Annotated in this window: 36 protein-coding genes and 1 tRNA gene (1 of these 37 running past the window's edge); 19 read left to right on the top strand and 18 right to left on the bottom strand. The window is 55.1% G+C overall.

What is annotated here, in order from left to right:
* From RIB44_18865 to RIB44_18875, 3 genes are all read right to left on the bottom strand, one after another.
* Positions 1 to 1438, bottom strand: the 5' portion of a protein-coding gene (locus tag RIB44_18865) for a SpoIID/LytB domain-containing protein (protein ID MEQ8618641.1). The gene continues 224 nt to the left of window position 1, outside the view; the window shows 1438 of its 1662 coding nt (coding positions 1–1438); it begins with the start codon at positions 1436 to 1438; the stop codon falls past the left edge of the window.
* Positions 1439 to 1570: 132 nt separating this feature from the next.
* Entirely contained in the window at positions 1571 to 2824 is a 1254-nt protein-coding gene (locus tag RIB44_18870; GenBank protein ID MEQ8618642.1) for a hypothetical protein, read from the bottom strand.
* Between the two features lie 209 nt (positions 2825 to 3033).
* Positions 3034 to 4212, bottom strand: coding sequence for a substrate-binding domain-containing protein (locus RIB44_18875; GenBank protein ID MEQ8618643.1), 1179 nt, complete (start codon positions 4210 to 4212; stop codon positions 3034 to 3036).
* A 263-nt stretch (positions 4213 to 4475) separates the two neighbouring features.
* Between RIB44_18875 and RIB44_18880 the strand changes: the two genes are divergently transcribed.
* Positions 4476 to 5564, top strand: coding sequence for an anhydro-N-acetylmuramic acid kinase (locus RIB44_18880; protein ID MEQ8618644.1), 1089 nt, complete (start codon positions 4476 to 4478; stop codon positions 5562 to 5564).
* Positions 5565 to 5570: 6 nt separating this feature from the next.
* Here the strand turns inward: RIB44_18880 and RIB44_18885 are convergent, their stop codons facing one another.
* Both RIB44_18885 and murQ read right to left on the bottom strand, forming a co-directional pair.
* Complete coding sequence (locus RIB44_18885) at positions 5571 to 6551, bottom strand: BadF/BadG/BcrA/BcrD ATPase family protein (protein MEQ8618645.1); 981 nt, start codon at positions 6549 to 6551, stop codon at positions 5571 to 5573.
* A gap of 2 nt (positions 6552 to 6553) precedes the next feature.
* Complete coding sequence (gene murQ / locus RIB44_18890; GenBank protein MEQ8618646.1) at positions 6554 to 7453, bottom strand: N-acetylmuramic acid 6-phosphate etherase; 900 nt, start codon at positions 7451 to 7453, stop codon at positions 6554 to 6556.
* Positions 7454 to 7782: 329 nt separating this feature from the next.
* Between murQ and nagB the strand changes: the two genes are divergently transcribed.
* The 3 genes from nagB (at position 7783) to RIB44_18905 (ending at position 13643) form a co-directional block, all read left to right on the top strand.
* Positions 7783 to 9747 carry a glucosamine-6-phosphate deaminase gene (gene nagB / locus RIB44_18895; GenBank protein MEQ8618647.1) on the top strand — a complete coding sequence of 655 codons (1965 nt, stop codon included), beginning with the start codon at positions 7783 to 7785 and terminating at the stop codon, positions 9745 to 9747.
* Positions 9748 to 9846: 99 nt separating this feature from the next.
* On the top strand, positions 9847 to 11283 hold the full coding sequence (locus RIB44_18900) for a sodium:solute symporter (protein MEQ8618648.1): 1437 nt from the start codon (positions 9847 to 9849) through the stop codon (positions 11281 to 11283).
* 8 nt (positions 11284 to 11291) lie between these two features.
* The gene (locus RIB44_18905; protein MEQ8618649.1) at positions 11292 to 13643 is read left to right on the top strand and encodes a DUF1343 domain-containing protein; all 2352 of its coding nucleotides are present in this window, start codon (positions 11292 to 11294) and stop codon (positions 13641 to 13643) included.
* A 3-nt stretch (positions 13644 to 13646) separates the two neighbouring features.
* Here RIB44_18905 and RIB44_18910 read toward each other — a convergent pair whose 3' ends face one another.
* Positions 13647 to 15641: a family 10 glycosylhydrolase gene (locus tag RIB44_18910; protein ID MEQ8618650.1), complete on the bottom strand. Its 1995-nt coding sequence runs from the start codon at positions 15639 to 15641 to the stop codon at positions 13647 to 13649.
* A 240-nt stretch (positions 15642 to 15881) separates the two neighbouring features.
* Between RIB44_18910 and RIB44_18915 the strand changes: the two genes are divergently transcribed.
* The 6 genes from RIB44_18915 to RIB44_18940 all read left to right on the top strand — a co-directional run bounded on the left by RIB44_18915 (position 15882) and on the right by RIB44_18940 (position 23770).
* Complete coding sequence (locus tag RIB44_18915; protein MEQ8618651.1) at positions 15882 to 16916, top strand: DUF1559 domain-containing protein; 1035 nt, start codon at positions 15882 to 15884, stop codon at positions 16914 to 16916.
* 43 nt (positions 16917 to 16959) lie between these two features.
* Positions 16960 to 18519 carry a family 10 glycosylhydrolase gene (locus RIB44_18920; GenBank protein MEQ8618652.1) on the top strand — a complete coding sequence of 520 codons (1560 nt, stop codon included), beginning with the start codon at positions 16960 to 16962 and terminating at the stop codon, positions 18517 to 18519.
* A gap of 14 nt (positions 18520 to 18533) precedes the next feature.
* Positions 18534 to 19952 carry a hypothetical protein gene (locus RIB44_18925; protein ID MEQ8618653.1) on the top strand — a complete coding sequence of 473 codons (1419 nt, stop codon included), beginning with the start codon at positions 18534 to 18536 and terminating at the stop codon, positions 19950 to 19952.
* Positions 19952 to 20878, top strand: coding sequence for a GNAT family N-acetyltransferase (locus tag RIB44_18930; protein ID MEQ8618654.1), 927 nt, complete (start codon positions 19952 to 19954; stop codon positions 20876 to 20878). Before RIB44_18925 ends, RIB44_18930 begins: the two co-directional genes overlap by 1 nt.
* A gap of 22 nt (positions 20879 to 20900) precedes the next feature.
* Positions 20901 to 22442: a glycoside hydrolase family 3 protein gene (locus tag RIB44_18935; protein MEQ8618655.1), complete on the top strand. Its 1542-nt coding sequence runs from the start codon at positions 20901 to 20903 to the stop codon at positions 22440 to 22442.
* A gap of 62 nt (positions 22443 to 22504) precedes the next feature.
* Positions 22505 to 23770, top strand: a complete 1266-nt coding sequence (locus RIB44_18940) for a dipeptidase (GenBank protein ID MEQ8618656.1) — start codon at positions 22505 to 22507, stop codon at positions 23768 to 23770.
* 5 nt (positions 23771 to 23775) lie between these two features.
* Here RIB44_18940 and RIB44_18945 read toward each other — a convergent pair whose 3' ends face one another.
* Both RIB44_18945 and RIB44_18950 read right to left on the bottom strand, forming a co-directional pair.
* A complete protein-coding gene (locus tag RIB44_18945; protein MEQ8618657.1) occupies positions 23776 to 27699 on the bottom strand; it encodes a glycoside hydrolase family 2 TIM barrel-domain containing protein in 3924 nt (1307 codons plus the stop codon).
* Positions 27700 to 27898: 199 nt separating this feature from the next.
* Complete coding sequence (locus tag RIB44_18950) at positions 27899 to 28633, bottom strand: AraC family transcriptional regulator (GenBank protein MEQ8618658.1); 735 nt, start codon at positions 28631 to 28633, stop codon at positions 27899 to 27901.
* Between the two features lie 70 nt (positions 28634 to 28703).
* Between RIB44_18950 and RIB44_18955 the strand changes: the two genes are divergently transcribed.
* The 3 genes from RIB44_18955 to RIB44_18965 are packed head-to-tail and all read left to right on the top strand — an operon-like array spanning position 28704 to position 34172.
* Positions 28704 to 29492, top strand: coding sequence for an alpha/beta hydrolase (locus RIB44_18955; protein ID MEQ8618659.1), 789 nt, complete (start codon positions 28704 to 28706; stop codon positions 29490 to 29492).
* Positions 29493 to 29548: 56 nt separating this feature from the next.
* Positions 29549 to 32725, top strand: a complete 3177-nt coding sequence (locus RIB44_18960) for a DUF1553 domain-containing protein (protein ID MEQ8618660.1) — start codon at positions 29549 to 29551, stop codon at positions 32723 to 32725.
* Between the two features lie 4 nt (positions 32726 to 32729).
* Positions 32730 to 34172 carry a DUF1501 domain-containing protein gene (locus tag RIB44_18965; GenBank protein MEQ8618661.1) on the top strand — a complete coding sequence of 481 codons (1443 nt, stop codon included), beginning with the start codon at positions 32730 to 32732 and terminating at the stop codon, positions 34170 to 34172.
* A 419-nt stretch (positions 34173 to 34591) separates the two neighbouring features.
* Here RIB44_18965 and RIB44_18970 read toward each other — a convergent pair whose 3' ends face one another.
* Together RIB44_18970 and RIB44_18975 are read right to left on the bottom strand one after the other, a co-directional pair.
* Complete coding sequence (locus RIB44_18970; protein MEQ8618662.1) at positions 34592 to 35185, bottom strand: hypothetical protein; 594 nt, start codon at positions 35183 to 35185, stop codon at positions 34592 to 34594.
* Positions 35186 to 35274: 89 nt separating this feature from the next.
* Positions 35275 to 38424: an N-6 DNA methylase gene (locus RIB44_18975; protein ID MEQ8618663.1), complete on the bottom strand. Its 3150-nt coding sequence runs from the start codon at positions 38422 to 38424 to the stop codon at positions 35275 to 35277.
* A gap of 320 nt (positions 38425 to 38744) precedes the next feature.
* Here RIB44_18975 and RIB44_18980 point away from each other — a divergent pair, with 320 nt between their 5' ends.
* Positions 38745 to 39737 carry a D-cysteine desulfhydrase family protein gene (locus tag RIB44_18980; protein MEQ8618664.1) on the top strand — a complete coding sequence of 331 codons (993 nt, stop codon included), beginning with the start codon at positions 38745 to 38747 and terminating at the stop codon, positions 39735 to 39737.
* 602 nt (positions 39738 to 40339) lie between these two features.
* Positions 40340 to 41593 (top strand): DUF5009 domain-containing protein, encoded by a 1254-nt coding sequence (locus tag RIB44_18985; protein MEQ8618665.1) that lies wholly within the window; start codon positions 40340 to 40342, stop codon positions 41591 to 41593.
* Between the two features lie 12 nt (positions 41594 to 41605).
* Here RIB44_18985 and RIB44_18990 read toward each other — a convergent pair whose 3' ends face one another.
* Positions 41606 to 45724: a DNRLRE domain-containing protein gene (locus RIB44_18990; protein MEQ8618666.1), complete on the bottom strand. Its 4119-nt coding sequence runs from the start codon at positions 45722 to 45724 to the stop codon at positions 41606 to 41608.
* A gap of 252 nt (positions 45725 to 45976) precedes the next feature.
* The gene (locus RIB44_18995) at positions 45977 to 46726 is read right to left on the bottom strand and encodes a DNA alkylation repair protein (GenBank protein MEQ8618667.1); all 750 of its coding nucleotides are present in this window, start codon (positions 46724 to 46726) and stop codon (positions 45977 to 45979) included.
* Positions 46727 to 47177: 451 nt separating this feature from the next.
* Here RIB44_18995 and RIB44_19000 point away from each other — a divergent pair, with 451 nt between their 5' ends.
* On the top strand, positions 47178 to 47291 hold the full coding sequence (locus tag RIB44_19000; protein MEQ8618668.1) for a DUF1501 domain-containing protein: 114 nt from the start codon (positions 47178 to 47180) through the stop codon (positions 47289 to 47291).
* Positions 47292 to 47450: 159 nt separating this feature from the next.
* Here RIB44_19000 and RIB44_19005 read toward each other — a convergent pair.
* The 3 genes from RIB44_19005 to RIB44_19015 all read right to left on the bottom strand — a co-directional run bounded on the left by RIB44_19005 (position 47451) and on the right by RIB44_19015 (position 50245).
* A tRNA-Pro gene (locus RIB44_19005) sits at positions 47451 to 47524 on the bottom strand.
* Positions 47525 to 47621: 97 nt separating this feature from the next.
* The gene (locus RIB44_19010) at positions 47622 to 48515 is read right to left on the bottom strand and encodes a glycosyltransferase family 2 protein (GenBank protein MEQ8618669.1); all 894 of its coding nucleotides are present in this window, start codon (positions 48513 to 48515) and stop codon (positions 47622 to 47624) included.
* An 11-nt stretch (positions 48516 to 48526) separates the two neighbouring features.
* Positions 48527 to 50245 carry a hypothetical protein gene (locus RIB44_19015; protein ID MEQ8618670.1) on the bottom strand — a complete coding sequence of 573 codons (1719 nt, stop codon included), beginning with the start codon at positions 50243 to 50245 and terminating at the stop codon, positions 48527 to 48529.
* A gap of 438 nt (positions 50246 to 50683) precedes the next feature.
* On the opposite strand from RIB44_19015, the gene rimI reads away from it, so the two are divergent.
* Positions 50684 to 51154 (top strand): ribosomal protein S18-alanine N-acetyltransferase, encoded by a 471-nt coding sequence (rimI, locus tag RIB44_19020; GenBank protein MEQ8618671.1) that lies wholly within the window; start codon positions 50684 to 50686, stop codon positions 51152 to 51154.
* 15 nt (positions 51155 to 51169) lie between these two features.
* Here rimI and RIB44_19025 read toward each other — a convergent pair whose 3' ends face one another.
* From RIB44_19025 to RIB44_19035, 3 genes are all read right to left on the bottom strand, one after another.
* Entirely contained in the window at positions 51170 to 51346 is a 177-nt protein-coding gene (locus tag RIB44_19025; protein ID MEQ8618672.1) for a hypothetical protein, read from the bottom strand.
* Positions 51347 to 51563: 217 nt separating this feature from the next.
* A complete protein-coding gene (locus RIB44_19030; protein MEQ8618673.1) occupies positions 51564 to 52037 on the bottom strand; it encodes a hypothetical protein in 474 nt (157 codons plus the stop codon).
* Between the two features lie 254 nt (positions 52038 to 52291).
* Positions 52292 to 53605, bottom strand: a complete 1314-nt coding sequence (locus tag RIB44_19035) for an NAD(P)/FAD-dependent oxidoreductase (protein ID MEQ8618674.1) — start codon at positions 53603 to 53605, stop codon at positions 52292 to 52294.
* Between the two features lie 107 nt (positions 53606 to 53712).
* Here RIB44_19035 and RIB44_19040 point away from each other — a divergent pair, with 107 nt between their 5' ends.
* Together RIB44_19040 and RIB44_19045 are read left to right on the top strand one after the other, a co-directional pair.
* Positions 53713 to 54408: a cyclic nucleotide-binding domain-containing protein gene (locus RIB44_19040; protein MEQ8618675.1), complete on the top strand. Its 696-nt coding sequence runs from the start codon at positions 53713 to 53715 to the stop codon at positions 54406 to 54408.
* Between the two features lie 177 nt (positions 54409 to 54585).
* Entirely contained in the window at positions 54586 to 57648 is a 3063-nt protein-coding gene (locus RIB44_19045) for a hypothetical protein (protein MEQ8618676.1), read from the top strand.
* Positions 57649 to 57671: the final 23 nt, after the last annotated feature.

Raw genomic sequence — 57671 nt, forward strand, 5'->3', positions numbered from 1 at the left:
CATAGCCACTTTCCCAAAAAACAAGGTCTGAACCGTTGACCGTGCCGTCACCGTTGAAGTCGCCCGGTATTGGCGGAGTGAAAACTGCTTGCGGGTCCCAGAACACATCGTCGAGATAAACCTGAGCATCACTGGAGCCGATCAGTTGAATCGAATCGATGGTAATATGCGTCGCGTCAATCTCGCCATCCGAGCCACCGACCCAAGCGTTCCACTCGCTCTCTTCTTCAAGAAACCATTCGTACTTGTGCCACTGGTTGTCGGCAATGACTGAGCGGAACTCACCTCTCTCCGTCGAACTGATATCGTTTGCCGAATTAGGATCGTCTATCGCCAGCGATACCGTCAGACCCGGGTCGTCGGTTTTCAACCAGAAGCCGATCGAACCAATGGACTCGACCTGGACATTGGAGATTCGCTGAGCCGCTCGATTACTCACGCTGTTGTCGTCATCGTAGCGGGCTCCCGAAATGTGGCGGAGCAGGAAGTCAGTACCAGAGGATTCATCGTAAGTAATGTCTAACAGTTGTGAATGAGTCCCACTAAACGCTTCCGCGCTCGAACGTGCCGCAGTGGATCCTGCAACGTTGGCAGATGTTGAACCGGAGAAGGTTGGTGAGCGATGAAAAGTGCCCTCATGGCCTGAAATGTTGCCGTCGGTTAGACCGCTGTAATCGTCGAAGTCAATCAAAGTCTTCAATCCATACTGCACACCCGTGCCGGCGGTCGTGGCTGTGCGAAGCTGAATGTCCGCTCCGTAGTAGTATTTGAGGATATCGAGGTAAGAGACGCTGTTGTCAGAAAGATAGTCCGCACCGTTTTGGCTCTTGGCTCCTCGGTTGGGCCAGTTGGGGTTGGAGACCGTGCCTTGGAATCCCAAGGGCGTCCCCATGTTGAATCCTGCATGGTCGCCACTGTCGTAGGTGTAGGTAACCCATTGCTCAGTGCTGGTCGGGTCGGAATCGCCTGGATCGACGATCACGCCAGGATTATTCACGTTGAACGGGCCACTGGGAATCGCTCCCGCAACGTAGAACGCGGCGACGAGTACGTCTCTCGGGGTTCCGTTATTGTCGTTATCACGAACCCAGAGGATCTCCCCCTCGGTTGCTTGCGCCGCCTGATGGTGAATCGAGCCTGGGCTGCCTGCGCAGCTGTAGACTTGATCGATGGTTCCATCGTTGATGAAACCTTTATTATCGATCTGAAAGTAAGCGTAGGTTCGAGCCGCAACGGCTTGTGCCTTGAGTGCCTCGAAGCTGGCCAGACCGTTTTCGCATTGGATGACACTAGGGACGTAGTCGCTCTCCGTGGGGACGTTCCCTGAGCCGGTCACGTTGATTGTGGGCAGTGCATTGAACTCCCCTTGGCCATGGACCCTGCCAACATCGCCAAGCGCGAGCAGAAGTAAGGCAACTGGAATGAGGAAAACTCGCATGGGCGTATTCTCGGATAACGGATCTCTGCGAGCAGCGGGGCTCGCCTGAGTGGTTGCAGATATGAAAAGGCCGTATCACGCGCTGCCCCGGGCGTGATACGGCTGAAGAAAATGAACTCGTTGAAAGGAAACTTAAGAACGTCGTCTTAAAGCTAACCCGATCGTGGCGATCAACATCCCAAGAACTGCCGAGGTTGGTTCCGGCACGGCTCCGACGCTGGCAAGAGAGTTCGGGTTGGTGCCGTACTGGGTTTGGAAAATACCTACGTCGTCGCTATTGATCGCCCCATCGCTGTTGGCATCGCCATCGACAAAGAGCGGGTCTAACGTGCCAAAGTTTTGCTGTAGGGTGAGAAAGTCATCACCATCAACCAAGTTGCTACCATCAAAGTCAGCGTTGTCAGTCCCGCCGACAACGAGGTCAATCAGGTCGAGGCTAATGTTGTCGACGACAGACTCATTGTTGCCCGTCACTCCCGAGGGACCGCCTATCCGCAAGCTATTGAATGGGTCGTAATCGAATGCGTCGGCGGCATTGCCATCTTGCGGCGAAATGGTCCAAGTCACCGATGAGTCAACGCCCGGCGTACCCACACCTTCGGTAGCCTCGCTATTCTTTAGGCCATCCCGGTATAAGTCGAGTTCCAAGGTTACAGTCGTTTCGGTAATTGTTGCCGAATAACGATGCCAACCAACGCCGATGTCGACAGGTGTTACTAATCCGTCTGGATTGGGCTCTGCAGAAGAATCGACGGTATCTAAGACCGGGTCGAGTGGGAAAAACTGCCAATTAGGCGATTGGATTAGAGGAGCACCGATAGTCGTTCCATCAAATAGAATAACGCGATAAGCGAAACCGGTTACGTCAGTAATTTCCGTACCATCGGTGGGGTCTGTCGTCGCTGCATTCCAATGGCCCAATTCAATAATGTTACTTGTTGTCGGCGTAAACAAGTTTCGGTCGTAGATGCTACGCAAACCAATCGACGCTCGCTTATTGCCGGCGGTATCGTCAAACATATCCCCCGAGAGGCGTACTGCTTGGGTGCTGCTGGGAACTACTTCGAACGAAGGCGTTAGGAAGTCATCGTCAGGGTCGTACTCGTTGATGTTATCCAGAATATTTACCGCTTTGCCATCAATGCCTGGTGGATTGTCATTGGGAGGGTCAATGGCGAGACCCGGATCTGGAATCAACAAGCCCTGAGTAGCGATCGTATTTTTTCCCGATCCGTCCTTCGGACGCCACACTGCTTCAAACGCACTTTGATTGGCGTAGCCATTGAAGTTTTCCGTAAGGATATTCGTATCAGCCATAGCCATCGGAACTGATCCCATCACGACTAATGCGGATAGGCATAGCAGGGCAGCATTTCTTAATTTCATGATCCTTGTTCCCCTCTGATTACATTACGGATAGCGCTCGTAGAAAAGGAAAGCCGTACCATCAGGACTTTCTTTGTGCAGTACTGCACAATTGCACGCCATGCGGCATCTACTTCTATCTCTATCCTACACAGTCCCAAGAGAATCGCGCGAAAATTGTGCGCAGTTTTTTATCGGGAAAGCGCATCCAAGCGACGCTTGTTTCGTTCTCAGCCAGCAAAAGTCTGCTTGCGGTAAGCCAATGGCGTCTTCCCTTCACGCTTTCGGAAGGCAACCCCAAAACGCGTAGCGTTGGCAAAGCCGCAGGCGGTGGCGATCTCGCTAATTGACATAGTCGTTTGCGACAGCAATTCGCGGCCTTTTTCGAGACGAACGCGGCGAATTTCCTCGGCGGGAGATCGGCCTAGATAGTTGCGAAATTGAATCTCAAGGCAGCGGCGTGATACAGGGATTTCGCGCAGGATGTCTTTCACGACGATGTCCTGAAAGGCATGAGCCCGGATGAAACGCAGGGCACGGACAACCGTCTCGTCGTCGATGGCGAGGATGTCCGTCGATTGGCGGCTGGTGACGCCCTTGGGAGGAATCAGCCGAGGCTCCTCAGAAACTTGCTCTCCCTGGCTCAGCCGATCTAAGAGGGCCATCGCTTCGTACCCGATGCGCTGTCCGGCAATGGCAATGCTGGAAAGCGGCGGGGTGGAAACGTCGCACATCAATTCATCGTTGTGGCCGGCTAGGATGGCGATCTCGTCGGGGACGCGTATTTCGCGAAGGTGGCAGATCTCAGCTAACTGCCGTCCCCGGTGGGCATCAACGGTGAGAATTCCAATCGGAAACTCAAGCGAGTCTAACCAGCTACTGACGCGTCGTTGCTGCTCGTCCCAACCAATTTTGCGACCCACTCGATAGCCAGGCTTGTACTCGTCGCAGGGAAAGCCTGCTTCACGGACGGCAGACATGAACTCTCGGCCCCGCTTCGTCGAGTACTCATGGCTTGGGGGAGCGAAGAAAGCGAAACGCTCGAACCCGCGGTCTCGCAAATGTTCCAGTGCGAGTTGGGCACGAATGGCGTCGTCCGTAACGACGTCATGAATCCCTTCTTGACCTTCGTAAAGCGTGTCGATGTTGATCGTCGGAAGTCCACGACGGCGAATGTGTTCAAGCTGCAACCGATTGCTGATTCGTGCAATGATGCCGTCGCCACACCACTTGTCTGGTAAACTCGAACGTAGCTCGTGATCACGCGGATCGATGAGAAGGTGCCAATGGCCGTAGGTTTGTGCGTAGTCGGCTATCCCTCGAATGACGCTAGCTTCCCAACTCCCCTCGGTTTCAATTAGAACCGCGACTTGTCGGACTTGGCGTTTTGGAGAATCAGTTTCGGGCATAGCTGGCGAAGGGAGAGAGAAGCCGAAGTTCATCAAACTATGACCAGTATAAACAAGCCTTGCGCGAATTCGAGAGGAATAATCCGTATTCGTTAAACGAACTTATCTCTTATTTGCGCATGATAATAGCGTTTTTTCTTGTTATTTAGGGCATGGATGCACCGGTTGAGACTCTTCAAGGTCGTCGCTATCCTGAGTCGAGGTCATCAAGCAACGATTCACTTTTGGCCCCATTCTCCCGTTCTCCAGCATTGGCAGTTTCTATGAGCACACGATTGAAGCAGAAAGTTGCCGTCGGGCTCATGAGCGGGACCTCAGGAGATGGCGTCGATGCCGCGCTGCTTAGCACGGATGGTGATAGCAAGATTGCATTCTATGGTGGGCTAACACACTCGTTCGACGAAGATCTACGAAGCCGACTGCTCGAAGCCTCGCAGCACGATGTGCCGACTTCGGAATTGCTGCGATTGGAGAAAGACATCAGTCTGCATCACTGCGAAGCAGTGCGCATGCTCCTCGATCAGCACAAGAAGGAAGCAAAAAAAGTAGAAGTGATCGGCTTTCACGGGCACACGATTCGCCATATGCCTAGTGAAGGGATCACAATGCAGATCGGTAACCCTTGGCTCCTAGCCCGGGATTTTGGTCTGCCCGTCATCAACGATTTTCGCCGTTGCGACATGGCTGCCAACGGGCATGGCGCACCCTTGGTAGCGCTCTTCCATCGCGCATTGTTTCTCAACGAGCCACATCCATTGGTCGTGTTGAATCTTGGTGGGGTTGCAAACGTCACCTGGTTGGGAGCCAACGACGAAATCATCGCCGGAGATACTGGTCCCGGATGTGGGCTTCTCGATGAGTGGGCACAAGCGATGGCCGATCTGCCTCACGACCGCGATGGTCAGCTTTCTTCTACGGGAACGCCTCACCAAGAAACCGTTGAGAAGTCACTAGAAGCAGAGTTTTTTCAAAGACCACTGCCGAAAGCAGCTGATCGATATGACTTCGACCATGTTGACGTTTCGCGACTCAGCGTAAACGACGGAGCCGCTACCCTTTGTGCGGTTACGGCGGAGGCGGTGTATCGAGCAGTCAAGGAACTCCCGTGTATGCCGGAAAAGGTTTGGGCGACCGGAGGAGGAACTCATCATCCAATTTTGATGAAGATGTTGGCCGATCGGTTCGGCAGCATCAGCAATGTTGATGAGATGGGGCTCAACCCAGACACGCTTGAAGCGGAGTGCTTCGCGTGGTTGGCTGTCCGTCATCAGCAGGGTTTGCCTTTGACAATTCCCGAGGTCACCGGTTGCGACAAGCCTGTTGTTGGTGGCGTCGAAGCGAATTTCCGATAAGAACGCTTAATCGGAGCTTTCAAGGTTCTTACGGGCTAGCTCCAAACAACCAACGACCGGATCAGTCACGATCTTCAGCGGGTTCGGTTCAACCGCTGAATCGTCAAGCTTCCTCAGCATCGATTTACGGATCGGCTCACTCCCGCAAAGCACTCCGCCGGCTAGTGCGAGAGGAAAGCTACTGCCTAGGGATAGTTTCTCCGCTGTCGTCTCGGCGAGCTTCGCAAGGGACGTTGCGGCTTGATCAACAATCCCAAGGGCCACCTCATCGTTGCTTTCCGCTGCCACGCTGACTTCACGCGCAAGGCTGGCAATGGCATAGCGGGTTTGGTTTTCCGATGAGAGCGCTTCGAGCAGTTTTCTTGGATCGCTTGCGCCAACTTGTTTAAGAATTGCGTCGGTCAGAATCGTTTCACCCCCGCGACCATCATGGGCTTGAGCTACTGCGCGTAGGGCCTCTTGTCCTATCGAAAACGCGCTCCCTTCGTCCCCAAACCAGTACCCCCAGCCCCCGGTAATGATCGTGCTGTCCTCAGTACTTCTGCCAATCGCAACCGAACCGGTCCCGGAGATGAGAGCAACCCCAGAGCCTGCGGGCGTGCCGGCGGAGAGGACTGCTTGTGCATCGTGAATGATTTCAAGCTTTTGGGCGATTTCTTGCCGCTCTACCCAGAGCGAGATCTGCTGCTGAACGCTTTCTAGTCCTGCTCCAGAGAGGGCAAACACTGCGAAATCGACGCTTCGCGGAGAGAAGGGCGAATCTTTCCACGCCTGGAGAATCGCCGCTTGCAGATTCGCGGTTGCCTCGGAGAGGCCAACGGCCATGACATTAGAAGTGCCGGCTCGACCACGTCCTATGATGGACATGTCTTCTCCGGGCCTAATCAGCGCCAGCCAAGCGACGGTCTTGGTGCCTCCGCCATCAACGCCTAGGACGATCAGCGACTGAGTCTCGTCAAGCTCGCTGCGAGTCGGTTCCTGAGACACAGTCACTTGTGCCCGTTTTGCAAGGCATTACGGAGATGTCCCCGAGCAGCCGCCAGATGTTTCCTCGCGGTCTCGGGGTCTTGATCGAGGCGATGACTGACGATGGCCGTTTTCAGTTCACCATCGCAGCGATCCAACAGCTCCTTCGCTTCCTCGGAAGTTAGATCTGTCAAATCACAAACGATGCGTTTCATCCGCTCGGTTAGCTTCGTATTGGTTGCCTGCAGATCAACCATGAGATTGCCATAGGTCTTACCGAGGCAAACCATTGCTCCCGTTGAGAGCATGTTGAGAACCATCTTCGTGGCGGTTCCCGCTTTCATGCGTGTTGATCCGCTCAAAACTTCAGGACCGACGACTGGAGTGATGCTAAGGTCAGCACGCGCGGTGAGCGCTCCGTCTTGGTTGCAGCTAAAACCAATCGTATAAGCTCCTTGGCTTCGTGCGTAATCCAAGCCGCCGATCACGTACGGAGTTCGCCCGCTGGATGCGATTCCAACAACAACGTCCTGGCTGCAGAGATCAATTTTCCGCAAGTCTTCGGCTGCGAGGTCGGGAGAATCTTCAGCTCCTTCGACCGCTTTTAGCATGGCACCTGGGCCGCCCGCGATGATTCCAACCACCTGTGAAGGGTCTGCATTGAAGGTGGGAGGACATTCCGCCGCGTCGAGGATACCAAGTCTGCCAGAGGTTCCGGCCCCGATGTAAACCAATCGTCCCCCATGTTGCAATCGATTGGCGATCACCTCGATTCCTTTGGCAATCGCCGGCGCTTGTTCGCCTACGGCAGCCGCGATCTTGGCATCTTCGGAATTGATCAATTCAACGATCGCGGCAGGACTTAATCCGTCCAACCGTTCCGAAGCCGGGTTCCTTGACTCAGTGGTGAGGTTTTCCAACATGCCCCCATTCTAGTATGAGCCTTGGTATCGAGACAGATTTACTGCGCGAAAGAGAGAAACAACTGCGCTGAGCTTTCTCCAAGATTCCTCACCGCGCCACTAGCCTAGAGCGTAGAGCGGTTATCATTAGTCATCGGCGTTCAAGCTATCTTTCTCGACCAAACAGATGTGCCTAGGACAAGCTAGAGTCATCCACGAGGCGTGCGACAGCCCCTTCAATTCCCGTTCAGCAGCAATCGTTAAATCATTTTTGGGTTCTTCGATCTCTACAGTAGGTCCTGATGAGTACCCCATTAACGTCATTCATCGAAGCTAGGATTCAGTAAGCAATGAGCACAGCGGAATACTCCACAGATCGACTTCTCTTTAACGAAGGTGCCGAGCTGGAGAAGATTTCTTGCCACGTCTTTCAAAACGCTAAAAACGCCAGCACTTACGTAGCTGCTCAAATTGCCGACCTTATTAGGAGTAGGACGGAACAAGGGGAGATGTGCGTACTGGGTCTTGCAACTGGCAGTACCCCGGTTTCTGTCTATGACGAATTGGTTCGGCTTCATCAGGAGGAAGGCCTTAGCTTTCGGAACGTCATCACGTTCAATCTAGATGAGTATTTCCCAATGCAGCCTGAAGAGCTGCAGAGTTACGTTCGCTTTATGAACGAGCATCTCTTTGATCGGGTTGATATTCAGAAAGAGAACGCACACGTTCCTGATGGAACACTCGATGAATCGGAAGTGGCCGACTACTGTCGCGACTACGAACAAGCGATCATTGACGCAGGCGGCATCGACATTCAACTATTAGGCATCGGACGCACGGGGCATATCGGCTTCAACGAGCCGGGTTCGGGGCGTGAAAGCCGCACGCGTCTCATTACGCTCGATAAGGTGACTCGTCGTGACGCAGCCAGCGACTTCTTCGGGGAAGAGCATGTTCCGAAACGGGCCATCACGATGGGCGTGGGGACGATTCTCGAAGCACGGCAGATTTATCTGCTCGCTTTTGGTGAAGGGAAAGCGCCGGTTGTTGCCCAAGCGATCGAGGGTGAGGTTTCTAAGTCCATCGCGGCCAGCTTTCTGCAGGAACATGCCAATGCCAAAATCGTTCTCGACGACGCGGCCGCTGAGCAGCTCACCCGCTACCGTTGTCCATGGGTGCTGGGTCCTTGCGATTGGGACGAGGCCCTGATACGCAAGGCCGTCATTTGGCTCTCACAACATTTGCAAAAGCCGATCCTCAAGCTGACGGTCGAAGATTACAACGAAGAGGACCTGCAAGAACTGTTGGCAAAGTATGGCACGGCCTACGATATCAATCTAAAGGTGTTCCGTCATCTGCAGTCGACAATTACGGGTTGGCCGGGTGGCAAACCGGCTCATGCGCGTCTGCCCGGTGATCGTCCGCGCGAACATGACGATATCTTTCCGAAGCGAGTGCTGGTCTTCTCGCCGCATCCCGACGACGACGTGATCTCAATGGGAGGCACGCTTGGCCGGCTGGCTGACCAGGGGCACGAGGTGCATGTTGCCTATCAGACTTCAGGCAACATTGCCGTCTTCGACGACGATGTCCGTCGCCAAGCCGACCTGATTTCTGACTTCAAAGATGCTTTCGAAATCCCCGACGAAAAGGTCAGCGAAATACTCAACGGGATTCAAGAGGCGTTGGCAAACAAGTCGCCTGGGCAAGTCGACAGTGATGCTGTTCAAGAAGTGAAAGGCCTGATCCGTAGAGGTGAGGCGCGTGCAGGGGCACGAGTTTGCGGGGTCCCTGCCGAGCGACTTCACTTTCTTGACATGCCGTTTTACGAGACGGGTCGCGTTCGCAAGAAACCGCTTGGCGAGGAAGATATTCAAATCATTGTGAACTTGTTGCAAGAACTGAAGCCGCACCAAGTTTACGCAGCAGGCGACTTGTCCGATCCTCACGGCACGCACCGAACTTGCCTGAAGGCAATCTTACAGGCGTGCGATCGCGTGCAGCAGGAATCGTGGTACGAGGTGTGCGATGTCTGGCTTTACCGTGGCGCTTGGCAAGAGTGGAGTCCGCACCAGATCGAAATGTCGGTTCCACTAAGCCCGGACGAGATGCTCCGTAAACGCAACGCGATCTTCAAGCACGAATCGCAGAAAGACCGCGCCCTTTTCCCTGGCCCTGACCCGCGAGAGTTCTGGCAACGGGCTGAAGATCGAAACCACAAAACGGCACATGTTTACGACGCGTTGGGACTAGCCGAGTATGAAGCGATTGAAGGCTTCGTTCGTTGGAAGGGCGACTTGGACGCGTTGGTATAGTAGCAACCCTGGACTTAGCTCAGCCGTCCCGACTCTGACCTTATCCGGATACTTTTCGCCATTCAAACCGTCGACTCGGTCATCGTTGTTCTTTACCTCTTGGGCGCCCTCGGCCTGGGGCTCTGGGTAGGGCGCGGTCAGAAGAGTACGGTTGACTACTTCTTGGGCGGTAGGTCGCTCCCCTGGTGGGCGTTGTTGCTTTCGATCGTTGCTACCGAGACCAGCACAGTGACGTTTCTTAGCGTCCCAGGGTTCGTTTTCGCCGCGGGTGGCGATATGACCTTCCTGCAAATCACCTTCGGCTACGTTGTTGGCCGAATCCTGGTCGCCTATCTCCTCTTGCCGCTCTTTTTTCGTGGTGAACTGTTCACCTCTTACGAGGTGCTCGAAACCCGCTTTGGCACCGCGACCCGCCGTGCGACTTCGCTCCTCTTCTTGATCACGCGAAACGTCAGCGACGCGCTCCGGCTCTATCTCTCGGCACTTGCCATGCGAGAGGCGATCGGTCTGGATTTTACGACCTGCGTCGTGGGCCTTGGCATCATTACTATCGCCTACACTTTCTTTGGAGGGATGAAGTCCGTCGTCTGGAACGATTGTGTCCAGTTCGTTATCTATATGCTGGGTGCCTTCATTGCGCTGCTTGTGATCCGCAATCAACTTCCAGGCGGCTGGGAGCAGCTTTGGAAGTTTGGCCAGGATAGCAATCGCTTACGAGTGTTTGATTTCGATTTCGATCTCACGAAGAAAACGATGACGTTTTGGGCCGGACTGGTTGGTGGGCTCTTCTTAACGGCTGCCACGCACGGCACTGACCAAATGATGGTCCAGCGCTATTTGTCTGCCAAGTCAGAACGCTCCGCGGGTCTGGCGATCATCATGAGCGGCGTGCTTGTTATGGCACAGTTTGCATTGTTCCTATTCATCGGAGCAGCGCTCGCTTGTTTCTACCAAGAGTTTCCCGTTAGTGAGCAGTTCGGCGACAAAGGGAACGACCGTGTGTTTGCATACTTTATCGTTAATAACTTGCCGGTTGGGCTGGTTGGTTTGACCATTGCGGCCGTACTAGCTGCAACGATGTCGACACTCTCCAGTTCACTGAACTCTTCGGCCACGGCGTTCATTAACGATATTTATCTTCCTTTGAGAAAGAACGAGTTGAATGCTGTACAGCAGTTTAAGCTTGGACAACTCTCCACGGCGGTCTTTGGTGTATTACAAATCATTATCGCCCTGCTAAGTGAAGAGTACGGAGCAACACAGAATACGGTAGGTAAAGTACTTTCAGTAGCAGGGTTTGCGCTAGGTCCTATGTTAGGGATGTACTTTCTAGCTGTACTTACCCAGCGCGTGACACAGGTCCCCGCTCTGCTTGGCTTCGCTTGTGGAATCTATGTCTTGGTTTGCGTGACCTATATTGCTAGCGTCCACTGGGCGTGGTTCTCTGCGATCGGCGCAGTTTCAACATTGCTTTACGGGCTGATGTTTAGCTTTCTAATCGACAAGTCTCCCTCGGACTCGTTGCAAGGTAACTAGAGGATGCTATGAATTCTTACAAACTGCTATTAGCAATCTTTCTTCTTGCGTGCCTGCAGAGTGCCACTTCGGCAGAGCAGTTACTGCCTTCCTCTCGTCTCGAAAAAACCACGCCCGAGCGTCTTGGGTTCGATCCCGGGCACCTTTCGCGAATTGAGACGCAGGTTCGCAGCGAGATTCTCAAAGGGAAAATCCCCGGTGCGGTCGTCGTGGTTGGTCGCCAGAAGGGCATCGCCTATGCCAAGGCGTTCGGAAATCGTCAGGTGGAACCTTCTAAAGAGAAGATGATGCTCGACACCGTGTTCGATCTAGCGTCGCTGACAAAACCAATCGCCACAGCAACCAGCATCATGATTCTTGTCGAGCGTGGGCAAGTCAGTCTACGTGAACCGGTTTCCACGTACCTGCCTGAATTCGGCCAGAACGGCAAAAAGTTAATCACGGTCGAACAACTGCTGACTCATCAGGGAGGACTCATCCCTGATAACAAATTGGCGGACTATCAAGACGGAATTGACCAGGCCTGGACGAACATCTGGGAGCTTGAGCCGACCGACGCTTTAGGGAAGCGTTTCGTTTACACGGACGTGGGTTTTCTTGTCTTGGCCAAGATCGTCGAGAAAGTCAGCGGGCAAACGATTGCTGAGTTTGCTCTGGAGAATATCTATCAACCCCTCGGCATGACCGAGACCGGTTACGTGCCCGCGGATGAACTTCGACAGCGAGCTGCCACAACGGAGCAACGCGAGGGGCGCTGGATGAAAGGTGAGGTCCACGACCCGCGCGCTTATTTGCTTGAGGGAGTCGCCGGGCACGCGGGACTATTCTCGACAGCTCACGATTTGTCAATTTACGCTCGCGCGTTGCTGGCCGGAGGCACCCTTGATGGGCGGCGAATTCTCGGCCGGATAACGCTCAACGAAATGACCTCCCCACGCAACATCGCCGGGCAACGACGGGGGCTCGGCTGGGACATGCGGAGCAAGTACTCCAGCAATCGGGGCGAACTGCTCACTAAGCACGCTTTTGGTCATGGCGGCTTCACCGGCACGGCCATTTGGATTGATCCCGAGCTTGATCTGTTCTACATCGTTCTCTCCAATCGCGTTCATCCCGACGGTAAGGGGAGCGTTAATCCACTTGCGGGGCGGATAGGTACGATCGCAGCCGCATCGATCGTTGAAACGAAGAAACCTGCCGCGACACGCTCCAAAGCTTCCAGCGGACGAGTCGTTTTCAATGGAATTGATGTGCTCGAGCGTGAGAAGTTCAAGTCCCTAGCCGGTGCACGAGTCGGACTAATCACGAACCACACAGGACTCAACCGCGAGGGAAAACGGACGGTTGATTTGATTCACACTGCGGAGCGGACCGAGTTGGTCGCCATCTTCAGCCCGGAACATGGCCTGCAAGGAAAACTCGATCAGGCAAACATCGACCACACCACCGACGAGGCAACGGGCTTGCCGGTTTACAGTCTCTATGGCGAGTCGCGCAAACCGAGCGAGGGGCAACTCCAAGGTATCGACACGCTGGTCTTCGATATCCAAGACATAGGTGCGCGGTTCTATACGTACATCTCGACGATGGGGTTGGCGATGGAAGCAGCGGCGGAGCAAGGCATTCGCTTCGTCGTGCTGGATCGTCCGAATCCCTTGAATGGTCTCATCATCGAGGGGCCGCTGCTGGACGAAGGAAAAGAGTCTTTCATCGCCTACCACTCGATGCCGGTCCGTCATGGCATGACGATTGGCGAACTGGCGAAGATGTTCCGCAAGGAACGAAACCTGAACCTCGCTCTCCGCGTTGTTGAAATAACGGGTTGGAGTCGCGGTGACTATTGGGATCAAACCGGTCTCACTTGGGTAAACCCCTCACCGAATATGCGTAGCTTGAACCAAGCGGTGCTTTACCCGGGAGTCTGTTTGCTGGAGCCAACCAATGTATCGGTAGGCCGCGGTACCGATACCCCGTTCGAAGTCGTGGGGGCACCATGGATTAAGGAGCGTGAGTTGGCCAAACACCTCAACAGCATGGAGTTGGCGGGCGTCCGCTTTGTTCCAATCCGATTCACCCCCACAGCGAGCAAGCATAAGGGCGAAGAATGCGGAGGCGTGAATATCATCGTCACGAATCGACAAGGCTTTCGAGCCTTCCCGGTCGGCTTGCACCTAGCCGCGGCGCTCCAGCAGTTCTACCCAGACGATTGGGATACCACGCGAATGAATCACCTTTTGCGCAGCGATGATGTGTTGGCGACTATTCTCCAGTCCAAAAGCCTTGCGGAGTGCAAAGCGAAGTGCCAGCAGCAATCAAACCTGTTTAAGAAGAGGCGGCAGCCGTACTTGCTGTATCGGTAGCCGCTAACGCCGCTTGCGTGCAGAACCGGCAGTTCCCGTGATTGCCAAAATTAGAAGCACAGTGGTACTAGGCTCTGGAACTGCTGAGGAGGCCAACGCACCAGAGCCGCTGGGCGCAAAGTTCTGTTGCCAGGTCAGAAAGTCTGCACCGTCGGAGTTGCCATCGTCGTTCGCATCCGAGTCGCCGTTCGCTCCATAGTCGCCGAGCCACTGCGTAAGGTCCTGGCCATCAACGTCGCCATCCCCGTCGAAGTCCGCAGGGTCGGTCGCTACCAAGCCGGCCAAGTATCCATCCGGATTGTGCGAAATCGTATCGAGGTAGATCGTTGCATCACCTGCTCCAAAAAACTGAATCGAATCGATGGTCACCGTTGAGCCCGTGATACTTCCGTTTCCGGTTACCCAACCTTCCCATTGCCGATCGTCTTCGAGATTCCACTGGTAGAGGTGCCACTCGCCATCGGCCTGGACTGGTTGAAGAAATCCCCGGTCCGCGGTGCCCGGATCGTCGAGAGCAATTTGTACGGTAATCCCCGGATCGTCGGTCTTCAGCCAAAAGCCGATGAAACCCTCTGAGGTGAAGGCATCGTTGTTGCCGGGGCTACCGCCGCCAGCCAGATGTCGGAAGAACCATCCCCCAGGATCGCCGTCGATAAACAATTCTTGTGATCCACTGCCGCTCTGGGCTTCGGTGGTCACCATCGTCGCGGTCGAGTTCGCACCGATGCCAATATTCGATCCGGAAAATGTCGGAGACGAACTGAAGTTGCCCTCGTTCACCTCGAAATCTTCCAAGGAGTTGCCTTGCCCACTGGCATTGGGGTCGCTGAACGAATCGATAAGTGCCTTAATGGATGCCCGCTCGCTGGAGCTATAGCCGTTGAAGTAAGCCGGCTGGTCGTAGAAGTTGATTCCGTCGGCTCCCATTAAGAAGGCGCGTTCGATTTGGCTCCGCGTCAAGGCGGCCCCGCCTCCGCCGCCCGCGACATGAAGATAGGAGGCGAGTGTTGGCCTTACGTCCGTGTTCGTCGGAATGCTCATGGTATTAAGCAGGTTGTCATTGAACAAATCACCGTCATTGGACGCACTCAAGTAGATCATAGGCATCATGATGTCGAAGTAATCGTTCTCCAGCCATGTCCGGTAGTCCTGCATGTAGTCGTTCACGCCCACATCCGGATCACGCCATACCGAGGCCGAGTATTCCATCGTCCGACCGGTGCTCGTTTCCGCGGCATTCACCGTTTGGCTGATTGTTGCCACGAGGTCGGTAATCCGCCCCGCGATGTAGTTCTCATAAGCCGCCGCATTCGCTGGGTTCGAGCCGTCCAAGCCCGTTGCCGCGTTGAACAGCTGATGCGAGAGCGAATCGTGCGGCAAGCGATCAAAGTTCGAAGTGCCCGGGATATAGCGAATGTAGTCGAGATGGATGCCGTCGACGTTGTAGTTGGTCGCCACATCGTTGACCACGTTGTTGATGTGCGTGTGAACCTCCGGCAGGATTGGATTCACGCTGGAATAAGGCAACGTGCCCCAGCCGGCTTGCGGTTCAAGGTTGCCGTTCAAATCACGCAGGCGGAAGCTGGGATTCGTGTTGTTGTACATGTGGCCGCTTGGTGGATTGATTGAATTCGTGTTCCACATGTTGGTGGAATTGAACCAAGCATGGACTTTCAAGCCACGTGAGTGTGCCGCATCGAGGGCCGTCTGCAAGGGGTCGAACCCGTTGGTCATGAATGCAGCCCGCGGTTCGACGTTGCTGTTGTACAGAGCGTCGCCGCGTGCTCGTACTTGCCAGACAACATCGGTGAACCCTTCATCAGCAGCATCCTGCATGATGCTGTTGATCTCGTTGGTCATCGACGTGATGTTACCTGTGAATGGAAAGTCGAAACGGTCAACGAAGATCGTTCTCGTTTCTCCAAAGTCAGCTCGTGCCGTTGTTGTCACAGAAAGCAGAATGGTGGCGCATGCTGCGTGAAAAAGAAAAGCTCTCATCGTTTCCCTGTTCCGTATCAAATGAAGAGACGCATTACCTCCATGTTAGGCACTGGCGAAGAACTAAACAACGTTATGGTTCTGTCCGATTTCCGAAAGAATAAGCACGACTTGTGCTGTGTTCATTAGCCGCTTCGCAAAAGCGTGAGGGGTTTGCGCAAGTCGGAGGTGTCCACTTATGGGTTTGCCTTAGAATCGACTGCAAGGCAGCTTGGTCCACGCTTGCAACTCCAACGAGGAATGTTTGTTGTGTCTCAAAAGATAAAGTCTCCGCACAGGAGGAAGGCTTTCACCTTAGTCGAGTTACTCGTAGTGTTCGCTATTATCGGCGTGTTAGTTGGACTGTTGCTCAGCGCCGTTCAGGCTGCTCGCGAGTCTGCCCGCAGGATGAATTGCCAAAGCAATCTAAAGAATGTCTCGCTGGCGTGCCTGTCCTACGAGTCTTCTCAGGGAAGATTGCCGCCCGGCTCAGCGATCAATCGTGTCCGCACGCGCAACGGGCTCAGCCTGCACGTCGAGCTTCTCTCGTATGTCGAACAGAATGCTCTGGAGGAGTCAATCAAACGGCAGGTCGAAACCTTCCGCAAGAACGACCCCGCGCGACAGCCGCCGAATATCTATGACCTTGAGCAAGTCAATGAAATTGAGGTCGAGATCTATCGTTGCCCTAGCGATAGCGAAGTGATTGACAATCGCAACGGCGAGGACCTTTCGGCCTCCAGCTACGCGGGTGTCACCGGCTCGGCAGCCAGCCGTGGTGATGCGGAACATTTTGTGGGAGAGGACGACAACCTTTGCGGTGTCGTCAACTTCGACGGCGTTTTCTTCCCAGGTAGTCGCGTGAAGCTGCGGCAGATTCAAGACGGCACCACCAACACGTTGTTATTTGGGGAGCGTTGGTATCAGTTGCGTGCTTGGACGGCCGGCGCGTTCTGGCGACCTGAGGCAACGGGTAGTCTAGCGACTATGCCGGTGCCTGATTCTTGCCTCAGTGCGTTAAAGAACGTCGACATGAAGGCTCCCTTGAATGCTTCGCTCCCAACGGACGGCTACTACCGCGGTCACGAAGACGATGACCGTCCGGGCCCCGCACCGCCCGAACTGAAAATCACCGGATACAATAATTTGCCGTTTGGAAGTTTTCACCCGGGCGGTGCCAACTTCAGCACGGTCGATGGGAGCGTCCATTTCGTTAATAATGATATCGCTGGGGAGATTTTACTTGCCCTTGCTTCACGTGATGGAGCGGAGCTTACCCCGGAGCCCTGGAATTAGTTGATACAATCTATCGGCTGAGCCAAATCGTAAGGACCAATTCTTGCTTGTTTCTCGTCACAGATATGCTGTCTTTCTATTGCTTGCTTTCGGTTTGTTCTTGAGTGGCTCACCTGCAAGTTTCGCGGATGAAGCGAAGAACCTCACTCCATCGCCGCGACGTGAGTTTCGCGCCGCCTGGATCGCGACCGTTGCCAACATCGATTGGCCCTCGAAACCTGGGTTGAGTACCGAAGAGCAGAAGCGAGAGCTGATCGCGCTGCTGGATTGTGCCGTTGAGCTGAATCTCAACGCGATTGTTTTTCAAGTACGTCCGCATTGCGATGCGCTTTATGCCTCGGAGTTGGAACCTTGGTCGGAGTATCTCACCGGCACGATGGGCAAGCCGCCCGCGCCGTTCTATGACCCGCTGGAACTGGCGGTCGAGGAATGCCATCGTAGGGGATTGGAGCTGCACGCTTGGTTCAATCCCTATCGAGCGTCGCATCCCTCGGGCAAGAGCGAATTGTCAGAGGATCACATCAGCAAACTGAAGCCGGAGGCTGTACGTGAGTACGGTAAGTACCTCTGGCTCGATCCTGGTGAACCGTCAGCCGTGGATCATTCGTTGGCCGTGATTCTCGACGTGGTCCGTCGTTACGACATTGATGGCGTCCACTTTGATGACTACTTTTATCCGTATCCGATCAATGACGACGATGGGAAGCCACTCGACTTTCCTGACGAAGCGAGTTGGGAGAAGTCGCAAGCGACTAGCGCTTCACTTTCCAGAAACGACTGGCGACGGCAGAATGTTAATCAGTTCATTGCCCGCGTTGCCGAAGAAGTAAAGAAAGCGAAACCTTGGGTGAAGTTCGGCGTCAGCCCGTTTGGGATTTGGCGTCCAGGATACCCTAGCGGCGTGACCGGGTTTGACGCTTATGACAAGCTCTACGCTGATTCGCAAAAGTGGTTCCACGAGGGGACTGTCGATTACTTAACGCCTCAGCTTTATTGGAAACTCGGCAGCAAAGGCCAAAGCTACTCGGCATTGCTCCGCTGGTGGCAAGAGGAGAACAAGCAGAACCGCCATCTGTGGCCGGGGCAATATACTTCTCGCCTGCTGGGCGAAGGTGCCAAAGCGTGGCCGTCTGAAGAGATCGTTGCACAAATCTGGGCAACCCGAGCGCAAGAAGGTGCCACAGGGAACGTCCACTTCAGTATGAAAGCATTAGCTCGGAACTCGGATGGCATCGCTGATGATTTGAAGTCGGGAGCGTATCAAGAGCCTGCGTTAGTGCCAGCGACTCCTTGGCTCGACGCACGCGGCAAGGTGCCTGCAATACCTAAGGTTGAGGCCAAGCTTCTGCAAGATTTGGCGGTGGTGGAGTTTGCCACTGAGGATGGCAAGCAGCCCTGGCTGTGGACGGTGAGTGCGAAGTATGGTCCCCACTGGAAGATACGTGTGGTCCCTGGGCATAATAATCGTCTAGAAATGCCGGAAACGTCTCGCTTCGAGGGTGAGTTGCACGCGTTGGAAAGCGTCGGCGTTTCCGCGGTCGACCGCCTTGGCCGACAAAGCGAGTACTCTTCGACCGTTTATTCTTCCGGCCAGTCCCACTAACGAAACGCATTCTCTTGTCCGAAGTTTCCGTTCCGCCTGCTGAAGAAGCTACGAAGAGCGAGCGGAATCCGTGGCTGTGGATTCCCAGTCTGTACTTTGCTGAAGGGATTCCCAATGTCATCGTCGTGACCGTCTCGGTCGTCATGTTCAAGAATATGGGCGTTTCCAACACGCTCATTGGGCTGTACACAAGTTGGCTCTACTTGCCGTGGGTGATCAAGCCTATTTGGAGTCCGCTGGTCGATCTGATGAAAACGAAGCGTTGGTGGATTGTCGCCATGCAGCTTCTGATCGGTGCCGGCTTAGGTGGCGTTGCCTTGAGTTTGCCGGGTGATAATTTTGTCCGCTACTCAATGCTGTTTCTGTGGCTGTTGGCTTTCAGTTCCGCAACTCATGATATCGCGGCGGACGGATTCTACATGTTGGGCTTGTCGGAGCATCAACAGACGTGGTTCGTAGGAATCCGCAGCACGTTTTATCGACTCGCGATGATCACGGGCCAAGGGCTGCTGGTTATCTTGGCCGGCCGGTTGGAAAAGTTGTTTACTGAGCCGTCAACGGAATTGTTGACATTTCATATTTCAGCTCTTGGAGGCGGGCAAAGCCTCTCGTCTCTTTATTTTTGGTTCGCACAGCATCACGAGGGCGTTGCGGCCGCTTGGTCAATCACGCTTGGCGTGGCTGCGGCGTTATTCATTCTGATTGCGTTCTGGCATTGGCTGACCCTACCCAAGCCCAAGGGAGACGAGCTGCGAAGTTCCACCACGCTCAGCCAACTTTACGCGGGAACGCTGGATACCTTCGGTTCTTTTTTTCGTAAGAAAGAGATTGTTTCTATTCTTGCCTTTCTCTTGCTTTATCGCTTGGCAGAAGCCCAGTTGGCGAAGATGGCTTCTCCGTTTCTTTTGGACAAACGCTCATTGGGCGGGTTAGGGCTGGAGACCGATAAAGTGGGAATCGTCTACGGAACGGTCGGCGTCACGTTGCTCACACTTGGGGGTATCCTCGGCGGAGTGGTTGCTGCGAATCAGGGGCTTAAGCATTGGTTGTGGACGATGGCTCTCGCCATCAACTTACCGAATGTCGTTTACGTCGTCCTAGCCTACACCCAACCAGAGAACCTGCTACTCGTTAACTTAGCTGTTGCGATTGAGCAATTCGGCTATGGTTTCGGGTTCACGGCTTACATGCTGTTTACGCTCTACATTGCCAAGGGCGAACACGAGACCGCGCATTACGCGATCGGCACCGGATTCATGGCCCTCGGGATGATGCTCCCCGGCATGGTCAGCGGTTGGTTGCAAACGAAGCTGGGTTACCAGCATTTCTTTCTATGGGTGATGCTTTGCACAATCCCCAGCTTTGCTGTTTGCAAGCTTGTGAAGATCGATCCCAATTTTGGTCGTCGTGAAGCTGCGCCGGGAGGCGAGTGATGCAAATTGCTCGACTGCGAAAGGAGAATGCTTCCGCTCTCTTGGAATTATGGAATGGCGTCGCAACTCACGACAGCGTGACCGCGCAGATTTTCGCTGAAAAGATTTGGGGGGATGCCGACTTTGACGAAGAGTTAGCACTTGTTGCCTTTGAAGCCGACGAACCCGAAGCCGATGAACCCGTTGCATTCGCTCATGCTGTGGTGAGGCAACTTGCCACCGGCAGTCGCGGCTACTTTAAATTCGTTGCCGTTGCACCCCAGTATCAACGCCAAGGAATCGGTCGTCAGCTCGTTGAACAGCTGCACCAGAAGCTAATGGAACAAGGCGTAAAAGAAGTACGGATTGCCGAGTCAGCCCCAAATTACTTGACGCCCGGTGTTGACGTAAGGTACGAAACCGCGATCGGGTTTTTTGAAGCCCTGGGTTACGAACGAATCGGCGAAGCGAAGAACCTGTTGCTCAATCTGAGGGAGCGAGATTTCTCGACCACGGACCGCGTAAACGAGTTGGCGAGTACCGGCATCGAGATTTGTCGTGCCACGTGCAAAGTAATGCCGCAAGTCAATGAGTTTCTCGATGCGTTCTGGCCTAGTTGGAAAGCAGAGGTCGCCCTGGCCATGACTTGCAATCCGCCTGCGATGCATCTTGCTCTTTCGAAGGAGTCGGTTGTTGGCTTCTCGGCCTACGACGGCAACAATCAAGGGACCGGCTGGTTTGGCCCGATGGGCACTCACCCTGATTTCCGCGGACAGGGGATCGGGCAGGTTCTTTTGGCACGTTGCCTGCGTGATTTGCAATCACAAGGTCTCTCTCAGGCGATTATTCCCTGGGTAAGCGAGACGAGCCTCTACGAAAGTCAACTTGGTGCGGTACTTGATCGCACTTTCGTTCGCTGGGAGCGAAAACTGGCGTGGATTTGCTAGCCGTGCGCGAGGGAAAGATACGATGTTAGACAATCAGCCAACGACGATTCGCGAGAAGCTCGCTCAGTTGATGTTCGTGCGCATCGGTTCCAATCTACCGCCAGTCGTTACTGCCGACGAGGATGTTGCGAGAGTCGAAGAGCTTCTCAGTGAGCTTCCGCTTGGAGGGTTGATCCTCTTCAACGGTCGGCGGAAAGAAACTTCAGCCACGCTGGCTCAGCTCCAATCGAAGAGCGAGTTTCCCTTGTTGGTGGGAGCTGATATTGAGCGTGGCGTCGGACAGCAAGTCTTGGGGCATGCCGTTTTCCCTCACGCAATGGCCTTCGATGCGTCCGGTCCTGAGGCCGTTCCCTTGGCGCGTGAGTTTGCTCAGGTAACCGCTCAGATGGCACGTGCCAATGGGATCCATATCGCCTTTGCGCCTGTTGCCGATGTGAACTCCGAGCCCAAGAACCCAATCATTGCCACGCGAGCGTTCGGAAATACCCCTGATCGCGCCGCAGAACTTGTAGCCGCCTCTATCGAAAGTGCTCAAGCAGCCGGATTGTTAACAACCGCGAAGCACTTTCCTGGCCATGGTGACACCAAGGACGATTCCCATAGTGACTTGCCGTTGGTTGAAAAGTCCCGAGAAGAGTTGGAAGCCTGCGAGCTTGTTCCCTTTCGAGCAGCGATTGAGCAGCAAGTCGCTCTGATCATGACCGCCCACGTGCAATACTCGCAGCTTGACTCGTCAGGCAATCCGGCGACGCTCTCGTCGAATATCCTAACGGAGATTCTTCGCAACGAACTAAACTACAAGGGCGTTATCGTCAGCGATAGTCTTCTGATGGAAGGTGTGAAACAGCAGACCGACAACGAAGGCGATCTAGCGATTGCCGCAATCAACGCCGGCGTTGATCTACTGCTCGACGTTGCCGATCCTGTCGCGACGCTTGCTTCTCTGGAGAAGGCGGTTTCGGCAGGCCAGCTCCAAGCCGACCGTGTTGAGGAGGCTTTCGACCGTGTCTGGAATCTCAAGCGGATGGTCTTCGAAGGGAACACTCCTCGAAGTAGCAATCCCGAAGAGGGTGAAGAGGCCGCAATTCAACTGGCGGAAAGAGCCGCCCGTGGTGCCGTCACGGTGGTCAACAACACTGAAGGCATGTTACCCCTTTCCAAAGAGAAGAGCCTACTTGCAGTGTTGCTGAAGCCGTTCACGACGAGTCTTGATGATCAGGAGCAGCCGCTCGCCTCAGCACTCCGTAGCCGGTTCGACGCGGTCAATTACTTTGAGCTTGGCCCGGAGAGCGACGAAGCCCTCACGGCGAAGATCCTCAAGCAGGCAGAATCAGCCGAACAGGTTTTGGTCGCCATGATCGTCAAACCGGCGGCCTGGCATCGTTTTGGGTTGAGTGAGGAACACGCCACGCTCACCAAAGCGCTGCTGATGAATCCTAACTGCGTCCTCGTTTCTCTTGGCACCCGCGAAGCGTTCGACCCATTTCCCGAAGCGAAAGTACAGATATGCACGTTCAGCGACGTTCCCGTCTCGCAACGCGCCTTAGTGGAAGCACTCGTTTAGAATGCCACAGAAGCTGAACTTCCTGAAGTAATTTTCTCCAGCGAAACTGAGTCGTGATATCTATGACCGCACGCCGAATCTTATTGGCACTTACCGTTGCTTGGCTGCTTGTTCTAGCCGCTACTTCGCCATTGCTGGCTCAAGAAACAGACAGCAGCAAACGATTGAGAGCCCCAGTCGTACTCACCGACGAAGCGAAGCGGATTCATGAGTCTGCGATTCTCATCGACGGGCATAACGATCTTCCCTGGGAGCTGAGGAAGCAGGGTTCGGTCACGTTTGATCGCCTCGATTTGGCGAAGTTGCAAAAAGGCAAAGTTCACACGGACATCCCCCGTCTTCGAGAGGGCGGTATGGGGGCTCAGTTCTGGTCCGTCTACGTGCCGGCCAGCACCGCGGGCGAAGGAAAGGCCCTGTTGATGACGCTCGAGCAAATAAACATGGTCGAGGCCATGGTGGAGCGCTACCCGGAGACTTTTGAGTTTGCCTACACGGTAGAAGACATTCGCCGGATTCATCGTGAGGGGAAGATCGCTTCCTTGATTGGCGTTGAGGGAGGGCATTCGATTGAGAGTTCACTGAATGTGTTGAGGCAGCTCTACGACTTGGGTGCCCGCTATATGACACTCACGCATTCTGACAATGTTCCCTGGGCCGACTCCGCAACCGATGATCCAGAGCACAATGGCCTCACGGAATTTGGCGAACAGGTTGTTGCGGAGATGAATCGCCTGGGAATGCTTGTCGACCTTTCGCACGTTTCGCCAGCGACTATGAAGCACGCGCTTCGCGTCACCAAAGCGCCGGTTATTTTCTCACACTCCTCCGCACGAGCCGTTGCTGACCATCCGCGGAATGTTCCCGACGACGTGCTGAAACTCGTCACGGAGAATGATGGCGTGGTCATGGTGAACTATTTTTCGTCCTTCGTTGTTCCCCAGTCTGCCCAGCGGGACTTTGCTCGGACCGCCTATCGCGAAGAGCTCAAGAAGGAGATGAGCGACGCCAAAGAAATCGACGCTAAAATGCGAGCCTGGGAATCCGCCCGGCCAATCACTCCGGGGACGATTCACGATCTGGTGGATCATATCGTCCACATGATTAACGTCGCAGGGATTGATCATGTGGGGCTCGGCTCCGACTACGACGGCGTTCCCGTCGTGCCAGTTCAGCTTGAAGATGTCAGCACGTTTCCACTGATCACCCAAGCCTTGTTGGATCGAGGATATAACGAGGAGCAGATTCACAAAGTACTCGGCGAGAACTTGCTGAGAGTGATGAAGCGGGCCGAGGAAGTAGCTGCAGAGCTTCAACAAGCCGGCGAGTGAGCCAGTTATTCCTTGATCGAGGAATCGTCTTTCATCGTGACACGTACGTTGCGAAATGCGACCGCCCCGTGATCCATCTGCAGCATCAACGGCGCTTTTGCGACTTCCGGCAGAGGGGTTGATGCGTTCCCCGTAGGCGAATCGACCTCGACGTCTTGATGGATGACTTGGCCGTTGAGAATAACTTTGCGGAAGCGTGCGTTCTCTAGTTTCTTTCCCTGCTGATCGAATCGGGGCGCTTGGAACGCGATCTTCAGCGTTTGCCATTCTCCAGCCGGCTTGGCAGCATTGCCCTTGGGAGGGACGCCTTTGTCGATGTACTTCAGACCTTTTCCATCGGTCCGAAAAACCCAATGCGGGTAAATGCCCCCGCACTCGCGAGCGGTCGGCTGTATTTTGTCGTGGCTGTCATAGAGCTGGATTTCATAGCGGCGTTGTAACTTGACTCCCGAGTTGGAACCCTTACCAATGAGAAACTCTAGTTCAACCTCGCAATCGCCAAATTCTTGCTTGCTAACCAAATTGCTGGCTCTGGAGTTCCATTTTTTCGAGAGAGCCGCGATAACGCCGCTTCCCGGTACGGCGATTAAGTCGTTGGAGTCCGGTTTGAGCGTGACGTCTCCGCACAGCGTTGTGTTATTCCCGACTTTCGCAATACCTACAGGGCCCTCATTACTTATCAGATCAATGGCCGCAGTTTTTGGACCCTGGTTGGTAGCACTCAAAGTAAACGCAAGGCGATGTGTCCCCGCTGGCACCGTCTGATGGGCCAAGGGTGCCGCTCGCATGCCACCTAAGCCGGTTTGAGCCAGATCGAGATTCAGCGTATAGAACCCTTGCGGCGTAAGTTCATGGGGATGCTTGGCCTGGTCAACATTTTCAATGGAGTACGGCCAGACCGAGAAACCAAAGAGCGGCATTCCTGTAATCTTCAGCCCGGTGCCGTGCTTTTCGTCAACGAGTTGCAACCAGCGGACATCAGTTCGATTGCCGTTCTCTTGGGGCATCGCATAGTTGTGGAACATATCGTCGGTTCGTTCTGAGAACTCATCGACTTCAACGCTTCGTCTACGATCACTGTACGACTCCCAAGGGCCATTGCCGTAGTAGGAGGTTCTTGAGAGTTGTGACGGCACGCCCATGCTCACGCCAAAGCGAATCAGTTCAGGCAGAGATTCGTCTGCGTTTAGCTCCAACGCAACACTGACGGTGGCATCGGCGTGGAATGTGTATTTCGTCTCCAGTTGAACTTTGTCTTCATGGTTCTGTTTGACGACGATTTCGATAGAACCCAACTCTGTGGATCGCGATGTGACGGATTCAGTCTTCAGTAGTTTGTGCATTTGCAGCCAAAGTTTCTGCTCGGCTTCGCGCCTGCGGAATCGTCGGTCGTTGTCCGTAAGTGGCCGCCGAAAATTGACCCGTAGCGGGGCCTCCAGGTACTCAACCCCATTGTTCTTGTAGGAACTAAGCTCACCAGAGGACTTGGAAACCTTGGCGGAGAAGTCTTTTCCGTTAACGACAATCTCGGCATCCGTCTCTTCAACTCTGACTTCTCCTTGCAATTTGGGGACGTATTTTTGCGGTTCCTTGCGAGATTTGAGAAGCAACTGCTCCTTGGCAATCTCGTAACCCGCCTTGCACCACAGGCGGTCGGTCGTTTCGTGCAGGCTTAGGCGAAGCCAGTACTCAGCGGCTTCGTCGAACTTCACTGACTTGTAGGGAACACGAATCGTCGCCGTCTCACCCGCGCCAAGGTCTTGCTTCGGGAGCACTCCCACCTGCAACTCCTCTCCATTTCGAGAGAGCGACCAACGAATTTCGTATTCACTCAAGTTGGTAAAGCTGTGTCGGTTCGTGATTCGGACGAGCCCCTGTTCAAGATCCTCAGCTTCTATTTGCACCGGTTGGAACACGTATTTGCACTCGAACGCATGTGGATTGGGTGTCCGATCGGAGGCAAACACGCCGTTGAAGCAAAAATTGCCACTATTGGGCACGTCGCCAAAATCTCCCCCGTAGGCGTAGTACTGTTCACCTTGCTCGGTCGTCTGCTCGATACCTTGATCGATCATGTCCCAAATAAATCCGCCGATCAGGTTCGGCCGTTTTCGGATCTCGTCCCAGAAGTTACCGAGCGTGCCGACAGAGTTTCCCATGGCGTGCATGTATTCGCACATCACGATCGGGCGATCGATGCGAGTATTCTCTGAGAGGTTGACGATCTGATCAATCAGCGGATACATCCGACTGATCACGTCCACGAAAGCCGGATCGTCTGGGTTAGCCATTGTAGGCCATCGTTGCGTCAGGTAGCCCGCGCCTTCATGATAGTCTGGCTCAGTCGGATCACCCTGTGCGCCTTCATAGTGGATGAAACGTGAGGGATCGAAATCGCGAATCCAACCCGCCGCAGCGGCAAATGCCGGTCCAGTTCCCGATTCATTGCCCATCGACCAGGAGATGATGCACGGATGGTTCTTGTCCCGCTCGACCATACGGTAGATCCGGCTCAAGATCGGTAGTGACCAGGTCGCTTGCTGCGGAATGTAGCTTCCTAAGTGATGACATTCGATGTTGGCCTCTCCCATGACGTACAAACCGTACTGATTGCAAAGCTCGTAGAAGTGCGGATCGTTCGGATAATGGGAAGTTCGAACCGCGTTGAAGTTAAACTGTTTAAGCAACTCCACGTCCTTCCGCATGTCCTCACGAGTCAGGTACTTGCCCCGTACCGGGTGGTGGTCGTGGCGATTCACGCCCATGAGCTTCACCACCTTGCCATTGATCAACAGTTCATTCTGCTCGCTAAAGCGAACGTCTCGGAATCCGATCTGTTGGCTCCTCGCCTCGGCAACATTTCCGTCTGGAGCCGTGACCGTGAAAACCAAGCGATAAAGATGAGGCGTCTCTGCTGACCACTTCGCAGGATTTTTGATCTCTGCTTCCATGAGCGCGAACTTTTCGACATCACGCGGTGCCCACCGTTCGCGATAGATCTTTTCGATCGGCATTTCGAGAGGGTTGCTAAGAATCGCCTCTCCGCTAGCGTCGTAGAGCTGCGCTTGCAACTTCCAACCCGCGAGCTGATCAGTGTTTCCTTGGACCCACACGCGCGGGCGGATTTCCAGCGTGGCATTTTTATGCTTCTCGTCAAACTTGGTGCGGACATACCAGTCGTTAAGCGAGATTTTTGGTTGGGCAAGCAGCATGACTTCGCGGTGAATGCCGCTGAGTCGCCACATATCTTGGTCTTCGAGATAGCTGCCATCACTCCAACGAAAAACTTGCACAGCCAACCGGTTCTTACCCGGCCTTACGAATTCGGTAATGTCGAACTCGGCAGCGAGACGACTCCCTTGGCTGTAGCCGACTTCTTGTCCATTGATCCAAACATAGAATGCTGAGGAGACGCCACCGAAGTGTAGTATGAGCGACTGATTCTCCCAGCCTTCGGGAACTTCGAAATCGCGATAGTAACTGCCGACAGGATTGTCGCGATGAATCTTCGGCGGTTGTGGCGGCTGGGGGCCCTTCCAATCGAACTTTAAGTCCGGGTTGAGAATGTCAGGCGTGAAAGGATAGGTGATGTTCGTGTAAATGGGCTGGCCGTGTCCGTGCAATTCCCAATTCGAGGGAACCGGGATGTCCACCCAATCGTTTCCTGCAAAGTCTTCCTCCATGAAGTCCAAAGATCGTTCGTCCGTCTTCCCGACATACTTGAATTTCCAGGTGCCGTTCAAGCTGAGCATACGCGACTTCTCACGGTTTCCTTCCAAAGCATCGCTCGCGGTTTCGAAGGAATAGGAGGGAACCCGCGCGGGTAGCTTGTTCTTCTCGAAGACGACTTCGTTCTCCCAGTCGTTTCCAGCAGAAGCGAATTGCGTGAGGGAGAGAAATGCGAAGACGAGACAGGCGACTTTGTTCATCAGAGAGCTTTCTAACGACGTAAGGCAAATCCAAAGGAATAGGCTATTTCAATACAACGGGTCATGTCCTGAACGTTGCGAGACTTCGCAAGACGAGCTTGCGAACCGAGGCGATGATCGGTTAAATGCGAGTCCGAAAAGAACTATGAATCCTGCGTAGGCCTGAGTCAAGGCACCGACGAGCGGCCAGTTTGCACAGTTATCGTGTCCGATACTGCGAAGGAGAGACGTGCATTATCTTTCGAAAACTTCTGCTGAGGTGAGCGTGGTCGTAAAATCCGCAGGATTGGGCGATCTCCGAGACGCTCAGGTCCGTCTCTCGTAGGAGTTTGGCCGCATGTTCAACTCGCACTCGAACCAAGTACTGCCTTGGCGAGGTTTCGAAAGCGTGGCGAAAACGGCGTTCAAAATGGCTTACCGAGAGCCCGGCCATTTCAGCCAGTTGTTCGCTAGAGAGATGATCAGCAAAGTGGGTGTGAAGGTGTTCCATCACCGTGGCAAACTTATCCACGCCGCCGACATTCGCTTGAATGCGTTCCACTTGGCGAGAGAATCCGGCGACTCCGATCACCCGACCGCGAGTGTCTCTTAGCGGGATTTTGCTTGTCATTACCAGACGGGGCGAACCAAGGTCTTCCGGGGCGCTTTCGATGCGATTCACGAGTGGCTCGCCAGATTCCATTACCGCTCTGTCATCAGCGCGATACTCGTCTGCCCGTGATTTTGGAAAGAAGTCGTGATCCGTCTTGCCGATTGCTTCCGCCTCGGAGGCCACACCGCAATATTCACACCCGCGACGATTGAGAGCCATGAACCTTCCTACGCGGTCTTTTGCGAAAAACGAGAGGTTAGGCTGATAATTAAAGAGGGCCAGGATCTGATCTGCAGGGCCCAGCTTCTTGAAGAAATCCCTCTGTGGTTTGGTATTTTTCATGCAGCAATTTTACACAGAAATGAGCCCTCGGTGCAAGACAAGCGATGCTTCCCATGTAAGAATCAAACTCATGAATACCAAAGTCAATCATATCGCTTTCCCCACAAGCATCCTGTTACCGGCACTTGCGATCGTGCTCTCTCATCCTAATTCATTAGTTGCGAAAGACACGCGTCCGATCGTCATTATTCATGGCGCTTGGGGCGGCGCCCATCATTGGAAGGCGGTCGACGACGCACTCACGCACAAGCATGGCCGGACCGTACGCCGTGCGTCGCTGACAGGTTTAGGAGAACGGTCGCATCTGGCAACGCCCAAAGTGAATCTCGATACCCATATACGTGACGTGGTGAACCTGATTGAGTTTGATGATCTGAATTCAGTCATCCTCATAGCGCATAGCTATGGAGGTGCGGTTGGGCAGGGAGTTGTCGAAGCGATTCCCAAGCGAATCGCCACGGTGATTTACATCGATTCCAGTTTGCTTGAAGACGGAGAGTGTTGCGTAGAGGACGACCCAAAAGATCGCGAATTGTATACCCGTCGAGCCAAAGAAGATGGTGATGGCTGGCTAGTTCCCGTCGATTGGCCCAACCCGATGCGGGACACGCCGCATCCCTTGGCGACCTTTTTACAGCCGATCAAGTTGACAAGTGACATTCATAAACAGGTGCCAGCCACTTATTGGTTGCTCGCCGATGGCAAGCCACCGGAGCAAGACAAACGGTACCGTTTTTACCAGCGTGCTGTCGAGCGTAAACTAAATGTCAAGGTCTTCTCGTGGGGCCACAACCCACAACGAGAACGCCCTGACGATCTCACGAAGGAATTGGTCGCCAGCATTAGCAAAAGTAACTGAAGTTAAGCGAACTAGTACGCGTTCTCAGTAAACCCTCAAAGAAGCCAGTATTTCAAATGTTGCGAAAGTCTCTATTCCCACTGATCCTACTAGCCAGCTGCCTTTCAGTGGTTGGCAAGGCCACAGCAGCTGACGAACTCAAGTTCAATCGCGATATCCGTCCCATCCTGTCAGACAAGTGCTATTACTGCCACGGTCCAGATGAGAGTACTCGCGAAGCGGATATGCGCCTCGATTCTCGCGAAGAGGCTGAGTATGTCCTGGAGGGCGAACTCCTTGAGCGCATCAACAGCGACGACCCCGATATGCTGATGCCGCCCCCGCATTCGAAGCTGGAGCTTTCAGAGGAAGAGAAGCAGACGCTCAAAACGTGGATCGAACAAGGTGCACCTTATCAGGGTCATTGGGCGTTCGAACTGCTGCCAGATACGGTTGAAGTACCTGATGTCAGTGAACCCGCGTGGTGCCGACAGCCGATCGATCGTTTCGTCATGGCCAAGCAAGAGGAAAACGGACTGTCACCCAGCCCACCTGCAGAACCGCTGCGTTGGCTTCGGCGAGTTACCCTCGACCTAACCGGTTTGCCGCCAACAATCCAGCAGATCACTCAGTTCCAGAAAGCACTGAAACAGGGTGAGGCGGCGTACGAAGAAACGGTTGACTCTCTGCTGGCTTCTACCGCTTACGGTGAACACATGTCCGTGGCATGGTTGGATGCAGCTCGCTACGCGGATTCTTACGGCTATCAATCGGACCGACTCAACACCCAGTGGCCTTACCGCGATTGGGTCGTGCGAGCTTTCAATGAGAATCTGCCCTACGATGATTTCCTCACCTGGCAGCTCGCCGGCGATCTGCTGGAAGATCCGACGCGGGATCAACGTCTCGCTACTGCGTTCAATCGGATCCATCGTTTGAACAACGAGGGAGGCGCCGTCTTCGAGGAGTGGCGCATTGAGAATGTTGCCGATCGGGTCCAGACCTTCGGGACCGCGGTACTCGGGCTCACGATGGAATGTTGCCGTTGCCACGATCATAAGTACGACCCGATCCCGATGCGTGACTACTACTCGCTCTCAGCATTTTTCAATTCGATCGATGAAAATGGCGTCTACGACAACTCGGAGAAGGTGCCCAATCCTTCCCTCTTACTTCCGACGGCCGAGCAAACGACCGCACTCGAGCAAGCACGGCAGAAAGTTCGTGAAGCCGAGCTGGCCCATCAGATGGCCACAATGGCTGCGAAGGTTCAATTTGCGAAAGAGGGTCCACCTGAAAGTTCCTCGGCGGAAATCCCCGGCCTGGTCCGTTCACTAAGCTTCGATGCTCCCTTCGAGAAGAGTCTCAAAGAGATTTACTACCCCGGCTCAGGTGATCGTGGACAGTCAAAACCTTTGCCGACGGTTGAAGTTGTGGATGCCGAACAACCACGTCTCGACCCGTCACAATCAACCGAGGGCGTGAAGCTAGAAGTCAAGAAAGATCATTCACTCAAACGTTTGGCCGTCAGCTTCGATGGCGAACATGGCATCTTCATGCCAGGCGTCGAGCCCTTTGATCGCTGGACGCCATTCAGCTTGGTGGTCACGCTGCGAGAAACCAAACGCGTCCCGCTCCCAGCAACCATCGCTCATATCAGCCACGGCCAGCTAGCCTTCAACGGCTGGGACCTCCTGCTCAACGACGGGTATTTGGAAACACGCATGTATCGCGAGTGGCCGGGCAATGCGATCGGCGTGCGAAGCAAAGAGAAGATACCGCTGGATCAGTGGCATCAGGTCGCCGTCACTTACGATGGCTCCTCGAAGGCCAAAGGCTTCAAGCTATTCCTAAACGGCAAAGAGCTAGAAACGACCGTCCTGCGCGACCGGATCAAGAAACGTGCGATGGTTAAGGTTATGCACGGCGGGACGTTGACCATCGGGCAGCGGTGGCGTGATCGCGGTTTCGATGGCGGACTGGTCGACGACGTGCGCGTCTACGGGCGCGACTTGGCACCGACGGAGGTCAACCATTTGGCAACCGGCGAGCCGGTCGAGCAAACGGCGGATTACTTCGCCAACGTGATCGATGAAGGTGCGAAAGAGGCACTGACGAAACTGACCGAGGCTCGCAAGGCCTTGGTGATGGCCGAGGAAGTCATCCAAGAGATCCCCATCATGGAGGAGATGGCCGAGCCGCGCGAAACGCACGTTTTGGCTCGTGGTGTTTACGACGCTCCAACGAGCGATGAGACGCGTGTCACTCGAAGCACGCTTTCGGAATTACCTCTGGAGTTTCCCGAAGGTGCCCCGAACGACCGGCTGGGGCTCGCTCGCTGGGTGACCGATCGTAAGCATCCGCTGACAGCGCGTGTCGCGGTGAATCGCTTTTGGGGGAACTTCTTCACATCACCACTGGTGCGAACTCCTGAAAACTTCGGCTCCCAAGGCGAGCTTCCCACGCATCCTGAGTTGCTCGATTGGCTTTCGAGAGACTTCATCGACAATGGTTGGGACGTGAAGCGGCTTTGCAAAATGATCGTTCTCTCCGCGACCTACCGGCAAGATTCTCGGGCGAGCGACGAGCAGCTCGAGGCCGACCCAACCAACCGTTGGCTCGCCCGCGGGCCGGCCCATCGTTTGTCGGCGGAGCAAATTCGCGACTTGGCCTTGGCGGCTTCCGGCTTGATGAATTCCAAAGTCGGTGGGCCTCCCGTTTCACCCTACCAGCCGGGCGGTGACCTGTGGCGTGAGGCGAATAGTATGTCGCCCGCCTATAAACAATCGGCCGGCAAAGCGCTTTATCGCCGCTCGCTTTACTCGGTTTGGAAACGCACGGCACCGCTGCCCAACATGTTGGCCTTCGATTCCACCACGCGTGAAGTTTGCACCGTGAAGCGTTCTCGCACGAACACGCCGCTGCAAGCTTTGGTCTTGCTCAACGACGTGCAGTTCATCGAAGCCGCCCGCGTGATGGCCGAAGAACTCATCGCTAGTGAGACCAACCAACCATTGGAAGTTGCTTTCACGAAGTTCTCCGGTCGTAAGCCGGACGAGACGGAACTGACCGCTCTCCGCGAACTGTTGCAGGGCGAGCGAGACTTCTATCAGGAAAATCCCGAGTTGGCGGGTAAGCTGCTCTCGCTTGGCGAGATGAAGCCGCGGACGGAACTTGAGAGTGTCGAACTGGCCGCCTTGACGAATGTTTGCCAAGCCATCTTGAACCTCGATGTCACGATTTGGAGGCGTTAGAACCATGAACCAAAATCTGCTATCAATGAATCGTCGCCTCTTCATCAAAAAGGGTTGCGCTGGCGTCGGCGTCGCCGCGCTGGCAAGTTTGCTGCAAGACGAAGCGCCTGCCGCAGCAAGTAGCGCGGGAAGTCACCTCGGCTTGCGAAATGTCCCTCACTTCGCCCCCAAGGCGAAGCGGGTGATCTATCTGTTCCAATCGGGCGGGCCGGCTCAGCAGGACTTATTCGATTACAAGCCGCTGCTCAACAAAATGAATGGCGAGGAGCTGCCGCCTGAGGTTCGCAGCGGGCAACGCCTCACGGGGATGTCGGCTCATCAGTCGTCGCTTCCGATTGCCGGTTCGCATTTCAAATTCTCTCAGCACGGGGAGTCGGGCGCCTGGCTGAGCGAGCTGCTCCCCTACCACCGCGACATTGTTGATGATGTTTGCTTCATCAAGTCGATGCACACCGAGGCGATCAATCACGACCCGGCGATCACCATGTTCCAAACCGGCTCGCAGATTGCCGGCCGGCCTTCGTTGGGGGCTTGGCTTTCTTATGGCCTGGGCAGCGAAAACCAAGACCTGCCGTCGTTCATCGTTCTGGTTTCCGCCGGTCAGGGCGGGCAACCGTTGTATGCCCGTCTGTGGGGCAATGGTTTTCTCGATTCCAAGTATCAAGGCGTGCAGTTCCGCGGCGGTGCGGAGCCGGTGCTCTACCTGTCGAACCCCGAAGGCATCCCCGCCGCGCGTCGCCGGGCACAGCTCGACGCGATCAACGCGTTGAACCAGCATCAATTCGATAAGGAACTCGACCCGGAAATCGAATCGCGCATCTCGCAGTACGAAATGGCGTTCCGCATGCAGACCAGCGTTCCCGATGTCGCGGACTTCTCCGATGAACCCGCTTCGACCTTTGAACTTTACGGCGAGGACGCCAAAAAGCCTGGCACGTTTGCGGCAAATTGTTTGCTCGCGCGACGGTTGGCGGAGCGGGACGTTCGTTTCATTCAGTTGTATCACCAAGGCTGGGATCACCACGGCAACTTGCCCAACTCGATTCGCGGGCAAGCGAAGGAAACCGATCAGGCCTCGGCAGCGCTCGTGAAAGACTTGAAACGACTCGGCCTGCTTGAAGACACGCTCGTGATTTGGGGCGGCGAGTTTGGGCGGACCTCCTACACGCAAGGGATTTTGACAAACACAAACTACGGCCGCGACCACCATCCCCGTTGCTTCACTACGTGGATGGCCGGCGGCGGCGTGAAGCCGGGCATCTCCTACGGCACGACCGACGAGTTCAGCTACAACATCGCCGAGGATGGCGTGCACGTCCACGATTTCAACGCGACCCTCCTGCACCTGATGGGCATCGACCACGAACGCCTCACCTACCGCTACCAAGGCCGCCGCTTCCGGCTGACTGATGTGCACGGTCACGTGCTAGATAAAATCATCGCTTAAGCACGTGTCCCCTCTCCCGCCCGCGGTAGCGCGCCCATACAAGTCCCCTCTCCCGCTTGCGGGAGAGGGCTAGGTCTCCTCCGGCGACTCGCCGTGGCGAGGTGAGGGCTTCTAAACAAAATCCAGTGGACAAAATAGGCTAGTCGGTCAGTTCTACTCGCGCCCCTAAGCCCCACACCGGCAGCGACTTAGGCTTCGCCACGCCCTCTACTGGGGTTCCATTCTATCGGCAGAATTGCGAGCACGCCGGACAGAATTGAGTCGCTTGGGAGGGGTTCGGCGAGGAGGTAGAACTCTGGCGAGAGCCTATTTTAGCGGATTGCGGGTGCGGGTTCAGTAGGGCGTATTAGGCCAAGTTGTTTAGCTGGATTGAGATACAACCAACAGTCATATTCTCTTACGTACTAGACTCCAAAAAGCTAGTAAAACTTCAATAGAGAATGATAGATGCGAATTCGACCTTGTCTAGAATCTCTAGAATGACAGGTCACGTATGTATCCTGAAGTTCAGGGCATTGCTGGCTACTAGTCCAACTGCCATCGCTGGTCAGCCTGAAACGCCCCTCATCTTCTGATAGCTTGCTCTCGATACGTTCCGCCCAGACGCTTTCGTCGTCTTTTTGAACATAACCGAGCATTCCGGCGCGGTACTCCTCCGCGGCATAGTCCCCGGTAAGAAAGAGACTGAGACCGTCCTTTCCCACATAGCCTCCGACAGGGTGACGTTTTCCAAGTCGCTTGGCCTCGAAATAGAATCGTGAGTACGGCGAGAACTCTGAGGAGTCAATCTTGATATCGATTCTACGTCTGCTTCGCCCCTTGCGTATGCCTTCTGGGTTCTCTCGACTTCTTGAGTCATTGATAGGTGGGTCATCGTACACCCGAAAGAAACGCATCCAGCTCTCCGAGCTCTCTTCGAGTACCGTTTCGATTGAACCGACCAAGTCGCCGGTGATTGCGGTTTCCTGCTCTTCTTTATATTTCGCAGGTTCGAGACTTTGATACCCACGCATTACGATTGTGTGAGTACGTTGGATAAATAGTCTGTCAAACTCCCCATGATTTGAAGAGCCAGTGGGAGGCTGAAAGCTACGAGGTCCGATCACTCTGACAACTCCGGTGGGGTCAAAGTTTCTGTCAGGATCTCACGAGCATCAAGCATCGCTTGAGTCACTGTCCAATGAAATCTCTGCATCGGCTTCAATAAATAGGTCTTTGCTCCCTCATAGATGCGGAGGTTCCGGTCGAAGTAAACCCATTGAGTACGTTCTTGCCGCAGTCGTTCTCTGGTACGCGAGAGTTGCTTCGCTTCTGCGGAACTAGCTGATGCGATGACAAGCTTTTTTGATTGTGCAATGTCTTTCGTAAGATCAACTCTGACCATACCGGATAGCTCATCGTATACCACTCCAATCGCATGTCGCTTTGGAAGATCACCCCCTACAAAGTCATCGAGTTCTCTCTTGAGACGGGATGCGTACTTGCGAATTTCTTTGGTGGTTGGAGTCCGAGTTGCATCATCTCCAACTTTCCCGTCGTTGAGTTTTAAGCGCACATGAACGAAGTCTTCGACCAAAGCGCGCTCGCCGTTGGTCAATCCTAATGCGTCGCTCACAAGATCATTCAGTTCGTCAACTAGCGGTGTGAGTGGTTCCGGGGTTTTCCCGTCGAGAGACTTCTGTACCACGTGATTCGCTGGTCTCCCTATACGCCGTGGAGAGGTTTTCACGAGTTCTTTGTGCAATCTTAGCCACTCATTCACTTTCACCTTTGAGAGCTCAAGAAGCGGAATCGGAATGCCGCGAAGTGATCTTAAAGTTGCTACATCACGTTTCACGCCAAACTGTGAAGACGAGAAGAACTGATGGTAGAGCATGAAGTCGGAACTTAGGAACAATGATAAACACTTGAGCAGCCGTTCATCGTCCACAGGGCTTACAATCCCGATCTGCCTTGGTGGAACAATTAAGTATTCATCGCTGTAAACAGCAAAAAGCCGTGCCGCGCTTACGATTACGTGAGGGGGGCGAGACACTTCAATGCCACGTCTTCCGCCACGCAGAGTAGTATAGTTCTTCCTATTCTTTGCCAGCGCCGAATCAGGAAAAGCAAAAACATGCCTGAGTTTTTCCAGTGCTTTTACATTTAGTACGTTCTTGCTACGTACCCTTGGCTCTGGGCGTGTTCGCGATGCACCCTCAGCAACTGGAGATTCTACGAGTGGAGAGCCTTCGGCCACAACGAGCGTTGCATTATCTTCCAGGTCGGCTAGGTTTGGGAATCTCCGGGACAAACGACTTAGTAAACGATGATCTAGATTGGATCCCCAGGTTGCGAGCTTCCAAGGCAAACCACTTCCACCTGCGATCTCACTATAAGGAATGTCACGAATCTCGCTGGCATTGATGACGATGCTCCAGGTCTCATTGCGGCGGCCAGGTTTCTCAGGCCGCGTTGCTTCCTGATTCGCGACAAGTGGCGAGTAAGTTCGAACGTACTCGTTTGCAGGTGTAGATTGTTCATCGCTAGACCGATGACGATAGAAAAAACAAGCAGCGGGAACCCGAAATCGTCCTCCAGCGAGTACTTCCGCAAGATTGGATAAGTTTGCTACCGTATATACATGAAAGGTTTGGAAAAATGTACGGCGAAACTCTTCCGCTGCATTCTCAAAGAGTGTCATTGCTGGCATGAACAGAGCGATCTCGCCATCTTCTGAAAGATAGTCAGTCGCTTTCCAAGCAAATGCCCGAGCAGCCTGATTGCCTCCAACCGGATGAGTCTTTTTATGTTCTTCAATCCAGTTCCAAACAGGTTGTTCATCCTCTCTTAGCTGAGAGGGTTTAAGCCTTTTCCAAGGAGGATTTCCCACAATCCAGTCAAACTTCCGTTTCGTGAATTCCTCGTCCCACGCCGACTCCTTAGAGAAGAAGTTTGAACAGTAGATGTTCTTGTCGCGGAGCGCGGGCAACTTAAAACGATGCCGCTGGTCTTCCAGGTCTGGTGGATCAATGTAGTCAAGCAGTGTTAAGGCGAGGCTGAGCTCGGTAACATTGCACGCATCTTCCTCAACATCGACACCAAAGATGTGGTTTTCGAGCAGAGACCTCAATTCTGTTGGGCTTGGTTTTGTGCCTGGAGGAAACTCCCTTTCTATCAGCCTTCGGAAGCACTGCACTAGAAATGCCCCAGACCCGCAAGATGGGTCAAGAACACGCATTCCCTTCGTGAGAGGATGATGCTCTTCGAGTTCTGAGAGCATCATGTTGACGATCGGAATCGGCGTGTAGTAGGCGCCCATTTCTCTGCCATGAGCAACAGGCCTGCCATCTGATTGATCGTGCAAGAATTGTTCGTAGACTATCGAAAGGGTTTCGATCGGTATGAATGAAAAATCATATGCCTTGAAGTCAAGGCTTAGCTGCAATTCTCCCGCTCCTGAAACCTCGTCACCCTCAAACACCCCAGCTACGTAACGTAGGTGTTCTTGTGTCGGCGCCTCTGTGCCCTTGAATGAAAGTGGAAATACACTTCCATTCAGCCAATCGTTCAACTGACTAACTACCTCGGAGACCCCTTTGAGCGTGGCACTTCTACCAAATACTTCACTTGATTGGATTCCCCATTTGCCAAGTTTTTTTGGTGAAAGAATTTCACGATCACGAAGATAGTGAAGATAGACGTATTTCCCGATTAGAGCGTGGGAAGTTTTACGAGGCAGTCCATTGTCCTGAAGCGTTTTATCTAGTGTGCGGAGGTTCTTGAGTAATTTCCAATCAACACGATATTCAGGTGTCACTTGTGAGCCACGGGATCGCCAGAGATTTCCAGAATCTATAGATCCTGCCGAGAAGTGCTCAGTTATCGCAGAGATACGATTGAAAGCGGTCAACGGCTCAAGAACGCCATATAAGTCTCCCGACTTCGTTCGTTCGTGTCTATAACCTGAATAAAGCTTTACTCCTTTAGGTGTATGTACAAGTAAGAAAGGGGCTACATCCTGATTCCACACGTAGCGGTGAAGTTCATCCGCCTCCTGCTCCGAAGACGCCTTACAAACATAGACGACCGGCGTGGCTGGAGCATCGCGATGCGATTGAAGAGTATAGACACCACGAAGCGACAGTTTTTGCTTCGCAAGCCGAAAGATGTGCCCGTAGTCCGGCACGGTTCCAAGCTTTCGTTGACGCGAACTAAGGAATCTGGGCGAGTCCGCATAGCCGAGTTCATCCAGAAGGTCGGCAACTTGCATCGGTTCAGCTTGAAATAAGGAGGAGAATTTCCACTAGTGTGTATAAGTGTACACCAATCCAGTTTGCGAAGTCTATGGCTTATTTGGCAAGCTACTTCTAGAGAACAACTTACAGCCCGTTGGTGTCGCTAACAAGTCTACGGAAACCTTAATCATCTGCTTCTGCTTCCAAAGACGCCTCGTAGCGGGAGAAGTCGCAGTCGTCACGGCCACAGCTAAGGCGATACCGTCGGTAGGAGTTATTGCCAAGCTCCACCGGCTATAATCCAGTCGCTTACGTAACGAAGTTATTAGCAAGTGTGTACTGCGAGCTTCCCCCAATGCCCCCCGCCCTCCCCTTCAACAACCTACCGCGAGTCCCCCTAGCAAACCTCCCAACACCGCTTGAGCCGCTCGCGAATCTTTCGCGCAAACTAAACATCGAGCTATGGATCAAGCGGGACGATCTGACTGGGTTGGCGACCGGGGGGAATAAGACTCGGAAGTTGGAGTTTTTGATTGCCGCGGCGCTTGAGCAGGGGGCCGATACCGTCATTACTGCGGGGGGGCCGCAGTCGAATCATTGTCGGCAGACGGCTGCGGCGGCGGCGAAGTTCAATCTGGCGTGCCATCTGGTGCTCGGCGGCGAGCCGGAGCCGCCGTTGGGGAATTTGCTGCTCGATCGGTTGCTGGGTGCCGAGGTCCACTGGGTGGCCAAGCCGGAGCGGAACGCCCGGATGGAGCAACTCGCCGGCGAACTTCGCGCGGCGGGGCGGAAGCCTTATGTCATTCCGGTGGGCGGGTCGAACGCGGTCGGTGCCGTCGGCTATGCGGTGGCCGTGGCCGAGCTTGTCGAACAGGCCCGTGCGGCAAGCGTGGAGTTTGATCGGATCGTGTTCCCGACCAGTTCCGGCGGAACGCAGGCCGGCATGCTGCTGGGGGCTCAGCTGGCAGGGCTCAACAGTCGCGTGACTGCCGTGAGCATTGATGTCCAGCCGGACGATCGCGCTTACCTGGAAGAAGTCGCCGGCATTGCGAACGAGGCGGCGTCGCTCATGGGAACCGAAGCGAAGCTGACGGCTGACGATCTCGACCTGGCCTACGACTACCTTGGCGAAGGCTACGGTGTGGTCGGCGACTTGGAGCGACGGGCGATTCGCACGATGGCGCAAGCCGAGGGCATTATACTTGGCCCGGTTTACAGTGGCCGTGGCTTCGGGGGCTTGCTCGACATGGTGGCCAAGGGCGACATCAAGCCCGGCTCGAAGGTGCTGTACTGGCACACGGGGGATGAGTCGGCGCTGCATGCTTATGCGGACGCGGTGGTGGGGTAGTGGGTCACGGAAGCCTACTCCGAAGGGGTTTCATCCTACAGCCCAGGGTAAGATCCACCGAGCCTAAGCGAGGAGGATCGCCACCCTGGGTATGGAATTGAGGCCTAACAAGCGACCGAGCAATAAGGCCTGACTACCGGCGGCACTTTGGCGAGGTCGCAACTGGCCGTGGCAAGCCTTTCCCGTTTCGACCTCGAAGGCGCATATCGGTACTCATAACTTGCTGCTCGGTCGATTTTCTTTTGGTTTGCTGAGACCCAGGGTACGATCACACTCGCTGGGGCTCGCGATGATCGAACCCTGGGCTATGGGATGTAATCCCTTCGGGATAATATTTGAGAACTGCTGTGTTACTTTCAGGTCGTCCTTTGTACCCGGCATGAATGCCGGGCCTAGTCATGTTTGGATGGAAGCTTTTGTCTTTGTTCCATCCTCACCTCGCCAGGGCGAGTCGCCGGAGGAAACCTAACCCTCTCCCGGTGAGCAGGAGAGGGAACTTGAGAGCACCGGGTTGTGAGTGAGTTAGTTGTCACTGGCTGTCCGCTGGGCTATCTTGATGCGGCCTCGTGTCGAGAAGCCGCGAGGAACACCGAGGAGAAGTAGTGGGGGAATCGCGCGCTGAGAAATTGACGGTTGAGACTGCGACGCCGACCGTGCGCTTGCATTCGCTGGACGCGATGCGCGGTTTTGTGATCGCGGCGATGCTGTTGGTGAACATGACGTGGGACCGTGATGCTCTGCCGGCCCAGTTGTTTCACGTGCCATGGAACGCTCCGGCACAGGGGGCGACGTTCACGGATCTCGTCTTTCCTTGGTTCGTCTTCATGGCTGGGGCTGCCGCTCCGTTGTCGCTGCGCTCGGGCCGGGGGAAGGGCATGACCAGCGGCCAGATTGTCTGGGCCGCCTTCTTGCGATCGGCGAAGCTCTACTTGCTGGGCGTTCTGCTGACGGTGGCATCCTTCGCGTCGGAGCGACCGCTCGCTTGGGGCGATCTTCTCTCGTGGAATATCCTTCAGTTGTTGGGCGCGGCTTACTTTTTTGTAGTGCTTGCTCAACTTGTCTCGTCGCGTTGGCGCTCGGCGATCGTCATTGCTGTGCTGGCGGCGAAGTGGGCGACCTTCTTGCTGCCGTATGAAACAATCGCGTCGCTTGCGACGCTGCGACCCGTTGATGGAGCTCCGGTGGGGCCAGGGACGTGGGCGCACTTTGACGGCGTAAAGCAGTTGTTTCACATGGAGCACGTTGCTGAGCCGTCGCTCACTTCGCTACTGATCGGCTGGCTGGGCATGGCACAGCAGTATTTGCCTTTAGCGGCGATCGGCGTGTGTGGGGCGCTGGCTACGGAACGGATCGAACGTGGCCGTGATGGCCGAAGCGCGATGGTTGTTGCTGGCTGGGGTGCGGCTTTGATTGCGGTCGGCGCGGCGTTGCAGTGGGGTTTCGTACCGGGCGGTGGCGGGTTGTGGGGCACGGCGACGGTGCCGTTCAGCAAGTGGTTGTTTAGCCCCGCGTACTGCCTGCTGGCGGCGGGGACCGGCGCGATGCTGCTGGCGACGTTCTTCGCGGCGATCGATTGTGCGAGCCTCGTTCGATTTGGGCCGCTGCGGTCGCTGGGTAAGAACGCACTGGCGGTCTACGTTGGTGCCGAGTTGAGTTTTAAGTTGATCTTCAGCAAGTGGCTACTGCCGCTGCCAGAGAAAGGGGCGGACTCGATCGCCGGTGCGATCCAGGCGTGGATTGGTCACGCAACTGGCTCGCCGATCGCCGCGAGTCTCGGCTGGGCCTTGCTATGGGTCGTGGTCTGGACCCTCGTCGCGATATGGCTGGACCGCCGTAGGATTTATTGGCGCGTTTGAGCGGGATAAGGGCTAGCTGAAGAGGGACTCGAGTAGCTCGTCGTCGAGCCATTGGGTTTCGGTCTCTTGCTCGCTGGCGAGATCGACGGCCTTTTCGGCTGTTGCAGATTCTTCGAGGAGGGCGAAGGCGGCTTCGCGGGTGGTGTCGCTGCTGGTTGACTCAACGCGGGCAACTTGAGGAGTGATGAGGGGTTCAGTGGCCGGCTGTTCTTCTATTCCGGCTGACGCTTGCAGGGCGACGCCGGCTAACTCGCTATTGGTGATTGCCGGGGCGGAAGCGGCGCTGACGGCACTTGCTCCGTTCGTACTGACGACGAATCTGATGTTATCGATATAGAAGGAGGGTGTCGACTCAGTTGTGTTCCTGTGGTTGACGATGATCAGCGGGTTGATCGTTGAGCCGCCCGAGGTGTCGATCGTGCCCGTCGCGGTGATCGTCGTCCAGGAATCGAGGACGGCGCTGGAATTGATCGTGGTGAACCCGGTCGGTCCGTCTCCGGGGTTCAAGTAGACCGTGTCGTCGGTCAGCGGCTGTGCTGAGTTGACGTAGTAGTCGAACGAGAAGCTGTAGTCCCAGCCGTTGTAGCTACTGACGTCGAGATCCGGTCCGGCCGGATTGATGTTGTGGAACTGGTTCTGGCCGTTGGTGATCCAGCGACCGATGTCGCCCATCCCCGTGCCGAAGGGATCGCTGATCTTGGAAACGGCCGAGCCGTCAGCGTCGTCTGGCGGGGAGGTATCTTCCCACAGAGTTACTGACGTTGTGGCGTCTTCCAGGTCGATGACGAGCGAGGGTCGGATTTCGGTGCTGCTATTCTCGCTGGAGGCGAAGGCCACGTCGTCGCTGCTCGCGCCGTCGGTATCGACGACGAACGAGACTTCATCCCCAGCGATCACGGCGCTAGACACATCGAACGAGTAAGTCTGGCCGATGACGAAATTCCCGGTTATGTCATCGAGAAGCGTGGTCTTGGCGGGAGCTGTAGCGGCCGAGAGAGTGGTCTCCGTCCAGTTGTCCGAGCCGCCTTCGTAGACACGGATCCGCATGTTCGTGCCGGCGTCGCCGCTGACAGTCAGTTGGAGCGTCGCGCCGGTGATGTTATTGCCTGGGTAATCGGGAACGTCGAACTTGAGGTAAGCCGTGCGCGTGCGACTGGTGCTGTCTTCAATGCGAAGCAGTGCGTTATCTTGCGAGGTGCCGTCTTGAAGGTAGGCGTCTTCCACCGCGGAGAGCTGCTGGCCACCGATGGGGGTGTTTGAACCCGGCGTGAAGAAGTATCGGATCGATTCGGAAGCGACGGTGACAAACTTCACGACAAGATCGTTCCCATCAACCCAGTAGCCGGGTCCAGAGAGTGTTTCCAGCTCAGCGAAGCTGGCCACTTGCGTCGTCGGGGTGACTTGGCTGCCATTGAATCGGTTTTTCGACTCAAGCACTTGTAGACTGTTGGCGATACCGCTGAAGCGGATGATGCTGCTTTCAGTGATTGTGGCGGGATCGGTATTCCCAAGCTGGATGCGGTAGAGGATTTCAAAGCCATCCTCGTAGCTGGACGCGCCGCTCGGGAAGCTAGCGGTGTAGACTTCGTTGTTCGCTTTGAGGATCGTTCGGTGCGAATCGTTCGAGCTTTCGGTATCGGACTCCCCATCCGGCGTGACGAGTGTGAATTGGCCCTGATTGTTGCCATCGAACTCGATTCGGAAGTTCGCGTACAGGTCGTCGGAGATTCGAGCGTCCCAGCCGGCGGGCCGGATGTCGTTGGTGTCGGTGATATAGTTATTGTCAGGAAGCAGGACTGTCCCGGCGGTTCCCCCTCCGTGTCCGGTCAGGGTGCCATCGACGTCGTAGATGGCTGTTGGCGCTTGGAAGTCGAAGGCGTCTCGGTTCGCGTCGTAAGTTGCACCGTAACGTTCGGAGATGCTGAGTTGGTCTTTCGTGCCGTCCTCTTCGAACGACGTGTTGCTGACGTAGACGTGGGTGTTGCGTAGAGCTCCGCCGTGGTTGCGGAAGACGTGGGCGCTGCTGCCGCGGTTAAACCCGGCGAAGTGGGTGCCGTCCATGTTGTTCGGCCCGTCGTAAAGTGACTGACCGGTGACCACTTCGCTTAGGTCTGCGTTTCCTTGGCTATGACCGATGTAGAGGGAGTCGGTAATCCGCTGTGAGAAGGTAATGAACGTGCTGGTGAAGTTGTCGGCGAACTTGTTCTGGTCGAACTGGCCATAACGCCCGCGATGGTAGATACCAATCTCGTGCTTATAAGCTGTGAAGTTGTTGTAGACGGGTTCGACTTCTTGCCCGGAGGAATTCTGTGGCTGGTAGGCTCTGCCGAAAGAGTTACTGAGAAGGTTCGCGCCGACAGGGGACTCGAGGTCCATGCCGCGGTCTTGGTTAAATCCGACCTGAGACGAGTGCGATGTGTTGTGGGTGAAGAGACCAAGAGGCGTTTCGTTGGCGTTGACGTTGTTGTACTGCGGATCGCTCGCTGAAAGGCCAATCGGAAACTCAGGCAGAATAAACCAGTAGCCTGTTCCGTCGACTCCTGCCGAAACGTTTCCGATCCAGACGTTATCAGGGTTGGTGACCCAGTAGGCGGACGAGCTCAAGAAACGTAATGGGTTCTGCCCGACAAAGTCGTGCGTGTCGACGATGAATGGGTCGTTCACGTCAGGATAGTTGTCGCCACCCGCATCGGTGCGTCCGACTTTGTGGATGCCCAGGGCAATGTTTGCGAGGAAGAAGTTGCCGGTTTCGACTCCGTCTTCCATAAAGAAGCCGTGTCCATGGATGTCGTGGAGAACGACGTCCTGGATGAGCAGATTGTGAGTGCCGTGCACCGTGACGCCGCGGTTGTTGGAGTTCGTAACCGAGACACCCCTAAGTACATCCCCCGTCCGGTCGCCCGCCACATGCCAGTGGATGGGATACCTGCCCAGCGTACCAGTTTGTCCGAGGCGATCGAGCTGCACGCCTTCGACCGAGATTTGCCCAGCAGTGGGCATGATCATGATGTGACCGCTAATTCCGCGATGGTCGCCTGTGCTGCCGGTGTTGAACAAAGCACGGTCGCCCCAGTTGCTGTCGGTGTCTTGTGAGGCGAGACCTTGGATTCGGACATTGCGGCTGAGGAGGGCGACTTCTGCGCGCAAGTCGATGCTGCGGTTGCCGTTGTCGTAGGTCTCGATCTCGCCGTAGTGGCGGTTTGACAATACATTGTCGAGCGTCAGACGTGTGGTGCCGTTGCCCAAGTCAGTGATTGCGGTGATGGTGCGAACTTCCTGATCGCTGTAATCTCGAGTTGAGCTTGCAATGACGATCTGGTCGCCCACCTCCCAATTCAACTCGCCGTCCGACGCGGCCGAAATCGTTCCGTCGAAGTTCCGCTCGATGACGTTCTCGACGACGATCGAGTTCGCCCCGGCCTCCGCAGTTTGTCCCAGCTTCGTGAAGCTAAGTTTGTCTTGGCCGAAGAACTGCAGACGTCCGCCCATCGCGGCCATGAGGAAGCCGCCGTTGTCAGTGATCTGCGTCGTTCCGGTCGAGGTCTCGACCGTGTAGTCGGCATTCTGATCGGTGCCGGTCAGCGTGAGGACAAACTCGCCTTGATCGTAGCGGTTGGCAGCGGTGCCAATCTGGAACACGCCGCCACTGTTGACGTGAATCCAGTCGGTGGTGAGCGTCTTCGTCTGGCCGCCCGTCGATCCTGCTGTGTCGTATTGTTGCTGCCACAGGCCCAAGTCGGCGGCGTCGGTATCGGAGTCCCCGTCCGCATCGCCGTTGCCGCCCTGCCATGAGAGAAAGTCGGAACCATCGACGGTGCCGCTCCCATCGAAGTCGGCTCCCGAAGGTTCAGCAACATCCAATGTTCCGTGAACGACGAGCTCTTGAGCCACATGGTCGGTGCCAGCCAATGTAACGGTGAGGCCTGAGGGAATAATCGCGCGCAGCGAATCGTCAGGGACGCCAGCGCTCCAGGTGCCAACGTCGTCCCAGTCGCCTGACTGCACTGCCGTTGTCACAGCGAGAAGCGTCCTGGGTTCGAGCGACTCGAATCCGAGTTGTAATGATTGGCCAGTCCGCGTGCCTCGCCGAGACAGCCAAGACTTCCCCTTCTTGGGCTCTATCTCTGCCATGATCGAGTGGTCCTCTTGCTCGAATTCAGTGCGCGGCAATGTTGGCAATCGTCGAGACGCCGCGTTGAAAAGATGCTTGTTCCGTAGTCGGATCGTACCGATTCCCGAGCGGAGGTTCCGTTCGATCCAAGTCACTTATTGTAGAGTGCGAGGCCAGAAATGTCTATTGTACGCAATTTCACACGTGAAAAGTGCGATTACGGGTTCATCTCCTGGACCATAGTCTGAGAATTCAGAAGAAGGGTTATCCGCCTAGCCGTTGTTCTTCGACTTTCTCAACGTCCGGGTAGCGTGGGAGATAATCCAGTCGGTGTGTGAGTTCTTTTCGCGCGACCAGGCCTGAGTCAGTTCTCTGATCCGATCGGGGTGGTCTTTCGAAATGTCGTTCAGGAGATTCGCAACGGACTTGCGGACGTAGGCCGATGAGTCGGTTCGCAACGGAGTGACCAGTTTGATAGCTGGTTCTGGATCGTCAATGAAAACCTCGAGGCGTTTCGCCCAGGGGAGCCGCGGTCGTGCTCCTTCACTAGCGAGCCGCCGAACGTGCGCGTCTGGCGAACGGGACCAGAGACGCAAGAACTTCAACCCCCGAGTTGTGTCGTCCTCAAGGTAGGGACGGACGGCGTACTCTGACGTATGGCGACGCGTGATCTCTTCACAAAGAGACATTGAAGTGTCGAAATGGGATCGTCCGAACTCCTCCACGAGCCGGGCAACTGGCATGAACCAATATCCCTCGGTGAACATTCCCGTTTCACCCTGCAACGGCGGGCCGAGCGACTTGAGAAGAATTCGTGCGGATCGCTCGTAGTCTTTCGGCAAGCGATTATGCAAGCCGGTCGCCATCAGCAACACGCGGTCTTTCAGTTCAAGGTCACCGACGCCTGCGTCGACTTCCTCAGCGTAGCTCTCAAGATCGAACTTCTTGAAGTTCGCTTGAATCGCTTCGCCTAAGCGAATGGCACAGTCGCGATCAAACCACTCTTTGAGTTTCTTGGCCATAAGGTTTTCGATAGCCGGAAGTTATGTGCTACACACCCCACTATTTAGGAAACGCTACGCACGCGGCACGATTGCTTTCGTGACGACAGAATTGAGGATTGCGGTCAGAATTACGCCGCTCCAGACGGTGCTTGGTAAGGAATAGAATGTGTGAAGCGGATCTATTTCGCGGGATGTGAGTGAGAATACAGTAGTGGATTTTGGGACGTAGTTTCGATACTTTGCGGTAACCTAATCTTAGGGGTTTGCAAAGTAATACTTCAAGTAAGACCTCTTGCTACCGATAATCTCCATACCCTCGAAGAGAGTCGCCAGAAAAGGAGATTTGGTTCGATTGATAAGCCTGAGAATTCTGAACCCGAGAAAATCTAGGACCGAGTCTTAACGACGACTCTTACTTGGATTAATGGAGATTCTAGCCTTGCATTGTCCGTTTGATGATGACCGAGGGATGACTTACGGTGCGACCGACGATCACAGATTCAAAGTAGTAGAGATCCCCGTCCACGTGAGCGACCTGCATACCACGATGCTTCATCAGCTAGACTCGACCACCGTCGCTTGACATTCAAGCACTAAGGCCCCGACGCGAAGCTCACGGTTGTCGAGCCCGCCCGCGTCATTCATGAAATATTGGCGAGTTGATTCCGATTGTCCCGAGTGGAACTTTGCGTCTCTTAAGAGGTAACAGACGCTCTCGCTTGGCAGAAACTTCCCAAGAAAGTCGGGCCGACAGGATTTGAACCTGCGACCTTTTGACCCCCAGTCAAACGCGCTACCAGACTGCGCCACGGCCCGAACTTTGGTGTTGGCGGCGAGAACACCGCATGAGCCAATATTCTAGTCCGCTTTGCCGTTGGGAGCAAAGGGGCCTCGGCCAGTGGCCGATTGCTGGCTATTTACGGTATTTCGCAATGCAGAATAGCGCGTTGAGGGCGTCTTTGAAGCCAATCTTTTTGCCGGCTTCGTAGTCGCGGGCGTTGTAGCTGATTGGGAGTTCCTCGATCTGGTAGCCCAGGTGCGACAGCTTAGCGGTGATTTCGGGTTCGAAACCGAAGCGTTCCTGCTCGATTTGAACCTGCTCCAGCACTTCACGACGGAATACCTTGTAGCAGGTCTCCATGTCGGTGAGCCGTTGCCCGGTGATCGCGTTCGAGGCGGTCGTAAGAGCCCAGTTGCCGAAGCGGTGGAGGCGGGATGGGTCGTTCTCTCTCGCGTTCTCCAGGAATCGCGAGCCATAGACGACATCGGCCCCTGCTTCGATGGCTTCGAGCAATTTGGGCAGGTCGTTCGGGTTGTATTCGAGATCGGCATCCTGAATCATCACGACGTCGCCGGTCGCCTGTGCGAACGCGGTTCGCAATGCTGCGCCTTTGCCGCGATTGTAGCCGTGGAGGATGACGTGGATGTCTGGCTCGCGCTCCAGTTCGAGCAGAATTTTGCGCGTGCCGTCGACGCTGAAGTCGTCGACAAGGACAATCTCTTTGTGAATGCCAACCGCCTGCACACGACGGACGATTTCGACGACCGTATTCCGCTCGTTGTAAACAGGGATCACGATCGATACATCGAGGTCGGTCTTTCTTAGTGGCTCAGCCGGAGGAGCGGCATCAAGCTCGTGGGCGACGGCCAACGTCTGCTCGGCAATGTCGAAAGTCGCTTCGATCCGATCGTAGTGCGACCTGTCGAGCTGAGGTCGATCGAGATAGGGCGCACTGCTGTGTTCGCCCGGCTCTTTCACGGCGTCTGAGCTAGTTTCGTTCGCTGGAGTTTCTTTGGCGGTCTTCATTTGATGTGTTTTCATTTTGCAGCCGGAAGTGCAGGCCAGTGGAATGAGCCGAGACGTGGCATGTCAGTGTCTATGCGATGCTCGACCGGGATAAAGTCGAGGCTACTTTCCTTGGCAAACCGTTGGCTCTTTCCCCAAACTTCCGCCACGGGGTCGCGGTAGAGCAATGTCCAACTATAGGTTGAGTTCCGCATCACTTCGGCGGCGTTCGCGTAGTTGCGATCAAGCAGCACGATCTCTGGGTCGCCGTATTCGAGAACGCGGTATTGATTCTTGGAAATCGGCGGCGAACTTTTGCTGCGGTGTCGCTGCGTCTTCTTCTCCCCGAAGATGAAGTCGAAGTGCATGTCGACGACTTCCTGTGGATAGCAGGTGCGAAAACGTCCGTCGAAGGCGACCGTCGAATTGGGCGACAGCGCGGCAATGGCGTATTGAGCCCAGTTGAAATTCACGACCAAACGGCCTTGGATCTCGTGATCGACCATGAACTGAATCGCATCGATCGGGTACTTGTCACGATAGACACGGAAGTTGCTCAGGCGTTCGCCCAAGGCGAGGCTCTGCAGGGCGATTGCCGCCACGATCAACATGCCCAGAACGCTACGGACACGTCGCGAGGGGAGCATGACAGGGAGTTTCCGCTCGCCGTCGGGTCGCAGCCGCGCCAGGGCTGATTGAAAGTGAGCCGGCAACCAAAAGCCAGCCAGCAATGCGAAGAAAGCGATGTGACGAAGGTGTGAAGCTGCTTGCCAGCCGACCAACGCAAACACCACGATCTGCGGCCAATCGCGTCGTTCCTTCGAGCCGGCCAAACAGGCGACGACCACGATTGCTAAAGTCACGAACGGCCAGAATACGGGATCGCTTAGCGAAGGCGCGGCCCATTCGGTGATCTCGGGGCGCGGTTCGCCGAGCGAGTTCAACAGCCAGCGATGCATTTCGAGGCCGTAGGGGTTGATGAACGTCGCAGCGACACAAGCCAGGCCGATGATCGCGAGGTTTAGCTGCGTGCGAAGAGAATCTTTTCCGTCACGGAACCAGGCTTCGATCATGCGACCGGCCAGCAGTGTTCCAACCACTGCCAGTCCCGCCACGAACGCACCGTGAGAATTCACCCAGACGGCGAAGATCAAGGGCAAGGCCAACAGCCAACGTAGTCGCAGTTGGCCTTTCGAATACCAATCGGCAAAGGCACGATCCGTGCAGATCATGGCTAGTGTGAACAGCAAGAAACTGAGTAGCTGCGGTCGTAGCGGGAAGAACGCTTGCAGGTTCGCCGCTACCAGCAACATCAACGCCCAAGCGGCGATGAGTTTTACACCGTGTCGACGGGCGATGAGGACCATTGACGTGAGAATGCCCAGGCCGAGCAGGCATTTCAGTAGAACCATTGGGTAGATGCCAAGCTTCTCGTAGCCGAGGGCGAAGAGTAACTCGGCAGCGTTCTCGTGATTGATCCACGGGTAATCGACAGCCGTGAACGTGTGCGTCGCGGAGCGATGCAAGTGCCCGTCGGCGAGCCAATCTTGCCCGTATTTCACGTGCCCCCAAAGGTCGGGATCAACGAGGTTCAGCGAAACGGGGATCGCGCAGCTTAAGGCAAGCGTCGCCACGACACCGATTTTCAGCAGGCGATAAGCACTTTTGGCCTGCTCAACATCGACGGACTGCGTGGGGGACTCGGCTGCAGCGGATGTCTCTGCGGAATTGGCAGAATCAGCTTGTTGCATGGACGTGCCAGCAGGTTGGGGAGTGGGGGAAGCTAGATTGCGGGGAACCTTGCAAGTCTACCCCGTGTGGCAGGCTCCGCTGGCAAAGCCGCCGTATTCCCAAACAATTTTGTAATCCGGCACGATTTTGCGACCACGATAGAAGGTATGACTGCTCCCATCGCTAGGCGCCTCATGATCGGCATGAACCGCTAGCACTCTCTGTCAGGGGTGCTCACTAGAAGGCCGACAAGTTAGCGTTGTTAGCACTGAGGCCATTTGCTAACTTCCGTCCCTAGGAGCAAGTGGCCGCGGTTCGTCGCCACTTGTTCCCGCGAATTGAAACCTCAGAATTATGCCGACCCAACAGACAAGGAAGTCGCCATGGGTGCCTCATCCGATTCCTCACGACCGAAACTTCGTATCGCCCAGCCTCAAACGCGGGTCCACATCCGCTGGATGATTCGCCGCGACATGAATGAAGTATTGGATATTGAGCGCAGTGCGTTCGAGTTTCCCTGGTTCGAAGAAGACTTCATCCGCTGTCTGCGCCAGCGCAACTGCATCGGCATGGTGGCTGAGCATGGCGAACGCGTCGTCGGCTTCATGATCTACGAGCTGCACAAGACACGTCTGCATATCCTGAACTTCGCCGTCGCGGAAGAATTCCGACGTCAGGGTGTGGGTCAGCAGATGGTCGATAAGCTGGTGAGCAAGCTCTCCAGCCAACGTCGCACCCGAATCACCCTAGAAGTACGCGAAACGAATCTGCCCGCTCAGCTTTTCTTCAAAGCGAACGGCTTTAAGGCCACGACGGTATTGCGAGCCTACTACGACGACTCGCCTGAGGACGCGTACTTGATGCAGTTCCGCTATCGAGCCGAAGAGCCGCCTGCGGCGTTGCCGTTTGATCGGCGTCTGGCTGGCTAAGCGACAAGTCACTTTTTAGGGATTGAGAACTTCCGGCTCCGTGACTTTCTTAAGTTGCTCGCCGCAGCAGGTGAACTTTGCGCAATCGGGTTCGCAGTCGCAACCCTTGGTGATGTGGATTTCCAGTCCGCACTTCTCGCAGTGGTACATGTCGCCCACTTTGGGGGCGAAGCCTTCGATGATGTCGGCCATGGTTTTCTCCTTGTGTTGGAATTGCCTGACCGTCCGTATTATATCAAATCCTTTACGACTGGCGAGCAAGCACGGCAGTTAGCGTTAATCACTTCGTTTGTTGCGACGACATTTCTCTGAGCAGTAAATAACCTGCTCCCAGCAGCGTTGCCACTTCTTCCGCCAAGTGAAGTCGCGACCGCAGGACGGACAGGTTTTCGTGGGTAAGTCACGCTTCTTACGCATCGTCGTCACCGAAGTGAATGCCGCCGGAAGAGTCGTCGCTCAGTTTCGATTCACCCAGAACGGTACCGTAGCCCATCGCACAGGTCCCGCTGAGAGCTAAGCAGAGCAAACCCCCGAACGTGAATGCACAGCGCGCTAGTAGCACATTAGTCTCGTGAGAAACAAACGGTAAGCCGCCAGAGATGCTTTCATCATCACCAAGCAAGCCACACGCCCCGCCGACAAGACCGAAGCACAGCAGCATGAAGGCAATCATGTAGCGGGCGGCACGTGGATGCTGGCGGAAGATCAGCTGTGCCGCTGCAGGAGCGACAAAGATCAGCCCGCAGACGAACACAACCCAGCGAGGAACGTGAAACTTCTCATCGGGCGAAGGAATGACATTTGTCGCCACGAGCATGAGGAAAATGCCAATCGCGACGAACAGAAACAGAGCCCAGCGAGGTGTTTTCTGTGATCGAGCCATAGAACAAATATAGTGTTGAAATTCCAGCGAGCAGCACAAAGGCAAAACGGTCACCGAAAGTTGGCGTGAGTTTGGGCCGCGGATTGCGCGGATGACACGGATTGATAGTCGGCAACGTCCGTAGGTTGGGCACTCCTGCCCGATATAGGAACTGTCTTCAGACATTTTTTGTGATTGGCGGCTAAAGCGACGGCCAGGAGTGGCTATCCTACGAATTATCCGTGTCATCCGTGCAATCCGTGGCCTAACTTAAGCTATCCATTGCCAATGGACTTCCCCGCCAGCCAAGCCGTGCTGAACGCGGCTTGAAAATTGTAGCCACCAATCGGCCCATCGAGGTCAAGAATTTCGCCGGCCAGATACAATCCCTTCACCAGTTTGCTTTCCATCGTTGAGGAATTCACCTCAGGGAGTGCGACGCCCCCGGCGGTCACCTCCGCTTTTTTGAAGCCGCGTGTGCCGCTGACAGGAATGTGCGTTTCCTTAAGAGCGTTCGCTAGTTTGCGTAGCTGTTGTTTGCTCAGTTCGGCAGCGCGACGTTCGTTGAGGCCGAGCAACTCTACAAAGGTTTCCGCCAAACGTCTCGGTATCCATTGCGGCAGTAACGTGACAATCTGCTTCTTGCCATGCGCTTGGCACGCGGCGCGAAGTTCATCAAGTAAGCCTTCGAACTTTTTATCGACAATGAAGTCGCACCGCAGGGCGAGTTCTTTCGGTTGCGAGCATCCCGTGATCGCACGGCTAACGTCAAGGACGGCCGGGCCTGAGAGTCCAAAGTGCGTGAATAGGAATGAGTCGCACGCTTCGGCCAGCGGTTTCTGCTTTCCCGCGGACTCGCCGAGAGGTTTGCCGACTTTTGGAACCACCGCGACCGAAACGCGCGGAATCGTCAGCCCTTTGAGCTTCGCTACCCAAGAGACTTCGGTTGTCACCGGTGTGAGTGAGGGCCGTGGGGTGACGATCGTGTGGCCGAGGCTTTTGAGCCACGCATATCCGTCTCCGGTCGTGCCGCTGCCGGGATACGACTTGCCGCCGGTGGTGACGATCAAATTCTTGGCTTCATAGTCAGACTTGGGTGTCCGCACTGTGAAGCCTTGATCGACTTGGGTGATCGTCCTGACGGGTTCGTCGAGTTGGAGTTGGCAATCATTCTCCCCAAGCTTTGCACGAAGCGCCGCTACCACATCGGCGGCTCGGTCGCTGACAGGAAAAACTTTCCCTGTCTCTTCGACTTTGGTCGGAACGCCCTCGGCAGCGAACCAAGCGATGAGATCGTCCGGCGAGAGCGCCGCCAAGGCTGAGTGCAGGAATCGCCCCGGCGGGCCGTAAGCCTCAACGATTCCGCGCGCATCGGTCGCCTGGGTGAGATTGCACCGGGTGCCGCCGGACATCAGGATCTTCACCCCGGGACGCGGGTTTTTCTCCAGCAGCAGCGTTCGCAGTCCCCGCTTGCTGGTACGGATCGCTGCCATCATGCCTGCAGCACCAGCTCCGACGACGATCACATCCCAGGACATTTTTGTAGACAGGATAAACAGGATTAAGTGTTGCGACAGTGAAATCTCCATCCTGACGATCCTGGAAATCCTGTCTATTCCCAATCTACTCACACAAGGTTTTTTGATATTATTGGCCGAGATTCCTCCTGTCTCCGTTACCGCGGCTGAGTTTTCCTATGCACTGGACCCACTACGGCTTCCACTTTGGCAACATCTTGTATCTAGTTGCCTATCTCGTGAGAGATATCCTCTGGCTTCGCATCATCACGATAGCGGCGATCGCTTCGATGTTGCCGTACTACTATTGCTGTCACGATACTCCTCAATACCAGCCGATCGCCTGGTGTTCGCTTTTTGTGGCGGTCAATCTCGTCCAGATTGGTTTGCTGATTTGGGAACGCCGCCCGGTGTTCATTGGTGAAGAGGAGAAGCGCCTTTACCAAGAAGTTTTCAAGAGTCTTTCTCCGCGGGAATTTATCAAGCTATTGGCGATAGCTGATTGGAAGCGGGTGGCGGTTGATGAGTTTCTGCTGACGCAAGATCAAGTAGTCAATCACCTGACACTGATTGCTACCGGGCGTGGGAGCGTGCAGATCGACAAGCGTCACGTCGCCGACGTCGGCGCGCGGCAGTTCGTCGGTGAGATGGCCTTTCTTACCGATGCCCCAGCCAGTGCTAGTGTCGTGGCCAAGACCAATATGGATGTGCTCTCCTGGCCTATCGAGAAGCTGCGGCCGTTCCTACTCGACAACTCGCAAATTCACTTCAAATTGCGGGGAGTCCTCGGCAACGACCTCGTCGAAAAGCTCCGACACCGCGGCTTTGCGACAGCTCACCCTTCATTGATGCTCGACGGTACTGGGCAGGTTTAAGAGCACTTTCTGTCAACGAATGGCACAAATCTCACGAATCAGTTTAGCAACCTTAGAACTGGTAATTCGTGAGATTCGTGCCATTGGTTGACAAAACCAAGATTGTTCTGCGAATCCGTCACTTGGTATTATGGGCGGAACGTAGAAATCGCGTATCCGAGCTTTAGCGAGGTCCCCGTGCATCATCATTGCACTCCTGTTGCCTTTCTTTTTTTCTTAGCAATCGTTGCATCCACGGTAAGTTGTCGCGATGCTTCGGAGCAGGTAGCTCCCTCTGAGGTTCCTGTCACCAAAACCTCTGCGGAAAGTGAGATCGCTCTCGGGAAGAAAGCCGATCTTGGTGAGCCCAGTGCGCTTCCGTTGCCGAGCACCATGGGCAACGCTGAGTATGAGGCCCGCTTGTTTCCTTTCTTGAATAAGCGGGAGTACAAAGCCCTCGGCTGGACGCCGGATAAACGAGTGCGAGATACTGGGCCGTTTATCAACGGCAAGTACTACGGCACCCATCCGGCGGTGAAGATTTTCTATTCGCCGGAGATCATCACTTGGCTCGAAGGGGGCAAAGAAAAGGCCATCCCCGATGGGGCGATGATCATCAAGGAGCAGTACGAACCACCCGCGGTCCGCTATCAAGGGCTCGATGACGATCAGTTGTTTGAGCATCTCTCAAGCTGGACCGTGATGGTGAAGGACTCGGGCGGCTCGCACGATGGCTGGTATTGGAGCAACCCGGCGAAGGATCAAAAGGTCGTCGATAACCACGAGTACCCCTTCGACCATCCCATCGGTGGTTTCGGTATTTACTGCGTTCGCTGTCATGCGTCGACCGAAAGCCACGGCGAGACCAACGAATATACGTTTTCCTCGTTACGTAACGTTGAAGGCTATCCAGGAGAGCCGCTGCTGTTCCGCGTTGACGATTCTTGGCGGAAAAACACGGACCACGAAGAGCCGGTTTCTTCGGAGGCGGCCGACGAACTTGTTGAGGAAAGTCCACATCCTGTGAGCAACGAAGAATTGCTTGCTGAAAGTCTCTTGAAGAGTCAGGTAAGTCTCCAGCGTGACGACCTCAAGAAGTTGGGCAGTCACCCGCGTTGCACCGCTGCGACGCATCCTGAGCAGTGCACACCGAAACTCAACGAGACGTTCCTAGAGTTCTTCCCATCAATCGACAAACAACATCGTGGTGATCTCTTGCACATGCCGCCAATTACGCACGACTGGGTCGTGCGACGGTCCGGCGATGCTCAGCAGGGGCAGCCGTTTGTAACCTCGAACCAATGCATGAGTTGTCATGCTGGTTTGACCGAGCCGTTTGGACCCACGATGTTCTTCCCGTCGGGTGAGTCGGCCGAGTACGGAGCTGCCGGGGCGGACCTTTCCCCTTACGGCGAATGGCGTTGGACGCCGATGGGTCTAGCAGGGCGCGATCCGATCTTCTTTGCTCAGCTTGAGAGCGAGATCGAGTTCATCAAGGACGACTTTCCCGATGACCCTGTCAAAGTCAAAGAACACGTTGACGCCCTCGTCGAAACTTGCCTTACCTGCCACGGGGCGATGGGCAAGCATCAATACCGGGCCGACCACGGAAGTGAGGCGGAGCCCTTCGGTACCGACAAAGTCTTGTCTAAATCAACCGATCCCCACGCGACAGGAAAAGACGACTGGCGCTACGGTGCACTCGCCCGCGATGGAATTAGCTGCACGATCTGCCACCAGATGGAGCCCCGCGAGCAACCTGCGGACGATCATCGACATTATTTAGAGTATTTCCTGGAGACCTCCATCACTGGCAATATCAACGTCGGCAATGCCAACGAGCTGCACGGTCCGTTTGAGGATAAGGAAATCGCACCTTACTCAATGAATCACGCCTTGGGATTCAAGCCGAAGCACAATCCGTACATCCAAAGCTCGCAAATGTGCGGCACTTGCCACGTTGTCAATCTGCCGATCATCGATGAACAGTATGCGGAAGGTGAAGCCACCGATGAACTCGTCGCCGCGGAGCACAACCCGCTGTTCAAGAAGTATCACCATCACGTTGAGCAGGCGACTTACTTGGAGTGGCTCAACAGCGAGTTTGAGAACGAGTTCGACACCGAGAACCCCAAGGCCAAGTCCTGCCAAGACTGTCACATGAGTAAGGACTATCACAGTGACGAACTCGACTTGCACTTAGAGCAGATCGAAACCCGCATCGCCGCCATCCAAGACGACACCTATCCGGATGCAGAGAATCTCGTTGAGTTGAAAGAGCTACAGGTTCGCATGCGAAAGGAAAAATACGCTCGTCACAACTTCAAAGGCCTGAACATGTTCCTGCTGGAGATGTTCAACCAGTTCGACGATGTTCTCGGTGTGCGGAAGAACGACTTCATGACCGGCTCGACGACGGCGATTCAGCAAGCCAAGGAAGATTTCCTCCGACAGGCCACCAACGACGTAGCGAAAATCAATGTGTCGACCAATGTGTCAGATGACGGTCAGCTTACGGCGGATGTGGAGGTGTTGAACCAAGTCGGCCATCGTTTCCCCAGCGGGGTCGGTTTCCGGCGGGCGTTTCTTGAATTCCTTGTTGTGGAAAACTCCGTCGCCACCGAAGGCAAAGATCGAATCGTCTGGTCTTCAGGCCGCACGAACGAAATTGGCGTCCTACTCGACGGTGACGGCAAGCCTCTGCCTTCGGAGTTCTTCCAAGATCATCCAAACCCCGAAGAGAACCGCGGGAGTTCGCAATGTTGCCAGCATCACCACGAAGTGATTACTTCACAGGATCAAGTGCAAGTTTATGAAACATTGCTGCACTCCGCCGATCACAAGTTCTCGACGAGCTTCATCCACGCCGGCAAGACAATCAAGGATAATCGCCTGTTGCCGCGTGGTTGGTCCGCCAAGGGACCGGGGCCGGGTCTAAAAGGAAAGTTCCTCAAAGCAACGCACCCTGGTCCGCTCGCTAAGCATGACGAGCGTTACCAGGACGGCAGCGGCAGCGATGTTGTCACTTACAAAATGAGCTTGCCTGCGGGCGTTGATCCCAGCGACTGCGAAGTGCGAGTCACGCTCTACTATCAATCGATTCCGCCGTACTTTTTGCAGAGCCTTTTCGAAACAGCCCCCCATGGCCCTGCGACCCAACGGCTGCACTACATCTGTAGCAACATGGATCTAAGCGATACGCCGATCAAGGACTGGAAACTCCCGGTGACTTCGACGATGTCTACGTTGGGTGACGAGTGAAGTCGAGAAGGCGATCGCCTGCC

It is taken from the genome of Lacipirellulaceae bacterium (assembly GCA_040218535.1).
Lineage (GTDB): Bacteria > Planctomycetota > Planctomycetia > Pirellulales > Lacipirellulaceae > Adhaeretor.

Excerpts from the sequence above, each read along its gene's own strand:
- RIB44_19040 (MEQ8618675.1), top strand. The coding sequence starts at position 53,713 with ATGCACTGGACCCACTACGGCTTCCACTTTGGCAACATCTTGTATCTA.
- RIB44_18910 (MEQ8618650.1), bottom strand. The coding sequence starts at position 15,641 with ATGAGAGCTTTTCTTTTTCACGCAGCATGCGCCACCATTCTGCTTTCT.
- RIB44_18940 (MEQ8618656.1), top strand. The coding sequence starts at position 22,505 with ATGACCGCACGCCGAATCTTATTGGCACTTACCGTTGCTTGGCTGCTT.
- murQ (MEQ8618646.1), bottom strand. The coding sequence starts at position 7,453 with ATGTTGGAAAACCTCACCACTGAGTCAAGGAACCCGGCTTCGGAACGG.
- rimI (MEQ8618671.1), top strand. The coding sequence starts at position 50,684 with ATGATTCGCCGCGACATGAATGAAGTATTGGATATTGAGCGCAGTGCG.
- RIB44_18955 (MEQ8618659.1), top strand. The coding sequence starts at position 28,704 with ATGAATACCAAAGTCAATCATATCGCTTTCCCCACAAGCATCCTGTTA.
- RIB44_18970 (MEQ8618662.1), bottom strand. The coding sequence starts at position 35,185 with ATGCGTGGGTATCAAAGTCTCGAACCTGCGAAATATAAAGAAGAGCAG.
- RIB44_18915 (MEQ8618651.1), top strand. The coding sequence starts at position 15,882 with ATGTTTGTTGTGTCTCAAAAGATAAAGTCTCCGCACAGGAGGAAGGCT.
- RIB44_19015 (MEQ8618670.1), bottom strand. The coding sequence starts at position 50,245 with ATGCAACAAGCTGATTCTGCCAATTCCGCAGAGACATCCGCTGCAGCC.
- RIB44_18905 (MEQ8618649.1), top strand. The coding sequence starts at position 11,292 with ATGAATTCTTACAAACTGCTATTAGCAATCTTTCTTCTTGCGTGCCTG.
- RIB44_18980 (MEQ8618664.1), top strand. The coding sequence starts at position 38,745 with ATGCCCCCCGCCCTCCCCTTCAACAACCTACCGCGAGTCCCCCTAGCA.
- RIB44_18975 (MEQ8618663.1), bottom strand. The coding sequence starts at position 38,424 with ATGCAAGTTGCCGACCTTCTGGATGAACTCGGCTATGCGGACTCGCCC.
- RIB44_19035 (MEQ8618674.1), bottom strand. The coding sequence starts at position 53,605 with ATGGAGATTTCACTGTCGCAACACTTAATCCTGTTTATCCTGTCTACA.
- RIB44_19025 (MEQ8618672.1), bottom strand. The coding sequence starts at position 51,346 with ATGGCCGACATCATCGAAGGCTTCGCCCCCAAAGTGGGCGACATGTAC.
- RIB44_18875 (MEQ8618643.1), bottom strand. The coding sequence starts at position 4,212 with ATGCCCGAAACTGATTCTCCAAAACGCCAAGTCCGACAAGTCGCGGTT.
- RIB44_18935 (MEQ8618655.1), top strand. The coding sequence starts at position 20,901 with ATGTTAGACAATCAGCCAACGACGATTCGCGAGAAGCTCGCTCAGTTG.
- RIB44_18990 (MEQ8618666.1), bottom strand. The coding sequence starts at position 45,724 with ATGGCAGAGATAGAGCCCAAGAAGGGGAAGTCTTGGCTGTCTCGGCGA.
- RIB44_19030 (MEQ8618673.1), bottom strand. The coding sequence starts at position 52,037 with ATGGCTCGATCACAGAAAACACCTCGCTGGGCTCTGTTTCTGTTCGTC.
- RIB44_18870 (MEQ8618642.1), bottom strand. The coding sequence starts at position 2,824 with ATGAAATTAAGAAATGCTGCCCTGCTATGCCTATCCGCATTAGTCGTG.
- RIB44_19010 (MEQ8618669.1), bottom strand. The coding sequence starts at position 48,515 with ATGAAGACCGCCAAAGAAACTCCAGCGAACGAAACTAGCTCAGACGCC.
- RIB44_19000 (MEQ8618668.1), top strand. The coding sequence starts at position 47,178 with ATGACTTACGGTGCGACCGACGATCACAGATTCAAAGTAGTAGAGATC.
- RIB44_18965 (MEQ8618661.1), top strand. The coding sequence starts at position 32,730 with ATGAACCAAAATCTGCTATCAATGAATCGTCGCCTCTTCATCAAAAAG.
- RIB44_18880 (MEQ8618644.1), top strand. The coding sequence starts at position 4,476 with ATGAGCACACGATTGAAGCAGAAAGTTGCCGTCGGGCTCATGAGCGGG.
- RIB44_18995 (MEQ8618667.1), bottom strand. The coding sequence starts at position 46,726 with ATGGCCAAGAAACTCAAAGAGTGGTTTGATCGCGACTGTGCCATTCGC.
- nagB (MEQ8618647.1), top strand. The coding sequence starts at position 7,783 with ATGAGCACAGCGGAATACTCCACAGATCGACTTCTCTTTAACGAAGGT.
- RIB44_18930 (MEQ8618654.1), top strand. The coding sequence starts at position 19,952 with ATGCAAATTGCTCGACTGCGAAAGGAGAATGCTTCCGCTCTCTTGGAA.
- RIB44_18945 (MEQ8618657.1), bottom strand. The coding sequence starts at position 27,699 with ATGAACAAAGTCGCCTGTCTCGTCTTCGCATTTCTCTCCCTCACGCAA.
- RIB44_18960 (MEQ8618660.1), top strand. The coding sequence starts at position 29,549 with ATGTTGCGAAAGTCTCTATTCCCACTGATCCTACTAGCCAGCTGCCTT.
- RIB44_18950 (MEQ8618658.1), bottom strand. The coding sequence starts at position 28,633 with ATGAAAAATACCAAACCACAGAGGGATTTCTTCAAGAAGCTGGGCCCT.